Source organism: Candidatus Hydrothermales bacterium (genome assembly GCA_039630235.1).
In the GTDB taxonomy this organism is placed as follows: Bacteria; Hydrothermota; Hydrothermia; order Hydrothermales; family JAJRUZ01; genus JBCNVI01.
Map to the genome: position 1 here is coordinate 57,672 of JBCNVI010000005.1, position 57,671 is coordinate 115,342.

Here is a 57,671-nt window from a genome sequence, read left to right on the forward strand (position 1 = left end):
ATATTCCACCTGAATCCCTTGATTTTTGGTTTCCTTTAAAGAATAGATCTTGGCTAGGTGAGGGTTACAGTTTAGAAACAACTTGGAAATCTCAAGAAGTTTTTGTAGTTTTATTCTCAGGTGAAGGCAGAGAGCCTATTTTGAAAGATGACTCTATCTCAGTTTCAAATAGAAATAAAATTGAAGATCTTGCAGGGAACAGAATAATGCCACAGAAGATAAAAACTGAAGGTTCTTTAGATAAACAAAGACCTAAAATTTATTCTTCAATTTTTTATGACTTTATACCATACTCTACTAATCCAAATTCTAATTTTGACCACACTTTGATTAGGTTTACAGAACCTATTTATCTTTTGGGAGATGTTAACAGCTCCAACATTAATTCAGTTTTCAAATTATCCTTTAATCACTCTTGGTTAAGTGGAAATGGTGAAATCTTAAGAAGTGAACTCTTAAATGACACAATTTTCTTAATCCAATTTTCAACATCTGGAGGAAACCCAACAGTTTCAGAGGGAGATACGATCACACCTGATACACTCTTTTTTGTAGATAGAAATAAAAACAGAATAACAGGAAAATCAATTTTAGAAAGATATCAAAAACTCAATGAATCTCTTAAAGAACCTAATTTTGTTTTCAGTGCGATTGGTAACAACTTGGTCATCATCTCACGCTATGACTTTAAGTTAAAGCTTTATGATTTAGGAGGAAGAAAGGTTTTAGAAAAGAATTATAAAAGCGGACTGAATAAACTAAGTTTTAATTTCACTCCAGGACAATACTTTTTAAGTATAGAAAGGAACAATAAGGAAATTTTAAAGAAAAAGATTTTTTTAATAGAAAAAAATTTGTTAATAGATGAAAGATAAGGTAACAATAAAAATTCCAAGACCCTTATACAACAAACTAAAAAAAATAATTGAAGGAACAGGATTTTCAAGTGTTAACGAATTTATTGTTTATATTTTAAGAGACTTGGCCTCCGCAAAAGAGGAATACCGAGAAGATTTCTCTAAAGATGAAATTAACAAAATAAAGGAAAAACTCAAAAAATTGGGATATTTATAAAAATTTCATATTGACAGTTAGGCTACAATTGGAGTATAATTAGAGTATGAATGTATTAATTTTAATTTTAAGTTCTTTCTTTTTTGAATTTATTGACAGTGCAATAGGTATGGGATACGGGACATCCTTAACGCCTTTTTTAATTTTACTTGGTTTTTCACCTAAGGTTATTGTTCCCTGTATTCTTTTCTCTGAGTTTGTGACAGGAATCTTAGCAGGTTTATTTCATCATATATTTGGTAATGTAAAATTTGATTTTAGGAAAGATGAAGCTGTTTTAAAGAGGCTTTCTGGACTGGGTTATATTCCAAAGTCAGAAGATGCTAAAGTAAGCTATTTTCTTACCATATTTGGTGTTATAGGGGCTATAATTTCTTCTTCAATTTCTATTAATTTACCTAAAGAAATTGTAACTCTTTATATTGCAATAATGGTGACAGCAATAGGAGTATACATTATTATTAACTTAAACAGAAATATAACTTTCAATTGGAAAACCTTCATTTTCATTTCTCTTTTAAGTGGCTTTAATAAAGGGATATCAGCAGGTGGTTATGGTCCTCTTGTTACTGGAGGTCAAATTATTTCTGGCCGAAACGTAAAAAGTTCAATAGGAACCACTTCTTTTGCAGAAGGTTTTATATCCCTTGTATCTTTTTCCATTTATACCATAATGGGCAAAAATATAAATTTTAAACTAATAATTCCTTTACTTATTGGTAGCCTTTTATCTGTTCCCTTCTCAGCTTTATTTGTGAAAAAGGCACCTGAAAAGGAACTAAAACTTGCAACAGGTTTAATTATAGTTATTCTTGGGTTATCAAACATTTTTAAACTCTTTTAAATTTTTTTATAATTTCTTAATGAAGAACAAAATTTCAATACTTGTGATTGCTTTTTTTGCTTCTTTTATGACACCCTTTATGAACTCAAGCATAAATGTCCTTTTACCTGATATGGGTAAAAATTTAAATTTATCGGCAAAAACTTTATCATGGATAGCTACATCTCATCTTCTCTCACTTTCCATATTTCTTTTGCCCTTTGGTAAAATAGGTGATATTTACGGAAAAAGAAGAATCTTTTTATTAGGACTTTTAACTCATTCACTATCTTCTTTTTTAATTTCTATCTCCTCTATACCTTTTTTAATCATATTTTTTAGATTGATTCAAGGAATCGGTTCAGCTATGGTTTTCGGTATGGGTCTTTCAATTTTAACAGAAATATTTCCTCCTTCTGAAAGGGGTAAAGCATTTGGTATAAACTCTGCCTCTATATATACTGGACTTTCTTTAGGTCCTTTACTTGGCGGAATATTAACAAAAGAATTTGGATGGAGAAGTCTCTTTGTTTTTAATTCAATTTTTTCATTAATATCAGTCCTGTTTCTTTTATTCTCTTTAAAGAAAGAATTTGAGACTATTAGAAACGAAAAATTTGATTTTCTTAGTTTTTTAATATACGGCCTTTCACTAGCAACCCTTGTGTATGGATTCACTGTAATCAATCAGAGCCATGGACTCCTATACTTTCTAGCTGGAGTCCTTATTTTAATTTTTTTTATAAATTTTGAAGCAAAAAGAAGTTCACCATTACTTGAAATCAACTTATTTAAAAAAAATCCTACTTTTTTATTTTCAAATCTTGCGACGTTTATAAACTATGCTTCTACATCCGGAGTGAGTTTACTTTTAAGTCTTTATCTCCAATACATAAAAGGTATAAATCCAAGAGAAACAGGAATAATCCTTTTATCTCAACCAATTGTTATGGCACTAATTTCTCCCCTTGCCGGAAGAATATCAGATAAGATTAGTCCTGGTTTTGTTGCTTCTTTCGGCATGTTTATCACTTTTATATCCTTATCACTTTTTACATCACTTGAGAACTCAACAGAAACTGTGTTTATCTTACTTAACCTTATTCTTATGGGTTTAGGTATAGGCACATTTGCTCCCCCAAATATTAAATGTGTGATGAGTTCAGTTGACAAAAGATTTTACGGGGTATCTGCCTCTATGGTCGCAACAATGAGAGTTTTAGGACACCTCTTTAGCGTAGCAATAGTAACTCTTATTCTTAGCTATTTTTTAGAGGGGAAAAATATAAACAACACTAATTTAAACTTACTTTTAAAAGGAACTAAAACATCTCTTTTATTATTTTCGGTTCTTTCTCTTTTAGGTATTTTCGTTTCTTTAAAAAGAAAATAACTTTTAATCCAGTAACCCTTTACTTTTGTACTTTTTCAAATATTTTTTAAAAAGTAGAGTTTGTTTGTTTTCAAGATCAATCTTTTTCCCCTGAATAAAGGCGTAGTGGACATTTGTTCTTATATCAAGGGGATTTCCATCTGTAACAACTAGTGTAGCATCCTTTCCTTTTTCTATTGAACCTACCCTATCGGATATACCGAGAATTTCAGCAGCATAAAGCGTTATAGATTTAATACCTTCCTCAATAGGTAAACCAAAGGCACAGGCAGTAGCTACTTTGTAGAGAAGATTCCTGGCATTTGGAGCCGCATAGGGACTTGATGAGTTAGCTATACAAAACTTAACTCCACTTTTATAGAGCCTATAAGGCAAAAGGTACGGTTCATCGTAACCCTCATCCTCTCTAAACGGATTTATATGGATACCTGTTATTACCACAGGAATATTTCTCCTTTTAAGCTCCTCAGAAAATCTCCAGGCATCATAGCCTCCCACAATTACAACCTTTATTTCCGGGAATTTTGTGAAAAAATCCAAAACATCTCTGATCTGAAAGTATTCATCAGCATAAACAAATAAGGGCACTTCGCCTTTTAAAAGTGGAATCATTGACTCAAATTTCTCATCACTTTCATATAATTTATTCGAATTTTTAAGTTTTAAATACCCATAGGAATCTTCAAGGAATTCTCTTATTTTTTTCAAATTACTTTCATATTCTTTTTCAAGTTCTTCCTCAGATTTAACTCTCAAGTAGAACCTCTGAGTAAACTCTCTCTTTGAGGGCCACTTAAGGTAAATTCCGGAGTTATACTTTAAAACCATATCTTCTACACTCCATCCATCAAGCATAATAACGGAAGAAGTTCCTGTAATAAGGCCTCCCTGTGGGACTACATTAGCAATTAGAATTCCATTTGATCTTGTAACAGGAATAAGTTCACTGTCAGGGTTAATAGCTACTAAGGCCTTTGCGTTTGGGTTAAAATCTCCAACTTCAGCATAGTCAAGAGTTGCCTCAACAGATGAAATTTCTATGAGCCCTAATATTGAGTTGGCATCAATAAAACCAGGATATACATGCTTTCCCTTTAAATCTATAACAGAGACATTCTCAGGAATCTTTATATCTTTACCTACTTCAATTATTTTTCCATCTTTAACCAAAATAGAACCATCAAGTATATCACCATTTTTTATCGTGTGAATTACACCATTAACAAGGGCAAGATACCCCCTTTGCTCCTCAGATGGTATCTGCAAATTTGCATATAAAGTTAAAAAAACTAAAGCACTAATATAAAACTTTTTCATTTGTAATCTCCTTTTGGCTTTGTTTTAAGTTTTTTATTTAAGTATTGATTTACAAGTTCAAGCTTTAAACTATCATCTCTTTCCCTAAGTTTAAGATCTAAATCTCTATCAAAAAATTTTCTTCCCTCAATATAAACTTCAAGAACTTTACTAAGGGGTGAAAGGGGGTCTCCATCCCATATCACAAAGTCTGCTTCTTTATCTTCTTCAAGTGAACCAACGTATTTATCTATACCCAGCTGCTTAGCTGGATTAATTGTTATAAGTTTTATAGCTTCTTCAGGGGAAAGTCCGCCATATTTTATTATTTTTGCTGCCTCAGTATTTAACCTTCTTGCAACTTCTGGAAAATCTGAGTGCAACGAAGTAAGAACACCCACTTTAGTCATCAAATAGGCCCCGTAAGGTATCGCATCGTATACCTCAAACTTATAAGCCCACCAATCAGAAAAGGTTGTAACCTTAAAATCAGCCTCCTTAATCTTTTCTGCTATCTTATAACCCTCAAGGGTGTGCTGAAAACATACATTTTTAATATTAAACTCCTTACAAAGATCTATAAACATTAAAATTTCATCTTGTCTATAAGCATGAACCCAAGCAAATCTCTCATTTTTAATAACTTCAAGTATAGCCTCCTTTTCAAGATCTTTCCTTATAGGTTCTTTAGAGATTTTTAGTTTTTTCTCATAATCAATTGCAGCAAGAAAATTATCTCTTATAATCTCTCTTACACCCATTCTTGTTTTAGGATATCTTCCTTTCTCTCCGAAACCAGGGTGTTTAGGATTTTCACCTAAGGCAAATTTTAAAATTGGTTTTGCTTTTTTATACAAAAGATCGTAAGGGTTTTTAACGCCCCATTTTAATTTAATTACTGCACACTGTCCTCCAATAGGATTTGCAGATCCATGTAAAGTAGCTACTGTTGTGACTCCACCTGATAAGAGCCTATATATGTTAATATCGTATGGATCTAAAACATCACTAACTCTTACCTCAGAACTTATTACGTCTCCTGTTTCATTTACATCTCCAGTAACAGCAATATGAGTGTGGGGATCAATAATTCCTGGTGTTATGTGTTTACCTCTTGCATCTATGATTAAAGCACCAGGCGGTGGCTTTATTTCTTTCGCAATTTTTTTAATTAAACCCCTTTCTATTAAGATATCATGATCATGAAGGATTCCCCTTTCACTTGCAGTCCACAGTACTCCTCCTTTCACTAAGATATAGTTATGCATCTTAGGTAACTCAGGATAACCAAATGCTGAAGGCGGGAAAAAAGGTAAAGGTTCAATTTTAAATCTTTCCACATATTCATCCTTTTTTTCTTCCTTGAAATCTTCTTCTTTTAAACTTAGAGAATAGACAAAACTTTGACCGTTTGGTAAGGTACCATGTCCAGTTATACTGCGATCCTTAACTTCACCAGTTAAATTCAAAAAGCCTTCATAACCCAATTCTTTACCATGAAAGACAAAAGTCACATGGTTTAAATAAAGCTTTATCTTATCAATATTTATTTTTTTATCGTTAATAAGTAATGCGCCTGTGTATCTTTCATCTTTACCCTTTAATTCAAAAATCCCCTTAATCTCTTTACCTTCAACATTCGCTGAAAATTCCCATTTTCCCTCTAAGTCAGGATACTCTCTTTTTAAAACAATCCTTTTACCATCAATAAACACCTCATAAATTTTACCTTTTTTAAAAATATTTCCGTCAGAAACAAAAAGGTGAGCGAGTTTTCCCTTTTCTATTGATCCAACCTTATCAAAGACTCCCATAAGTTTAGCGGGCATTTCTGTAAGTGCCTTTAAAGCATAATTCTCTGGAAAGCCCCGTGCTACTATATATCTTAAATTCTCCATAAACTTGGACGCGCTCTCTAATCCATAAGTAGTAAAGGCAAAATCAATTTTATTTTCATAGAGTAAAAAGGGATTGTAATAACTATACTTATAGTGTAAAAGTTTACTTAGAGGAACATTTATGGCTTCTTCTGGTGTCTCAAATCTTAGGTCTTCTACAAACTTTAAAGGCAATATTATGGGATTTTTAAAAGATTTTAGAAGTTCAATTTGTCTATACTCGTATCCTGAACCTAAAACTGTAAAATCAAGATTAAACTCATCTGCTATACTTTTAGATCTATAGAGAAAAAGATCATCAGTTGTTTCAAATATAACCTTTATTTTTCTATCAAGTAGATCCTCTAAATCTTTGAGATTTTCTACAAATTCAGGCTTTTTGACTCTTTTATTTTTTTGATAATAACTCCAGATCTCTTTATGCCATTTTACATCGTAGAGAACTTGTCTTATCAGAGCAATTACTCCCATTAGAGAGGTAGGATAATCTTCTGAGGAGACTTTATCATCAAAACTTATATGTTCAAAAATATTCTTTTTTAAAAGGGTTAGGCTAGGTTTTTCGTTTAAAAGAGAAAAAAGAGCGCTTTTGCCCTTAAAAATTCCCTTTTCAGGTACAAGGAGAATCAGAGTAAAACCATTTGAAATGTAGCTTTTAATTAATTTCTCATCTGGCGAATAAAAATCTGCCATATCTAAATGGGGATTCACATTTTTATTCCAATAGTAGGTTCCTGCTTCTATTTTCTCATCTTTTGACGATCCAGGATGATAAGAAACAGCTTGTGTACCTTTATCCCTTGTCTCTTTTTTATATACAAAGTAAGGCTCAATAAAACCTGGATAAATCCACTTGCCCTTTAAATCAATTATTTGTGCATCATTGGGAATTTTTATATCTTTTCCAACATCCTCAATAATACCATCTCTTATGACCACCTTACCATTTTCAATAACAAAATCTGAATTAACAAATATTTTTGCGTTAATAAGAGCATAAACTCTTGGAGGATTCTCTCTTAAACCGAAAGTTGGGCCAATTTGAGTTAAAAGCAAAATAAGGACACTTTTTATCATCTTAATTCTCCTTTTATATAGTGTTTTAAATTTTTCTCACGTACTCTTCAATCTCACTTATAAGCTCTTCCTCTGCTCTTTCGATATCCACTATTTTTTTAAAATTACCCTTAACGTAAATTGCTGCCTTTTTTTCACCAATTCCAGGTAGTGAGAGCCCTATATCAGCAAATCTTGATTCTCCAGGCCCATTTACAACACATCCCATAACAGCTACTTTTAAATTTTTAAACCTTTCATCCGTAAGAGACCTTTCCTCTAAATAAGAGGCAATATTTTGAGCAATTTCCCTAAAAAGGTAAGATTTTGTTCTTCCACAACCTGGACAGGAACTTACCTCAGCTTTAAAAACTCTAAGACCTAAAGATTGCAATATTTCTTTTGCTACTTCAACTTCTTTTGTTCTTTTTTCTCCTACAGATGGGGTTAAAGATACTCTTATAGTGTCCCCGATTCCCTGTAAAAGTAGAGCACCGATTCCAATTGAAGATGCCACAATACCTTTTAGGCTGCTGCCAGCTTCGGTTAAACCAAGGTGCAAGGCAAACTTTACTTTTTTTGCAAGTTCTTTATAAACGTAAATAAGTTCATTTACTTCTGATACCTTACAAGATAAAACAATTTTATTTTCTTTAAGTCCGAGTTCCAATGCTTTATTAGCAGAAATAATAGTAGATTCAACGGCTGTATCAAGTAGTACTTTTTTAAAATCGTAGGGGCTCTTTCTTTTTGAGTTAATTTCCATATTTTTTGTCAAAAGGGACCTATCAATTGATCCCCAATTTACACCTATTCTAACAGGTTTATCGTAATCTATTGCTATTTTTATCATTTCCTTAAAGTTTTCCTCCTTCAGTGTTGTGCCCGGATTTATACGGTATTTATCTAGCAATTCAGCAGTTTTTTTATATTTTCTTAAAAGAATATGGCCATTAAAGTGAAAATCACCAATAATAGGATTTTGAAAGCCCTTGTCTCTAAATATTTTTATTATTTCTGGTACTGATGCAGCAGCACTTTCATCATTTACTGTGATCCTGATCATCTCACTTCCACTTTGAGCAAGTTCTATAAGTTGATTCACAGTACTTTCAATGTCAGAAGTCCTTGTATCTGTCATGGATTGAATAACGGGCACTCTCCCCCCGCCTATAAAAACGTTTCCGATTTTAACTTCAATTGATTTACGTTTTCTGTTAAAATTACCTTGCATAACTTATAGCTCTAACTTCTCTTATTACAGTAACTTTAATTTGCCCAGGAAACTTAACCTCTTCTTCAATTCTTTTTGCAACAATTTTTGAAAGCTCATAAGCTTCAGCATCTGAAACTTTATCAGACTGAACAATGATTCTTAATTCTCTCCCAGCCTGCAAGGCATAGGCCTTTTCTACTCCCTCAAAAGCTGAGGCTATTTCTTCAAGTTTCTCAACTCTTTTTATATAGGCCTCTACAGACTCTCTTCTTGCTCCTGGTCTTGAACCAGAAATAGCATCAGCTATTGCAACAATAGGTCCGTAAGGTGAGATTGGTTCAACGTCCTCATGATGGGAAGCAATTGCATTAGCTACTATATCGCTTTCTCCATACCTTTTTGCTATTTGAGCTCCTATCAGCGCATGAGGGCCTTCGTAAGAGGGATCTGCAACCTTTCCTATATCATGTAAAAGGGCAGATCTTTTTGCAATTTCAACTTCTAAGCCGAGTTCACCGGCAATCATACCGGCAAGTTGAGCTACTTCTTTTGAATGGAGCAAAAGGTTCTGTCCGAATGAAGATCTAAATTTTAACTTACCAACGAACCTTAAAAGCTCTGGGTGCATACCCCTTAAGCCAAGCTCAAGAATTGTCTCCTCACCTATAATTCTTATATATTCATGAAATTCCTCCTGTGTTCTTTTAACAACCTCCTCGATCCTGGCAGGATGAATTCTACCATCTGCAATTAGTCTCTCAAGTGAAATCCTTGCAATTTCTCTTCTTTCAGGATCAAAGGAAGATAGAATTACGGCACCTGGTGTATCATCAACAATAACCTCTACGCCTGTAAGGGTTTCAAAGGTTCTTATGTTTCTTCCCTCTCTTCCTATAATTCTTCCCTTCATTTCGTCGGATGAAAGTGGAATTACATATACGGATGATTCAGATGAAACTTGAGAGGCAATTCTTTGCATGGCAGTAATGATGATTTTAGAGGCCTCCTTTTGAGCATTTTGTTTTGCCTCTTCTTTTATTCTATATACAAGTTGAGCACTTTCAAGTCTCGCCTCAGCTTCGATTTTTTTAAGAAGTTCCCTTTTTGCCTCATCACGAGTCATACCTGAAATTTCCTCCAATTTCTTTAATTCTTCAGAGAGAATCTGTTCAACCCTTTCTGTCTTAGCTCTGAGTGTTTTCTCTTTTTCAGAGATCTCCCTTTCCCTTATCTTCAATTCTTCTTCTTTTCTCAAGAGGAGTTCAGCCTTTTTTTCAATTTGGTACTCTTTTTCCTGCAATTCTCTTTTAAACTTTTCAAGTTCTCTTCTTGATTTTGCATACTGAGCGTCTACTTTATCTCTTTCTCTTTTTGCTATATCTTCTGCTTCACTTTTTGCCTTAATCAAGATTTCATCAGCCTCTTTTTTTGCTCTTTCTATTATAGATCTTGCCTCTTCTTTTTTTCTTTTAAGTAACGTTTCTATAACTTTTTTTGATATAAAATAACCGACAAAAAGACCTATCAAAAATGAAGGAAGTATATATATCATACTCTTCATATTCATCCTCCTTTTTTAAATTTGTATCTTTTTTCTCTCAGTTCATCTAATTTTATAAGAAGCTCCTTTTCTTTTCCTACCCCTTTTAAAAAAACGATTGGATAGAAATTTTTCATATATTGTTGAAAGATTGCGTTAGGGTTTTCGTGTGGATAAATATAGCCTTTCCCTCTACCTAATAAATGAGCAGAGGGGTAACTTGCATCCCTTAAAAAGGTGGGAAGTTCAGCAATTTTTTCTTCCTTAACTATCTTTCTTGCGTTTCCCATAGAGATAAGTACACTATTTGATTTTGACGTAAGAGAAAGATATATTGTTCCCATGGTAAGGAAAAACTCTCCTTCAGGCATTCCAACTGTTTCAAAGGCATCTTTAAGAGAGTTAATGAGAATAATCGCCTGTGGATCAGCTAAGCCCACATCTTCGCAGGCAAAGATTAACATTCTACGAAATATGAATCTAGGGTCTTCACCTGCTTCTAGCATTCTGAAAAGATAGTATAGAGCAGCATCAGCATCTTGAGCTCTCATTGATTTTATATAGGCTGAAATATAATCGTAGTGTTCATCATGCTTTCTATCATAGCGAAAATATAATTTAAAATTTTCAAGATCAGAATCAGTTATTTCACCTTTACCATTTTTCGCCTCTACAAGCATCTCTAATAAGTTAATAGATCTTCTTGCATCACCCTCTGAATATTTTGCAATTTTAACTATTAATTTTTCATCAATTTTAATTTCAGGATATTCATTTAAAGCTCTTTTAATTATCTTTACTATGTCCTCTTCCTTTAGGGGTTTAAATTCAAATACGTATGTTCTTGATATGAGTGCTTTATCCAATACAAAAAATGGATTAAGTATAAGAGCACCAATAAAAATTATCTTACCCTCTTCAATATATGATAAAAGTATTTCCTGTTGTAACCTATTAAACCTATGAATTTCGTCTATAAAAAGTAAAGCTCTTTTCCCCTTTAATTTAAAAAGCCTCTCAGCCTCCTCTAAGGCTTTCCTAACATCTTTTACACCTATAGTTGAAGCATTTAAATGGTAAAATGGAGAATCTATATATTTAGCTATAAGTCTTGCAAGACTTGTTTTACCAACTCCAGGTGGCCCATAGAAAATAGAGGAGAATAATTTTCCTTTCTCAATTAATTTCCTTAACGGTGCATTCTCTCCAATAATATGCTCTTGTCCAACAAAATCCTCTAAAGTTTTCGGAGCAATACGCAAAGCTAAAGGTAATAACTCTTCCCCTTTTTTCTCTTGAAAAAGCATACTTTTTCTCCTTCAATTTTATACGTTTTCTATTTTTTTAAAAATACTTGATATTTTCATCTGCGTCATTAAAAGTCTTTTTTCACAAAAAAAAAGCTTTTCAGCAAGAGAAAGAAGAGCCATTATACTTATAGTCTCAAAGTCCTGAGAGGATGTTTCTCTCTCACACTCTAAAATTGTATTATTAACAATTTCAACCACACAATTCAAATCTTCTTCATTTAGATCTGTCTCCACCTCATATCTTTTTCCCCTTATAACAACTTCCCTAATTTTCTCCATACCCTGCTTTTTTCCCTATACCCCAGCATCATTCAATTTTTTAACCAAGTTCTCTATTTTGCTTATAACACCGTTTAGCTTCTCCTTCAATTCTGAGTTTTCTTTTTCTAGAGTATCACATCTTTCCCTATATTCCCTGAGCTTTAGTAGTAATTCTTCAATTTTACTTTCAAGCATAAATAAAGTATCATCCATTTTTTCTCCTCCATAGAAATCCTATAAGGAGGGGAATTGAACCCTTTAAGCTAGCTGGCAAACTCTTCTTTTACCCCCTTAATTTAAAACCTATTTTTTTCTCTACATATTCAACAATTTTTTCCACTTCTTTATCTACTTCCCTCTCTGAAAGAGTCTTATCCATACTTCTAAAGAAAACTCTAAAAGTAAAATTTTTCTCTCCCTCCCTTAAGGGTTTTCCTTTGTACACGTCAAAAAGTATAAATCTTTCAATTAATGTTTCATTTTTTAGTTTTTTAAATAACCTTATGATTTCAGAGGCATTGACATCTTCTGGTCCCACAAAGGAAAGATCCCTTGAAAGAGCTGGATAAGTAGGTAAAGACTTAAAAGTTAAATCTTTTTTAAAAGTTAACTTATTAACGCTAAGTTCAGAGTAAACAGCCTCCAGCTTAAGATCGTAAATATCAAGAATTTCTTCTTTTACTTCGCCGATATACCCTATTTTCTCCTCGTTAATGAAAATAGATGCAGAGTAGTTAAAAAATGGGTAACTTTCCTCTATAAAATAAATCTCATCTTCAAAGTGTTCAAGGAACGATTCCAAAATTCCCTTAAGTTCAAAATAAATCTCCACATTACTTTCTTTTATCCAATTATCTTCTACTAAATTTGTTAAAAGTAACCCTATTTTCTCCTCCTCTTCAAAATCCTTGTAGAAAACTTTTCCAATTTCGAATAGTTTTTTAACTTTTTCTCCTCTTCTAACGTTGTTTCTCAAAGAGTTTAGTAGAGATGGAAGAAGTGAGGGTCTTAAAACTCCAAATCTTTCTGAAAGTGGATTTTTAATTTTTAAGACCTTTTCTGAAAATAGCCTTGCCTCCTTTTCATCAATTAATGAAATGGAGACACACTCGAGGAAACCCTCCCCCCTAAAGTAATCTCTTATCCTATCTTGAAATAAATTTCTTTTCCCAACAAAGGAAGAAATACTTTCTGCCTCCGATTCAAAATTTTCATAGCCATAAACTCTTGCTATCTCCTCTATCAGATCTTCCTCTATTTCTATATCTCTCCTAAAGGTTGGTACCACCACCTCAAGCGTATTTTTCTCTAATTTACAACTCATGTAAAGCCTTTCAAGAATTTTCTGGGAAGTATAAAGATCAAACTCATCACCAAGAATTTTTTTCAGTTTATTTTCCTTAAGATAAACTTTTTTAGGTTTTACCACACTTTTAATAACATCGATTTTTCTATAAGGGGTACCTCCTGAAAGGTCCATTACAAGGTCTCTTAGTCTTAGTGCCGCGTACTCCACCATATTAAAATCAGCGCCTCTTTCAAATCTATAAGAGGATTCTGTTTGAATATTAAACTTTTTACTTGTTTTTCTAATGTTTATTTTATCGAAGAAGGCGCTTTCACAGAGTATTTCTTCGGTTTCCTCTGTAACAGCAGAGTTTTCTCCTCCAATTATACCAGCTAATGCAAGAACTTTCTCACTATCTGATATAACCATAACACTTTCATCAAGTTCTCTTGTTTTACCATCAAGACAAAGCAAAGCCTCCCCTTTTCTTGCGTTTCTCACTATAACTTTTTCTTTTATTTTCTTCAAATCAAAAACATGAGTAGGATGCCCAGTTTCAAGCAAAATGTAATTTGAAATATCAACTACCAAATTTATAGATCTAATTCCGCATAGAAATAGCCTATGTTTTATAAGATCTGGGGTCTTTGCCTTTTTTAAATTTTTTATAATTATTCCAACATATCTATCACAACTCACATTTTCTTCAATTTCAATTATAAAATCTATCTCATCTTCTTTAATTTTTTTTATCTCAGGAATTCTTAACTCAAGGTTTAAATAAGATGAAAGATCTCTTGCAATTCCTATAACAGAAAGTAAGTCGGGTCTGTTTGGATAAATTTCAAGATCATAAACAAAATCGTTTAAACCGATTAAATCTTTTGGATCTTTATCTAAATCTACTTTATCGTCAAGAAAAATTACTGTTTCACTTTTATCAGAAAGACCGAGTTCTTCCTCTGATACGATGGTGCCCTCTGATTTTTCACCGGCAATATGTTTCACATCTACTTTAAAATCCTTAAGTAAGGTTCCCGGCGGAGCGTAAATTACTTTCTTTCTCTTTTCCAAAAAAGGAGCACCTGAAACAACTTGATAAACCCCCTTTTTAGTTCTAAGTTTTAAAACAAAAAGCTTATCTCTTTTTTGGTGTCTCTCTACACTTTCTATCTCTGCTACCATTAAATTCTCTTTACCCTTTGATAAATCAATAACTTCTTTAACAGGCATTCCTAATTTATTAAAAATTTCTATAAGATCTGATGGGGGAACTTCTAAGTCTATATAATCTTTTAGCCAGTTATAGGTGACTCTCATACTAATAGATTGAGAATTGTTTTAAAAATCCTCTTACGTTTTCAAAAAAGAGTCTTATATCGGGTATTTTATATTTGACCATAACTAATCTTTCAACGCCTACTCCGAAGGCATAGCCGTTCCATTCTTCTGGATCTATATTACAGTTTTGCAGTACCTTTGGATGAACCATACCGCAACCTGCTATCTCTAAAAACCTTTTTCCCTCTGGTGTTTCCCACAGAATCGAAACCTCTGCAGAGGGCTCTGTGAACGGAAAGTAAGAAGGTTCAAATTTAATTACAAGATCCTTTTTTTCAAAATATTCCTTAAGAAAAAGTTCTAAAGTTCCCTTTAAATTAGAAAAGCTTACACTTTTATTTATATAGAGGCCTTCAACTTGATGAAAAACAGGTGAATGAGAGGCGTCAAAGTTGTCGCGCCTGTATACCCTCCCTGGAGCTATTATTCTTATAGGTGGTTTTTTCTTTAACATTGTCCTTATTTGAATTGGTGAGGTATGAGTTCTAAGGAGAAGAACTTCTTTTTCAAGAAATAAGGTTGCTTGCATATCTCTTGCTGGGTGCCATTTTGGTATGTTAAGGGCTTCAAAGTTATTAAACTCTGACTCTATTTCAGGACCTGTTTCTACTTCAAAGCCAAGGCCAACAAAAATCTCTTCCATTCTTCTTAACTCTTCTCTAAGAACATGAAGGTAGCCTCTTTGCTTTAAAACCCCGGGGAGTGTAGGGTCTATTTCCTTTTTCTTTTTAACTTCAAATGTTTTTTTTCTTATCTCTATTTCACTCTCAAGAAAATTTTTTAACTCATTAAGTGCCTTCCCAACCTCCTTTCTTCTTTCGGGCTCTAACTCTTTTAATTTGTCAAAGAGTTTTTTTATTAAACCTTTTTTTCCTAAATATTTAATTCTTATGTTTTCTAAATCATGAGCGTTTTTAACGTTTTTCAGTTCTATTTCAATTTCTTCCCTGAGTTTTTCAATTTCCATTAGGAGCCATTACGTTTTTAACTATTTCTTTAAAGCTTTCAGGTTCTTTAACTGCGAGGAATGCAAGGATTTTCCTATTAATTAAGACTCCCTTTTTCCTGAGGGCATTAATAAACTCATTATATTTTACGCCGAGAGATCTACAGAAGGCGTTTATTCTTGTTATCCATAGTTTTCTGAATTCTCTCTTTTTTTCTTTGCGATGTCTATAGGAGTATCTGAGGGATTTTAGGACTGCTTCGTTTGCCTTTTTAAAGGTGCTTGATTTTTGGCCGTAGTATCCCTTTGCCATCTTTCTTATTTTTTTATGTCTTTTTCTCGTTTTTACACCACCTTTTACTCGCATTTTTTTCCTCCTTTAGGCTGAGAGAATAATTATACTTTCAAAATTTTTTTTATTTCAATAAACTTTTCTTCTATGAAAGTGTAAAAATAGAAGAGAAATTTAATAAAATTAAAATAGTTTGAAACATTAATTTAAGAGGTTCTATTCCTTAAAAAAACTTACTATTAATCATGGATTTTGAATTAAAAGAAGAACATAGAATGATAAGGGAGATGGTAAGAGATTTTGTTAAAAAGGAAATAGAGCCTATAGCAAACAAGATCGACGAAGAAGAAATTTTTCCAGAAGAAAATGTGAAAAAAATGGGAGAATTAGGACTTATGGGTATGGAAATTCCTGTAGAGTATGGCGGCTCTGGTATGGACTCTATTTCATATGTTATCGCTGTTGAGGAAATATCGAGGGTTTGTCCTTCACACGGTATCATTCTTTCGGTAAATAACTCTCTTTTTTGCTACGGAGTTTATAAATTTGGATCCGAGGAACAAAAAAGGGAAATTTTACCAATAATTGCAAGTGGTAAAAGAATAGGAGCCTTTTCATTAACAGAACCTCATGCTGGAAGTGATGCGTCAAATTTAAAGACAAGAGCAATTAAGGATGGTTCAAATTATATAATCAATGGAAAAAAGGTGTGGGTCACAAATGGGACACATGCAAAATATGTTCTTTTATTTGCAGTTACCGATCCTGAAAAGAAACATCATGGGATTACATGTTTTATAGTAGATACGGAAAAAGAAGGAGTAATAAAGTCACCACCTGAGAAAAAGTTAGGTATTAGGGCAGCCTATTCCTGTGAACTTACTTTTGAAGATTATAGAGTACCTGAAAGTATGAGGCTTGGAAACGAAGGAGAGGGGTTTAAGATTGCAATGTCTGTTCTTGATGCAGGTAGAATAGGGGTAGCAGCTCAAGCTGTTGGTATTTCCCAGGGTGCCTTTGAGTATGCAGCTAAGTATTCTTTAGAGAGAGAAGCCTTTGGTAAAAAACTCTGTGAACATCAGATTATTCAATTTTATCTTGCGGAGATGAGGACAAAAATTGAGGCAGCAAGGCTTTTAACTTACAAAGCAGCATTTTTAAAGCAAAAAGGAGGAAGGTTTTCAGAGTGGTCCTCAATGGCAAAACTTTTTGCTTCAGAAACAGCAATGTGGGTTTGCGATAAAGCGCTTCAAATTCATGGGTCTCTTGGATACTCAAGGGAACATGACATTCAAAGGTTATTTAGAGCAGCAAAAGTTACAGAAATCTATGAAGGAACAAGTGAGATACAGAAAATTGTAATTTCAAGAAGTATTATAAATGAAATGAAAAAACTTTATGAGGAAGTTTAAAATATAGAATATGATAGATGAAATTTATGAGGTAATACTTGATCATTATAAAAGTCCGAGGAATTATGGGGAGATGGAAAATCCTGATATAGAGTATGAGGGTGGAAATCCTTATTGTGGAGATGAAATTAAGATGCAGTTTAAAATAAGGGATGGAGTTATAGAGGATGTTAGGTTTAGGGGAAGGGGGTGTGCGATTTCTCAGGCTGCTGCATCAATTCTAACTGAGTATATTAAGGGGAAAAAAGTTGAAGATTTGAGAAACTTCACAAAGGAGGAACATCTAGAGAATCTTGGACTTAAGCTTTCTCCTATCAGAATGAAGTGTGCTCTTTTATCTTACGAGGTATTAAAAATTGCATTATTTGGAGAGGAGGAGATAGGAAAATAGCTCTAATTGGACTTTTAGTTCCTTTTTTTAAACTAGAAAATTGAATCTTTTTCTCCCCTTAATTTCAAATCACGTTGATTTTCAAAGTATTTAAGAATTACTAAATCTACCTTAAACTATCTTATCCTGTTTTAGATACCTTTTTCACTTGCTCACTTTCTTTAGTCTTTCAAGTTTTTTAGAATCTAAAACTAAGTTTTTAACAAATCTCTAATCTCTTTTATTTTTGAAAATAACCTTTTTTGTTATAAGCGAATTCTCATCAACTATACAGTACTTATACTTTCCTTTCAAAGAAGGCAGCTCATATATTGCATCAAGTAAGAGATTTTCAATAATAATTTTTAAACCCCTTGCTCCCATACCAAGTTCCTTTGATCTTTTGACTATTTCCTTTTTTAAACCATCTGTAAAAATAAGCTTAATACCCTCAGACTCGAAAATCTTTTCATATTGCTTTAAAATTGCATTCTCCGGTTCATAGAGAATCCTAAAAAGCTCATCCTCAGTAAGCTCATTCAGTTTAACAATTATGGGAAATCTTCCAACAAACTCAGGTATAAACCCATATTCAATTAAATCATCAGGTAAAACTTCAAAATCAACTTCATTTTTTTCTTCATCTTTAACAAATCCAAGTTTATGCCTCTTTCTTCTATTTTCAATTATTTTATCAAGCCCAACAAAAGTCCCCCCGCATATAAAAAGAATCCCTGTTGTATCAACTTGAATAAAAACTTGCTCCGGATGCTTCCTTCCTCCTTGGGGTGGTACGTTAGCAATAGTTCCTTCAAGAATCCTTAAAAGTGCCTGCTGCACCCCCTCTCCACCCACATCTCTTGTTATAGAAGGTGAATCTCCTTTCCTTGCTATCTTATCTATTTCATCAATATAAATTATTCCTCTCTCAGCTTTTTTTATATCAAAATCAGCCATTTGTAAAAGTCTTAAAATGATGTTCTCTACATCCTCACCAACGTATCCTGCTTCTGTCAAGGGGGTAGCATCTACGTGAGTAAAGGGAACGTTTAAAATTTTAGCGAGGGTCTTGGCTAAAAGTGTTTTACCAGTCCCAGTTGGCCCTATTAAAAGTACGTTACTTTTTTCTATACTGTTATCATTTAAAACAATCCTTTTATAATGCTGATAAACAGCCACTGATAAAATCTTTTTGGCTTTTTCATGACCAACAACGAATCTATCAAGCTCTCTTTTAATATCTCGAGGATACGGTATTTGAAAACAAAAGTCATTTTTTAAATATTTTTCTTTCTCTCTATCAAACATCAAATCATAACAGAATTTTACACAGTCATCACATATAAAGGCGTTGGCTCCGGAAAAAAGTTTTTTTATTTCTCCCTCAGCTCTTCCGCAAAAGGAGCACCTTATATCTTTGCTTGTGTTTGCCCTCTTTTCTCTCATAAAGTTTCTCTTCTTGAGGTTATTATTTCATCAATGATACCGTAAGATAAAGCCTCTTGTGGTGACATAAAGTAATTTCTATCTGTGTCCTTTTCTATTTTTTCCTTTGGTTGTCCTGTATGTTTTGAAAGAATTTCGTTTAGAATATCTCTCATCTTCATTATTTCCTCGGCATGAATTTTTATATCAATAGCCTGGCCATGAACACCTCCAAAGGGCTGATGAATCATTATTCTTGAATGAGGTAGAGCGAACCTTTTTCCCTTTTTCCCAGAAGCAAGTAATATAGCTGCCATACTCGCTGCCATCCCAATACATATTGTGTTCACATCGGGTCTTATGTACTGAATAGTATCGTAAATGGCAAGCCCTGCACTTATGTAACCTCCTGGCGAGTTTATATATAGGTATATATCCTTCTTGGGATTTTCCGCCTCTAAATAGAGAAGTTGAGCAATTACTAAATTTGCTACCTGATCATCTATAGGCATACCTAAAAAGACTATCCTATCCTTTAAAAGACGCGAATATATATCATAAGCCCTCTCATACCTACCTGTCTGTTCTATTACAAAAGGGATAGTTTGGTTTTTCATTCTACTATTACCTCCATTTTTACGTTATTTTTTAAAAAATTCATAGCCTTTTTTCTTTTAATCGAACTTTCAACTTCTTCAAAAAATTCTCTTTCCTTTAATCTTTTTTTAAAAAACTCATAATCCATCTTATATAAATCTGAAATTCTCTTAACTTCTTCATCTATCTCTTTCTCATTTATTTCTATCTTTAGTTGTTCGGCTAGTCTATCAAGGAGTAACCTTCTTCTGACTCTTTCTTCTGCTAATTTATAAAATTCATCAAACCTTTCTTTGAGCTCTTCCTCCTTTAACTTATAACGAGAGATAATAAGTCTTAATTCCTCCTCTGTATAGGATCTGGGAACTGGTATAGGATTCAGTGCAGAGAGTTCTTCAAGAATTTTATTTTCTAATTCAATTTCTGCCTCTTTTTTTAGATCCTCCTCTATTTCCTCTGTTATCTTCTTTTTAAACTTTTCAAGGTTTTCCATTTCAAACATCCTTGCGAACTCATCGTTGATCTCTGGTAAAATAACTTCTTTTACAGAAATGATGTTTCCTTCATATATAAGGGTTCCGGACTTTTCGGTTCTGGCAACCTTAAAAGAATCATTCCTTTTTTTACCAATTAACTCATTGTAAAAGTCAGAGGAAACATTCTCCCTGTTAAATTTAAAGGATTCTATCTTACCCTTTAGAATTTCTCTTCCTGTTATGTCCTTTATGTTGTACTTTATAACCACAAAGTCTCCATCTGTAAGTGGTGTCTCTTTATCTTTAAACTCTGCGAGGGACTCCTGATACTTTTTTATTCTTTTTTCTATCTCATCAGGAGAGGGCCTTTTTATCCTCTTTTGCACCTTAATCCTTTCAAAACCCTTTACTTCAAAAAATGGCAAAACTTCAAAATATACTGTAACTTCTAATTCATTTTCGCCTTCCTTTTTATCTTTTATAATTATTGGCGATATAAGTTTTGAATTATCTTTTTTTAACTCTTCTATTACCTTAGATTTCAGAAACTCTTCTAAGCTGTTTTCTTCAATTTCTTTTTTATACTTAATCCAGACAATTTCAAGCGGTGCCTTTCCCTGTCTAAAGCCAGGAATTTTTACTACTCGTTGATATTCTTTCTTAAACTTTTCTATATAGGGGACTATCTCTGATCTTTTGATTTTTAAAGTTAAAACTCTTTCTGTCTCCATTTATAATTATTCAATAAAACTGTTTCTTTTTTCAAACCATTCTTTAAATTTAACTATGCCCTTAGCTATTGCCAAGGATAGTTTTCTTAGATATTTCTCATCCTTTAACTTTCTCTCATCAGAGGGAGTGGTAATAAAGCCCATTTCTATAAGAACTGCAGGAGAATAACAACCGTTTAGTACATAGAATTCTGCCTGTTTTACTCCCCTATCAAAAATATTTAAACTCTTTGTAATTGTCTTTTGTAAAATTTCTGCAAGTTTCTGTGACTCGTAGAGAAACTCAGCTTGAGCCATATCCATCAAGATAAGATCTACTATACTGTTATAAATTCTTTCATCTTCATATTCATATTTCAATGAAGCATTTTCTAAGGCAGCTACTGCTCTTTCCCAATCAGTTTTTGCCTCAGAGAGAAAAAAGACTTCAACACCATTTGAAGTTTCTGTAACCTCTAAAGAAGCATTACAATGAAGTGAAACAAAAATATCCGCTCCAACATTATTTGAAAATTTTGTTCTTTCAGATAGAGACACAAAAGTATCTTTATCTCTTGTCATAAAAACCTCAAACCCCATTTTAACAAGTTCTTCTTTTAAAAACTTTGCAACCTTCAAATTAACATCTTTTTCTTTTGTTCCACCTTTACCTAGTGCTCCAACGTCAATTCCCCCATGGCCAGGATCTATAACAATTCTTTTTATTTCCCTTAACACTTTCTTTTTCTCTTTATTCCTCTTTTTTTTATTACTTTCTAAATAGTTAATTTTCTCAATTTCTTTTTCTTTCGCCTTAGGGGTGCTATCAGGAATTTTCCCGGTCAAAATTACTCTAAAGTAGTCTTTTTTATTTTCTATTCTAAATCGCTCACAAAAGCTCCCAAGTTCAAATAAGATTTTACCTTCTTTATTTTCTTTAGTTACACTTATCCCTTTTAAAATCGGGTGAACTAATTTTGATGAGAATGTAAATACTGAATCTACCTCTTTTAGTGTTATTTCAAGCTTACTTTCCCTTAAAACTCTCTCGTATTTAATAGGTCCCTGTAAGTAAAAAGTAATATACACGGAGTCTTTTTTTTGAATTATTTCAGGTGGTTCCCATAGAGTCTTTAAAAATATGAGTAAGATCATTTTAGCATCTCCCTTCTTAGCTCTCTTTCCATTTCTCTTTTCTTTATAAGTTCTTTCTTTTCGTATTTCTTCTTCTTTTTAGCAAGAGCTAATTCTATTTTTGCCCACGCTCCTTTAAAAAAAACTCTTATTGGAATTAAAACTAACCCCTTTTCCTTCCATTTTCCAATTAGTCTTTTAATCTCTCGCTTTGTTAGTAAAAGCTTCTTTTTCCTCTCGGGATTGGGAAAGAATTTAAAGGCAGGAGGATAGGGTGAGATGTGAAAATTATAGATATAGGGTTCGCCATCTTCAAACTTAACATAGGCATCGTTTATTGAGGCTCTTCCCTCTCTAAGTGATTTGACCTCTGCTCCTTTTAGAACAATACCACAGATAAATGTCTCATAAATCTCATAATCACTTTTTGCCTTTTTATTAACAAGAATATCTTTTTCTCTTTTACTTTTCATATTGCACCCCCAGAATATTAATTATACGCTATAATTTTTTTGAAGTTTTCAAAGAAGCTTTTATAGTCCTTTCCTGGAATCCTTACTTTCAAATTCGTTTTTACTCCAATAACGGGGAAATCCTTTGAGAGATATTTTAAAAATGAATTTTTTGGAGAGTTTACTAAGTATATAACTAGTGATTTCCTTGTGATACTTTCTAAAAACAGATCTTCATTTTCTTTTTCCTCCCTTAAAATTAAGTAATTTTTAAATCCCATCTCATTTAAGATTTTTTCTATTTTCTCGTTACTTTCGTCGTGAATTACTATTAACTTGTCGTATAGCTCTACTTTAAGAGGAAAGGATAGGTAACTTTTTAAAGGCCTAATTTTAAAAATCAGGAAAAAAATTTTTTTAATAATTTTCCTTAAGCTCTCCATCATAGCTCAAGAATAATTCCGAGTTTTAAGTAATTTAAAAAATACTTTCCGTCCCAGAATACCTTAAGACCTATAAAGGGAAATATTTCTCTTGAGGCTGTTATTAAAAAATTAAGGGCGTAATAAGTTCCCTTTTCTTTAAAACTTTCCTTTTGTTTAATTGCATATACTATGCCTGGAAAAAGTGAAAAAACAACTAAATCTCTTATTAAGAATCTATGGAAAATGCCAACCTCAAAATTTTTGACAAAAATACCAGTACCGGAGGAAACCTCAATATCTGAGTAGTCAAAGTATAGGTAAACTTTTTTAATTTTTGAAACAAGAGAAAATTCTTGACCGATACCAGGATATTCATTAAATTTTGTTTGAGGAAATAAAAGGTTAATTGAAAAATAAAGGGAAAAAAGAAAGAAACTCATGGTTTAAATATATTTTTTATGATAAAAAATAGATTAGCAGGGCGCTCCCCAAGTCTTCTCATAAAATAGGCATACCATTCATTTCCAAAAGGAACATAAATCCTTACTCTGTAACCTAACTCAGTAAGTTTTTCCTGAAGATCTCTTCTTATACCATAGAGCATCTGAAACTCAAATTTATCAGATAAAATATTATTTCTTTTTACAAGATCAAGAGTAAAGTTTATGAGCTTTTCATCATGGGTTGCTACACAAGGATAAGTTCCATTAGAGAGAGAACCATCGGAAAATAAAATTAAAAGTGCCCTTTTAAAATTTTCGTCAACTTCTTTTTTTCTTTGATAGGCAATCTCTTTTGGCTCTTTATAAGCTCCTTTACAGATTCTTACCTCTGCGCCCATTGAGGATAACTTCTCTATATCAGAGATCGTTCTTTTCAAATAACTCTGAATAGCAACACCTACATTTCCAAATTCGTTGAAGGCTTTTTCGTATATATCCAGTGTCTTTTGGGTGTATGGGGAATTTTCCATATCTATACAAACTCTATTATTTAAATCCTTTGCACATTCAAGTATTTCACTTAAAGATTTATAGGCAAGATCATCTGAAATCATAAGACCAAGATGGGTAAGCTTTACAGAAATTGTAGAATTTAAATTTTCCTCCTTTATAACTTTTAATATCGTCTTGTAATCTTTTATAACTTCTTTTATTTTTTCTTTATCGGTTATGCTTTCGCCTAATTTATCTAAGGTACAAGTCATATTTAGTTTGTTTATGTTTTTGATTACCTTGACAGCATCTGATAGTGTTTCACCTGCAACAAACCTTTCCACCAACTTCTTTGATGGTGGAAACTTCTCAATATAACCTTTAAGGTTTTGTTTTTGCGATAAATATAGAAAAATTTTACGGAACAATTTTTCCCTCCTTGTTTAGTTAGAATTATTTTATAGAAAATCTTTTCTTAAGTAAAACAAAATTATCACTAACATAAAGGGTATCGGAGAAAATTTCCTTTATAACTTCTCTAAGAGGGTCTTTATGGGAGATAAAATAAAACTCTGCTTCAGGAAAGCTTCTTTCTATAAATTTTAAAAGTAATCTCTTATTACTCTCTTTGTCAATGAAGTTCTTAACTTCCCTTGAGGTATCTAAATTAAAAGAAGGAGAAATCAAACGTATTTTTAACTTTTCCATATTGTAAAAAAAGAAATACGGATCACTATAAAGAAGCACTTCTTTTTCTTGAGGAATAAATTCAGCTGCTTTAAGAGCTATATCCCTTATTTTTTGAGTAATATTTATAATAGTTCGCATGTTAAAAATAAGAATTAAAAACTGAAAAATGATGAATAAGTGATAAATAAAAACAAGAAGTTTAAGTTTTAAAAGTTTAAGACCCCTGTAAAGAAAGAGAATAAGTATAGGGTATAAAAAGGCGATATGTCGAGAAAAGTGTATGCCTGAGAAGATTGAAAAACTACTTATAAACAAAATAAACATAAAAATTGAAAAAAAATAAGAAATACATAGTTTTTTTTCTTTAAGAATATAAATTGCTACAAAAGATAGAAAAAAGGGCGGGTATATAAAAGTTGATAGATAATCACTTACTTTAATATTCAAAAGAGGGAAACCTATTAAAAATCCTATTAGGTGCTTTAAAAAAGTTTTAATACCTCTTAAAACAGCAAGATTTAATTCATAATTAAAAAAAAGAGATTGAGTTCTAAAAGCAAGAGTTACTAAAAAACCGGTTAATATGTAATTTAAAAGAAAAGGTAAAGTTGAAAGCAATAAAACAAATAGTAGAGGTATTATACTTCTTCTAATATTTTTAAGAGTAAAAACTCTAAAAAAATAAGAAATTCCAACAATTATACCCTCAGGCCTTGTAAGAACTAAAAGGGGATAAATTAAAAAAAACTTTTTGTTATTATCTATGAAATAAAGGCAAAGATAAAAAAGAAATGTATATAGCGGAAAATTTAAGGTTAGGTAAAAATTTATAAAAAAGGGAAATGAAAAAATTAAGAAAAAAATTGGGAAATTGCTTTTTTCATTGAAAAACTTCTCATAAAATTTTTTTATTATGAAAATTGCAAAAACCATTATTAGGGTGTTGAATAAATAAGTGAACAAAATAAAAAGATCTTTATTTTTAAAACAAATTAGGTAGATTAATGCATAGATAAAAGGATGTATATAACCTGGTGGAAAGTTTGAAATTTTCTCATCAGCATTCAATTTAAATATAAGACCCTCTGAAATTCTTATAGAATATATTGCCTCAGCATATAGATCTGCACTAAGAAAAATTGGTTTCACTACTTTTTCTTAAGAATTTTATGGTATTCTTTCTTTAAAATTAGAGCATCGTACTCTAGAGTTGGACTTTCGCAGATTAAAAATCCCCTTACATCTTTTTCTACTAAAACTTTAAGCACGTCTTTAAACTTGAACTCTGAATCCTTTAAAACAATATGTCTCTTTTCGCCTTTCTCACCGAACTCCATACCAGAAACATGTATATGCATTCTCTTTAAAGAATCTTTTCCTAAGGCTTTTTCATAACTTTCTAATAGCTTCATAAACTCATCGTAGTTATTTATTTCACCTAAGGATCTTGCATAGATATGGGCAAAGTCAAGACAAGGTTCTACTATGCCCTTAAATTCAAGGGAAAGTTCAAGTAATTCATCTAAATCCGCATATTGGGAAGGTTTTCCCATAGTTTCTGGTCTTAATCTAACTTTAATGTTTTCTTTATCAAGCATCTCAAAAATTTCAAGAAGTGCACCTTTTACCTTATTTCTAACATTTTTCAAACTTTCATCGTGCATATAGGCAGAGTGAAAACATATTTCGTAGGCTCCCATTAAATATCCAATCTTTGCAGAACTATAGATGTAACTTATGCTATTTTTAACTTTTTGTTTTTCCTTAGAATTTAAATTTATAAAGTAGGGAGCATGAACCGATAGGTATACTTTTTTCTCTTTTGCAAGATCCTTTATTTTGATTGCCCTTTCCTCTTTTATCCTTATTCCCTTAACAAATTCAATCTCCATAGAGTCTAATTTAAGTTCACTAATTCTTATAATTCCAGATTCTGTAGAGCTATCCTTTGCTGATTCGGGAACTCCAGCTGTTCCAATATATAAACTTTCATATTGTTTGGGTAAAACGTCCTTCATTGAAATATGATAAATTTTTATCAGAAAATTTTTCAAAAAATGGAAGATAAACTAATAAATTACATAAAAGAAATTTTAGCCTATTTAGGTGAAAATCCGGAAAGGGAGGGGCTTTTAAAGACACCCAGGAGATTTCTTAATATGTTAAAAGAGCTAACGGAGGGATATAAGGTTGATCCTGAGGAAATTGTTAAAGATGCTATATTTTCAGCAACAACCGATCAGATGGTAATAGTAAAAGATATTGATTTTTCGAGTCTATGTGAGCATCACCTATTACCTTTTTTTGGGAAGATAAGTATAGGTTTCATACCTGATAAAAAAATCATTGGACTTTCAAAAATTCCAAGAATAGTAGAAGTCTTTTCCAAGAGATTACAGGTTCAAGAGAGGCTAACAGAGGAAATAGCGAACTTTTTGTATAAAAAGATTGAACCGAAGGGACTTGGAATTACAGTTGAGGCTGTGCACTTATGTACAGTAATAAGAGGGGTGAAAAATAAAAGTGTAAAGCTTTTTACAAGTAAGATGATGGGAAATTTTAAAGATTTAGAAATTAAGAATGAATTTTTAGATGAAACTAAAGGGTAGTTTGCTTTTTCTTTTATTTATATTATTACTTTCAGTTTATAAGGCGGCTCCAATTTCTATATGTCCTGATTTTTATTGGTATTTGATGGATGGAAAGTATTTTATTGAAAATAAAGAGTTACCGCAAAATGTTTATACGTACCTACCCAGTGAGAAGTGGATTGCCCATTCATTAGCCTTTGAGGTTTTGCTCTATGTAATATACAAAAATTTTGGAGATGTTGGCCTATATATTTTTAAAATAGTTTTGCTTACCATTTTATATTCGATTGTTATTTTTATAGTTTATGAAAAAAGTAAGAAAATTCTGAACTTTTTAATTGTTTATTTTTTGGTTTTTTCACTACTTTATTGGGGAACTACAGTTTTAAGACCACATATTTTTACTTATATCTCAACTGCGTTAATCCTTTTAGCTATTGAAAAGAGACGATATGAACTTATTCCAATAGTTTTACTCTTTTTTTCTTTTTTTCACGCGGGAATCGTAGTATCGATAATTATTTCTGTTATTTATTTTTTAGCTTACCTGATTGACGGAAAATTTAGGGAGTCTAAAAAAATAATTTTTCTCACATCTTTAGGAATTTTTTTGATAGTTATCTTCAATCCTTATCATTTAGATTATTTTGATTATATTATAAAGGCGCTTTTTAAAAAATCAAAAATTTGGGAAAACTATGTTTCGGAGTGGGAATCAATATTTATCTCTGCCTTTTGGGAAAAGGATTACTATGTAAGATCTTTACTACTTGCTCCTATTTTCTTAATAGTTATGCTGTTTATCTTATCTCCACGAAAAAAATTAACCATTGATATATTTCTTCTAATAGCTTTTTACTATTCCTCTTTAAAACATGTAAGAAACATACCAATCTTTGGAATTGTCTCAGCTTTTATAATCCCTCCCTATTTGAATGAAATCTTAAAACCTAAACTAACGTTTCAAGAAATCGATAATAAACTGATATTCAAAATATTAATCTTGTTAATTAATTTCTTCATAATAGTTAAGATAATTACGGAGAAAGAGAAAGTGAGAGTAGAGAAAACTTTTTTCCCTATAGAAGCGGTCGAGTTTATAAAAAATTATAAAAAAGAAGGAAATATATTGTGTCCTTCTGATAGGGGGGGATTTATACAATATAAACTTTTTCCAAACTTTAAAATATCTGTTGATGGCAGATTAAGTGTACCTGACACAATCCTTTTAGAACATTTCAAATTTTGGAACTTAGAAATTGATCCTTGGAATTATATAAAAAAGTATAAAACAGAGTTTATATTAACTGAGAATAAATTTATTATAACTAAAGTTTTAAAGAAAAGAAGAGAACTTAAAGCTGTATATAATGATGAGTATTTCACTGTTTTTGAATTGAAAAGAAGGGATAAATAGATTTTATAATAAAAAAACGATAAATAAGTAAATAGGGAGGAGTTAAAATATGATAATCTTATTATTTTTCATAATAAATATGACGCCAATATCTTTTTGGACAGCTGGTAATTCAAGGTACGTTACTAGTAAGGACACACTTTTATATCTTATATCCGGTGGAGCAGTCTTAACTTTCCGATTTGGGGCTGGCATTCCTCAATTTAAAAAAGAAATAATAACAGAAGGTTCATTGTTTGATGTTGATTTTATAGGTGATACTATTTTTTTAGCAGGAGAGCTTGGCCTAAAAATCTTAAATATTCAAAATCTATCAAATCCAATACTTATCGGAAACTATAGCGCCCAAGAGATTGTCTCTTATGAAAATCTATATCCCTACGGCTATGGTGTTTCAAGAGGAAAAATTAAAATTTTTAGACTCGATACTTCGCAATTACCTGAAGATCTATATACTTATTCGTTGCCTGGATTTGTAAACAAAATTAAAATATATTCCAATTTAGGCTTTGCAATCGCAGGAGATACAATATACATTCTAAATCTTCAAAATCCTATAAGTCCTCAAATATATAGCAGAGTAAATACAAGAGCTTACGTCAGAGATATTTATAAAAGAAACGATTCTCTTTTTGTATTAGCTGGAGACTCATTTAAAATTTATAAAATTCAAAATCCTTCTCTTCCACAACGCTTATATAGTTTCAAAATAGTGGGGTTTGGAGAAAGTTTCGAACTTTTCTCAAATATTTCTATTATAGCTCTTGGTTTTTCAGGAGTTGGAATTTATAACATAGAAAATGGAATAGAAATAAACCATAATTATTCTTTCTCAAATTGTTTTTCAGTTAAAAAAATAAGCTCTTATGTATATGCTGCAGACCTTGACCTTGGTCTTATAACTCTTTCATACCCTACTCTCATGGTTCTTGATACCTTTTCAACACCACAGTTAACCTACAGAGCGAAGGTTATACAAGATACGATTCTTGTTTTAGCTTCAGGAACAGGCGGTGTTTTCTTTTTAAACATAAAAGATAGAGCAAAACCTTATTATATAAACTCAATAAATACACCTGGAAGTGCCTTTGATGTGGAGGTGTATAATGATACGATACTTTATGTAGCTGATGGGATTGAGGGACTAAGAATTTATAAGATTAAAAATATCCGTTTGCCAGTACAAACTGGGTACACTACTGTAAACGGCTACGTCAAGGCAATATCGCTAAATTATCCCTTTGTTTATAGTGCAAATGGACCAGGCTATGGTTTTTCAATCCTTCATGTGGGCGATCCAACAAAACCGAGAGAAATAACAAACTTCACAACAACTGGTAATAGTGAAGATGTACTTTTTTATCCACCCTTTTATCTTATATTAGCAGATGGTTTTGCTGGAATTAAAGTTTTTAATGTACAGGATACAAAAAATGTTGTGCTTTTAACTTCTCTTCCAACTTACGGTAGTTCACAATCTTTAAAAGTAAGCGGATATAAGCTTGCTGTTGCCGAGGGTTGGGTAGGAGGTGTCTCATTGTGGGACATATCAAATATTTCAAATCCTCAATTTTACAGTAATTTTTCTACACCAGGATTTGCATATGATGTAGAGTTCATTCATCCTGACACACTAGTTGTGGCAGATGGAACAGGTTATGGACTAAGGAAAATAGATATTTCAAATCCTTATAGTCCAAGTGAGGTTAGTTTTAAAATTATTTTCGGTGACCCAAGAGGCGTCTCTTATTCAAACGGTCTTTTATATACATCCCTTGGTTTACTTGGCGTAAGCATAGTGAATCCTCACATTACATTTATAAAAGAAAAAGTTCTCTCACCTATAGATAGGGAAGAAGAAAAAAAGATAGCACTTTTGTACTTGCCTCCATTCTTAAAAGAAAATTTATTTTTCGATTCCTCTGGTAGAAAACTAAAAATAAAAGCTCGAGGTACTTATATAATAAAAATCAATGGAAATTATTATAAAATTGTAAATGTAAAGTAAGGTTCAAATCCTTAAAAAATTGAAAGACCATGATAAATTTTTTAATAGTGTCGATAATTCTACTAAATGAAGGATTTGAGGGAGGGAGTCTGCCTTACGGATGGAGGGTAGGAAATGGTGGAAGTCCGCTACGCACATGGAGAATAGCTCAATATGGCGAGTATTTTCCAGTAGAACCTCCACAACAAGGTAATTACTATATTTTATGTGACACAAATTCTATACTGTATCAAGATACCCTATTTACTCCTGGAATTGATGTTCCTACCAGTATTGTAAAACTGAAATTATATTACAACATATCTTTTCTTAAGGATACAATTTCTCTTTCAAGAGGTGACATATTAATCAGAACAAAGGCACAGGCAGGTTCATGGACCAGTTGGGTACCAGTTAAAATTTACGGGGGTTCTCCAGTTCCAATATTTGTTAATCAGAGAGACTCAGTTGACTTACAGAGTTTTATAAATGCAGATAGTATAAAAATTGCCTTTGCCTATTATAGACTAGCTCAAGATACAGGCTTTTTTATGCTTGACTACATCGTTCTTTCAGCTAAACTTGGTAATGATGTCGGTGCAACTAAGATTATATCTCCTCGTGAATATTTTGAGGCAAATGTGCCTACACCTATTACAATAGAATTTCAAAATTTCTCAAATAATACTCTAAGTTTTTACGTAAAATGTGAGATAAAAGATAGTTTAACTAGAGTAAGAGTATATAGGGATAGTGGTTATGTTACAGTAGGTCCCCTTAGAAAAGATACAATCCAGTTATCAAACTTCACAGGTCAAGCAGAAAAAACATACTATGTTTTGGGATGGACAAATTATGCTTTAGACCCTGATCCTACAAACGATACAGTAAAGGCATATTCAAAAACGAAGCCCTTCTTCGGTGCAATAATAAAAGAAATACCTCTTCCTGGTACTTCTACGGCTTTTCAGGATATAACTTTTAAAACAGGTGATAATTTGATATTTATTGTTAATCAAGAAAAAGACACAGTTTTTTCTATTGACGATAATGGAAATGTAATTTCAAAGTACAAACTTCAAGATTTTTCTCAGGGAACTACAATTGATGTTCCTTTTGGTATCTTTTACGACAAAGAGAGTGGAACTTTCTATACTTCACAGATTGGTGTACCTCAGGGTGGTGGATCACCAGTTTGGTGTTATTTAGTTCACTATAGTGCAAACTTCAGTTTAATAGATAGCTTCAATACTCAAGGAAAGGGGCTTGGAGTGAACATCTTTGCTTTATGTGATGCTCAGGGAGAAAATTTGGGCTTTATGCATAGAGCTATTTATCCTGCAAGATATAGAATATATAAGCTTAACTTTCTCAATGAGGCTAATCCAAAAGTAGATTCTTTAAATCTTACTCAGCCTCTATACTTTTTAGCCGGAGCTTTAGAAGCATTAAATGATACATTATTCATCTCATCTGGAATGGGTTTAACAGAGATAAAGCTCTTTACAAAATCAGGAGTAGTTTTAAAAAGTAAGACTTTTGATGGTGATGTAAGAGGTATTGCTGTAGAAAGGAGAGTTGTAGGTGAATATATAAATGCCTACGTAAACATAGGCGGAACCAAGCTTTATAAGATTTCAACGGGGTTAAAGTGGTCAAGTAATATTTTTGAAAAAGAGAAAGTTCTAATTAATAATGTAATTCCAACTCTTGTGGTAGGCCAAGAAAATCTTCTCAAATACAAAATAAAGAAAGGTTTGATTGACCTATCAGGAAGGAGAGTAAAAACCTCTGGAGTAAGTAAGATACTGTATATTAAAGATGGAGATAAAAAATTTAAAGTTATTTTACTGAGATAATTTCAAAACGGGAAAGGAAATTATTCTTTTGAAGTAAAATAAAGTTAGGATAATTAATCCATTTAGCTTCGATTCCATGCCTATTTAAAATCTCCTTCTTATAAACTACTTTATCTTTTATTACTTTTAAGAAAAGTAGTTTTGTGGGAACTAATTCTTCTGAAAGCGACAATAGGACAAAAAGTGTATCTTTTAAAATAAAAGATGACGGTTTAATAATTATATGGTAGTCAGAATCAAAGAGAAGGTTTATATTTTCAAGAGAGTCTATAATGTAGACTTTTTCGGGTAAAAGATCTTCATCTTTATCTGTTAATAAAAACATAAATCCTTTTTCTTTATCCATTTCAAGCACAGGTTCTTTATCAAAAAAAAGCTCTTTTTTACCTTCTTTATTAATTTTAAAAAGAGCATTTAACTTACCATCTTTTGTGCCATGAAGGAAAAAGATATTTGAATTAAAAACCAGCGGATAAACTCCTGTTGTAACTTCCTTTTTTTCATTGTTTTTTGTAATGTAGATTTTTCCTCTAAGATCAAGTATAAAATTATTTTCTAATTTGGAATCATAAAAATCAAACTTATAGAAAAAGGTGTTTTTTCCGGTAACTTCAAAAACTTTTCTAATCTTTTTTTCACTATAACAAAAAATTTTTTTTAATTTTTTCGTTTTTTTGTCTCCTAAGTAATCATAAAGTGGAAAAAACAAAATGAAACTGACTCCTTCTCTTTTTAATTTTAACTCTCCAATCCCCTCCTTATAATTAAATAAACTTTGAATTTTACCTTTCTTCTTACGAATGTCAAAATTAAATAACTTTATTTCCTCAGCAAAATTATTATAATCTTTATCTAAACTATAAAAAAGAAGTAGAGAATCGCTTTTAATTAACGGGAGCCAGCTCTTAACATAACCCTTTTCTTCTAAGAGTAGTGAAAATATTAAAAAAAGGGGCATTTTATAAAAATAAAAAGGGGGGGATTTAACCCCCCTTCTCTAATATTTTTTAGTCTATAAAAACTAAATTAAAAACTGTAGGAAGCTGTTAAAACAGGGCTCCATCCGAAACCACCATTTGCAAACTCATGATCTGTCGTAATATTAATAGTAACTCCTCCTGTTTCGCTTGTCCAGATTACAAAACCTGCATTAAAGGCTACGTGTTTATTATCATCTCCATATTCATAGTTCATCATTAATGTATCAAGGATATTGTTAATGTAAACAATGCTCAAAACACCAAGTACATCAGCTCCAGCTAGTGAACCAGAGAAACCAGCATATCCAGCAGCCCCAATGTATCCACCGTAGCTAATAGCATAAGCTAAATTACCAGCTACCCAAAGGTCAATTTTAGGCTTATACATGAATTTTCCTCTTGCCTTACATCTAACGTTAGAGAGATCAACACCTACCAGTTCTTCAATATATCTAATAAGTCTATCACATGGAATAGGGAATTCAAGTCCTCCACCTGAAAGTGCCTTCATTTCATTAATGAATTTTTCATCTTTTGCCATAGTCATAATCGCCTTTTCGAAATCAGCCTTGTTTATAGCATAGCCACCCATCTCCTGAATCTCTTGCACAGTAGCAAACCTTATACCAGGATCACTACTTGAAGTTACATCACGGGTTTCTTTACAACCACTTAGTACTAACCCAAAGATTATTCCCCCTATTAATAACTTTCTCATAAACTTAACTCCTCCTATTTAATTAATAACACGGGACTTGAACCCTTTTTCATTTTTAAATCTCATTTATTTAATTATAATAATCTTAACCCTTTCCTTTTCAACTTTATCAACGGGTAAAATGAAATATACTCCCTTTCCATACTTTTTAAGGGTTTTTAACTCTGAACCTGTAAGTTTTCTACCTGTAACATCATAAATATTTATTAAAGAGTTATCATCATTTAGTAATTCGTAAGACTTTATGTTTCCTATAAATTTGAATTCAGTATCTTTCTTCATACCAAAAGTATTAAATGTAGACTGAACGGGAACAAACTCAATAGATGTGTTACTTCTTGGAAGAACATTTCCGCTTCCATAGGCATAAAGATGCGCTATTGCACCATTTGCATCTTCAATTCCAACTGCTGTAACATACTCGTCAGTTACACTCTGGTAATTAAATCTTATTGTTCCATTACTATAAAGAATAACCTGAAAAGTTTGTTTGTTATTATTAGAATAATTTCTGATTCTATACCATGTAACAGCAAAATAAGAGGGATTTGAAGCGTAAGTTATTTTTGCACCCTGAGTTGTATCAGGTGGATAAAGATCTCTCCAGTAGGGTGCAATTACAGCATTTGGAGCTGTTGAATTTGGCATCTGTTGAGGAGTATAAGTTGTTGAATTAGATGTAAAGGAAAGCCAGCCGTTACTACAAACGTATACTGAATTATAGTTAGAACCAAAGAAAGTAAAATTGAAAGGCAGAGTAAATCTTATCGTTTGATCATCTCCTGTTATTCCTGTAGGTGTAGAAGTTGTTACCCATGAGTAGCTAACCTGTCTCATGTTGTATCTTGCATTAGCCCCACCTATTCCATGCCTTGCAAAAGCTTGTATTATCTTACTTTCGTTTGCACCATTATATAGATCCCTATCTGCTTGGATCATTGCATTTCTTCCAGCTAAGAAATCCTTAGGATAATATGTGTAAGCTCTCCATGTGACTCGATCAGCTGTTGTCTTATCTGTGTAGGTTCTAAAATCCCATAGCGCTCCGGAATATATTCGAGAGTCATCGTGAACTTCACCTACCCAATGATCAGGATACTTGTAATCATTCTGGAGGTTTCTCTGATATTGAGCTGGCATCACCCACTCACCCATAATTGGGTCCCCAAATTGAGTACAGGCCCAGTAATCTGCCCAAGCTTCATTCATAGCACCAGGCTGATCTCTATATGGTAGTCCACCAGCACTTGCATAAATCTTATCAACAACACCATGATTATACTCATGATAAATCACATCAGCTGATCTTGCCATATTCTGTATCTGATAGCTTGGATTACCCCTACCAAAATGCATTGTTCCGTTGTAATAGTAAGCATTAGCACCCTGATAGTTCCTATCTACTGAATGAGAGTAAACAGTTGCCTGAATCTGATAATCCATTCCTGTAAATCCAAAGTTATTCTTGAAAAAGTCATGAATCTTATTTACGTGATAGAAAACCATAACCTCTGTGGTGTGCTTTCCCTCTGTTGTTTCATCAGAAGGATATTTCCATTCCCAGGATACTTCATTTCCGACACTACCCTGCTGAGGAATAAGTCTATAAGCGGCATTGTTGGAAGGTGTAGGAACTGTCACTCCAACTGTTCCGCTTTCGTTTTCAATTCCTCTAGTTGTTGTATAATCGTTAGTTATAGACTTATATCTGAATTCAATTATACCATTAGGATATAAAACCACTTGAAAGCTCTGTCTGTTAGCGTTACCGTAATTTTTTATGTTATCCCATGTAACTACAAACTTATCTGATCCAGAATAATAGGTAATTGAGCCTCCACCAGCAGCGGGATTAAGGTCTCTCCAGAATGGAGCTATAAGAGCATTAGGAGCATTTGAGTTTGGAATTTGAGCAGGAGTATATGCGTTTGAATTGGAAGTAAAACTCATAAATCCATTTGTACATATATATATAGAAGAGTAATTTTTACCATAAAAGGGAAATGAAAAGGGAAGAGAAAACTGTAATGTTTGATCATCACCTGTTAAACCGGTTGCTGTACTTGTGTTATCCCATGCATAAGTTACACTTTGAACAGTGTAAGTAACTCCCTGAGAGGTAAAAACAGCTCTTCCAGGTGGATTGTCATCGATAAGAACTTTTACATAGGGACCCTCAAGATAGGCTGTTATGTTCCCTGATGCTGAACTTGAATAGTATCCACTTGCGTTTGTTGTTGCTGTAGAACTTCCAATATACACATATTGGTTTGCCATAGGATATTTTTGAAGGGCATCTGCTCCAGTACTTGGAAAACACCAACCGTAAACATAACCTGAAACTGTTTTTAGTTCATTTCTTCTTTCAATTATCAAGCCCTTTATTGCATCAATGTAATAAATAAAATCTCCAAGAGGTTCCTCTGAGAAAAACCTTACTTTATAAGTAAGAAGAAGTGAATTCTCATAAGGGTAGTAAACAAGCTCAATTTTTAAATCTTTAGGTTCACCCCTTAAATTCAAATCTCTGTATATAGTACTTAAAGCTTCTCCCTCTTTAATATTTGGTACTGTAAAGAGGGGAGAACCATCATAGGGGAAGTAGTAAGAGGAAAGGTAATATATATTTCCTCTTTTATTTACATGGATACCAACAAAGGAATTTTCTACCCTTATACCGTTTATTACTTCTTCAAAAGTTACATGTGTATAGCCCAGTTCATCCTCTTTAACTTCTAAAAGAGAAAGATTTTTAGGATCTATTCCAAGGAGATAACCTTTTTGACTTAAGAAATTATAGACTTTTTCTAAAGCATTTTTACCTGGAACAGAAATTTCAAAATTAGAGATTAATCTTGGAAAACCAAAGTCTCCATATAAGATATCAGCCTTTATTCCGAAATCATAATAGATATTTTCACTTATAGAAGAGGGAGCATGCTTAGCACAGGGCTTTAGAAGATCTTTGGGAGGTAAATAAATTTTGTTAAAATCCCCGCTGTATATAAAGGTAAATATTAAAATTTTAAACATCGTTTAAAAAGTAAATAAACCAGAGAATTGAACTCCATAGATCTCATTTTATCAAATCTATAAAAATACCAAAGAAGGTGCCAAAGGCGATAGCCAAAGAATAAGGTATATGTAATTTAAAACTTCTTTCTTTATCATAAAAACAACTTCTCTTTGCATAAAGGGAATTAAGAAAACCTATAAATCCTTCTTTTCCCTCCCTAACTACTCCCCTTAAAACCACTAGAGTGTTCCCCTTTAAAAAAGAATAAATTAAAGATATTAAAAGTCCTGCAATTGAAGTTAAAAATATAATTAAAAGGATTGATGGGTAAGCTATCCACGATCCAATCCCTGTAATTAATTTAACATCACCTCCTCCGACACCACCTAATTGAAAAAAAATATAAAAAAAAGCAAAAGCTATGAAGGCACCAATTAAAGAGTTTACAAAACCTTCAAATTTGTTAAAAATTAAGTTATAAATAAGACCTGAAAAGAAAAGAGGAAAAGTTATTTTATTAAAAATTTTTCCAAACCTCAAATCTGTGTAGACAGATATGATGGTTGCTAACCCTACAACTTGAAATTTTATAAATTCCTGTATCATTCAGGACCTGCCTGAACAGTCATTAGTTTATATCTCATCCATACAATTACCTTATGAACTTCTCTACCTAGAACCCTATAAGCTGCAAAGGCAAAAAGGGCTATAAGCCCTATTATCATTGCATACTCTACTGCTGTTGCTCCTTTTTCATTATAAATTAATCTTTTCATACCCTTTTACCCTCCTGCTTTTGTTATTTGAATCCACATATTTTCTATAACTTTGTAAGTAACTCTACTAAGTGCTCTATAAGCTGCGAAAGCATAAAGAGAAATTAAACCTATAAGGATTGCGTACTCAACGGCTGATGCACCTTTCTCATCAAATATTAACCCTTTCATTCTGGACCTGGGGTTGCCTCCTGCATCTTTCTCCACATCAAGGATATTATTCTTTGAACCTGTTTACCTAAGGCTCTATAGGCTGCAAAGGCAAAAAGAGCTATAAGACCTATAATCATCGCATATTCTACTGCAGTAGCTCCCCTTTGATCTGTTAAAATTTTTCTCATATTTTTACTCCTTCTTAAATTAAGGAGGTCCTGGATATATGTAAAAAAACATATTAGTCATTTCATTTATAATCTCTTCAACCTTCTTTGCTAGGTAGGAATAAAAAAGAGAAAGTCCTGTTACCCCCATAATAAACCCGTATTCTACACTTGAACCTCCCCTTTGTTCCCTTAAAAAATCAGAAAATTTCATTTAAAAAAGAGAGCTGAGGGGTTTGAACCCTTTTTTAGATTTAACATGGGTATATCATTAGGCATATTTCCTTTTATTCAGGACCAGCACTTGCCTGTTGCATTTGTCTCCACATTTCACTAATAATCCTTTGAACCTGTTTACCTAGAGCCCTGTAAGCTGCGAAGGCAAAAAGGGCAATAAGCCCAATTATCATTGCATACTCTACTGCTGTTGCTCCTCTTTCACATCTTAAAAGTCTCATTCTTAAACCTCCTTTTTAATTTTAGGGGACTTGGACCCCATAAATTTTAATCAGGTATAACTCTTTGTAAAGTGACAGTTAAATAAATTTTAAACTTATAATTATTTCCATCTCTTCCATAGAAAGTTAAAAAAGCATTAACCGGACCTTCAAAATTACCTTTATCTGGTGCAAAAAGATTCTCAACATCATCTGTAACTAAATCAATCCTTGTAGTTGTCTCTCCATCTGGAGGAATATAAAGGGAGGTTCCAAAAGTATATCCAGGCAATTCTTCAACTATAGAATCTCTAACAGGATCATCTCCAGCATAATGATAATCAACACTCGCAGAATCGATTATTCCATAGGTTCCTCCATATGTCTCTCTAAAAGTAACTTGAAGCTGAGGATATGTTAACTTTATCTGCCCCTGAGTTATCTCATAAACAAGAGTTATTGTTTGAGGATTACATGTTACAACTATTTGAGCTTTTGGATAAAAGGGGTTATTAAATCTGCATCCGATGGTGAAAATAAAGGCGATTAATAATATTCCTCTCATAAAATTATTTTACTTAAAATATGTTGAAATATCAAAAACTGCTTTACGAAGAGGAGGAGTTTTTAAAATTACATGTACAAGTGGCATAGGTGCCGGAAAAGCACAATTTGCTACCACCTTTCTTTCTTTTAAATCTCCTTTAAATCCAGCTGCCCTTAAAATTGGATTAATCAAATCAAGTAATGGGGCACCCACGGGATATTCAACCCTTACATTAACTATCCAAACATCTGAACTTATACTATACTTTGTATATCTATATCTCTCATCCCTATCAAATTCATTTTCAAGTTCCTGCCTTACTAACATTGAGTGGCACCTTGTATCACAATTGTCGCCACCGATCATATCAGTATACATAGCATGAACTGTTGCTCTTCCTCTATATCCTGGATTTTGAACATTTTCTTCTTTAAGTGTAAAAGGTAAAGAAAACCAATTAATACTAATATTTGCCTTATCAGGGTTTAATCCATTTCTTTTTAAAACATCTTTAACTATTTCTCTTACCTTTTGTCCCTTTCCACCTGAAAGAGGAATAAAAACTCCCATTGTAGCCATCTGATTTCCGTAAACAGGATCAGGAGTTACAGCATATTGAGCCCCTGCTCTTGCCGCTATAGTTACAACCTGCTTTTTATGTAATATATAACCTAACATGTATATCCACGCAACAAGAAGTAGCAAAATAGGCAGAATTATAGCAAACTCTACCAAAAATGCTCCCCTTCTCAGCCTCTTTATTTTCTTCATTTTTTCCTCCTTTTTTAATGGTAGGGCCATTGTCCCTCAATTGGATTTTGACCTTCAACCCTTATAGTTGGAATTAACTGTGGAAAACTCCAATAACCATCTTCACTAAGATTTCCCAAAATTGGAATATTAACTGGTAAGCCTATCCTTATATAAAATTCTTTGGGTCCAGCTGCAGCATCTGCCCTAACAGGAAGATATAATCCCTCAATAAATCTAAAAGGTTCCCTAATCGCTCCTATTTTTCCCCAATTTCTCGTAAAAAACATTCTCATAAGGAAGTTGGAAGGTGGAACCCAAACATAAGCTTCACTGTAGGCTCTCCCAAGTTTTTTATTAATCTCAATTTCATCATTTATATTTCTTATCCTTCTATGGGGGTGAGGCCCATTAACTTCCTCACCGTAATCAACCCTTAAACCTTCTGGGGCCCAATCGGGACCTTCTTTGTCAAACCTCAATCTAACAAATCCCCACTCATTAGACTCAAGCTGATTATCCATGTAAAGATTTAAGTAGCCAAGAGCAAAAGATACATACCTCATAATATTACGCGTTCTTGAAAACTCATTCTCAGCCTCTTCCTTTATAAAATCTCTGAAAAATATCTTTGAATCATAAGCAGCAAGCATTCTTGTAACAGCAAAATCTTGAATATGAAACATAAAATGATAAAGTTTAACTAAATTGGAAGCAAAATCATCAGGAAAATCATTTACAAATAGATCCTTTTTATACCAAGAATAAAAAGTTAAATAAGAAAACAGCCATGGCATACTAAGCGGAAAATTCCGATGAGTTGTTGTTACTGCTATTCTTCTAAATAAATCAGCTACCATATAGTGTGTTGTGGCAGTATTCCTTAAATTAGATAAAACAGTTTGAGCACCCATTGCTGAGGCATCTGCAGCATTTTGAGCACGAATCTTGGCTAAAGTTAATCTACTCATCTCATAGAAGTAACCCATAACAGCAAAAATTATAAGCATAAAAAATATTCCAAACACTAAAACTGCACCCTTTCTTTTTTTCATATTAAACCTCCTTTATTGCTTCTCTTCACCATCCCATTCATCCCAAGGACTTTCATACCATAAACAATCCCACTCTGTCCCCCAACCCCTTAAATCATCCTTGAGGGGTAAGGATGCACCGTGATTAGGATGATCAACCAAAAAACCTTCAACAAGGTATATCCATTCAAGTTCATTAAAGGTAGCAACATAAAAGGCAGCATCATATAGTCTTCGTGTTCCCTTCCAATCCCAAGGTTCACGAGTACCTATGTAATTAGCAAACCACCCGCTAAAGAATGTAAATTGAAAATCATCCCCTACACCAGCTCCAGGTATACAACCCCAGGGTGTTTTTATAGGATTCCAACATGCATCAGCATAAGCAGTTCCCCATCCTGAAATATAGTTATCTTCATCCTCATAATACTCACTCCATGGATCAGAAAACCACTGGTTGCCCATTCCTATATAGTAAATACCTGTAACAAGATCAGCACATCCAACTGGAGTCCACCAAAGAGCCTCATACCTCGGCCAAAAACCAAACCAATAAGGTATTGCATACCCCTGCGAATCAAAATATTCCAAAATATCAGCCCTATAGGTATGTGCATCTCCCCCCTTATTTATATTATTTCCATGTCCAAAACCAGTAATAGCTCTTGACCAATATGGTTTATTTTCAGGAATTAAAGTTAAAAATGGAAAGAAAGAATAACCAAAGAGCATCGCCTCTATAAAATAATATTGATCAATGAGTGCCTGCTCTCCGGTTCTATCTTTTTCTGGTCCTCTATTTCTCAAAATTCCATAAGGTGGGTACCAACCTCCAAGATGGAAGGGATCATTTGGTTCATCTTTTCCACCAACCTTAATTTCTGCTTCTCCTCCTCCTCCATATTCACCAAATGGACCCCAACCGGGTCTCCAAGCCTCATACTTATTATTTTCACATCTTATAAAGGCTCTTAAATATCTATCGTAAGTTAAAATACCAGCTTCTCTTTCATCTTCCATATCAGAAGTGTTCCATAGTGCTGGGTAATAACTACTATACCCCCTATACCTATAGGGGAACTCTTTGTTTTGAAAATGACCCTTTGGCAATCTTGAATAGCCTTCCAAGACAAGGGAATCTACTTTAAAAAATCTTATAAGGGGTCGAAAAGTTTTTTTAACTGAAAGAGAATATTCTTCACCTTCATCCTTTAATTTAATTTTGGCATCCTTTATATGACTAGATATTTCATTAAGAGCCTTACGGACTGCAACAGTATCTCCTTTGTTTACTATTGCCACTCTATTTGCCTGAAAGGAGGCGTAAGTAATTTGGATTCTTCTTAAAGCGAACCTTGCTGTTTCAATTGCTCCAAGGGTAAGCATTAAAAAAATTGCCATCCCAATAACTGCCTCCACCATCACTTGACCCTTTTTTCTATTGCTCATACTTTACTCCTTTTTACCATAGAAGATTATATAAAAGCCTCATCACAACAAAACGTAAAGTAAATCCTAGAATTTTCCAAAAAAGGTAGGATGAGAGGGCTATAACTCCAATTATCATTGCGTACTCTACAGCTGCAGCACCTTCCTCGTTTTTTAAAAATTTCATGGTTTTAACCTCCAGAAGACTTTTTGCCACTTATAAATAAAATCAGAACCTAAAATAAAAAGAGCGTAATTCAAAAGAAAAATACCAAGAAAACCAAAAATACCGATCAAGACCGCATACTCAACTGCGGCCTCACCCCCTTCATTTAATAATATTTTCTTTTTCATCCCCTTTTCTCTCCTTTCTGTTAGGGATTCCAATTTATTATAATTCAAAAAACTTTTTCTGTCAAGGGGAATATGGAAAACTTTAAAAGCCATAGAGGCTTAGAAATTTTCTTAACATTTTACTTTCTTGTTCATTGAGAGAATCTTTTAAATTATTTAGAAAGAGGAGAATTTCTTCACTTTCTACTCTGGGGTTTAAAACAGAAAGAGTGATGGTAAATAAAAGAGAGTAGTCCTTTTCCTTAAGGATTCTTTCTTTTTCTAGTTTCCAGAAGTTTACTCTCTGATCTATAGATTTGTAATGGGGAGGAGCTGAAATATATTTAAGTTGGGAAATTTCAAGAAAAATATCAAAGTCTCTTAAATCTCCGTTTAGTAATGATAATTCAGAGAGTTTAAGATAATCATAAAACTCCTTTTTATCTACTTTTGATAAAACATTTATTGCTTTGGAAAATTTCTTCTCATTTTTGAAGATTTCAGAGGAAAATCTAAATAAGTGATTTTTGAAATCTGGAAATGGAATTTTACTGCCTAAGGCAAAAAAGGTCAATCCTAAAATAATTGAGTAAATAAAAAATAAAAAGTTATAAAGGATTGAAAATTTTCTATAAATAAAAAAGCAAAGGCTGAAGACAAAAAAGGCTACAATAGTAGCTGATGATTGGATAGAAATACACAGGAAGGAGAGAATTAAAGGTAAAATGTAAATTTTATTTTTTTCAAAGGAGATATACAGAAAAAAAACAGAAAAGGATTGGAGAATAATATAAAGAATATTGCCGGGTAAAAACAAAAATTTTGGAAAAATTTCACTAATCTTAACTGAAAACAAAATAGTTATAAAAAGGGTAATAAAAGAGTAAAAAAGAGACAAAATGTTAACTCTTTTTGGAAAGTATTCTTTAAAAGCAAAGGGGCCAAGGATAATAATAATAATAATAAAAATCATATTAGGTATAGTTGGTTTAGCGATAAAAATAGGAGTAACAAGAGAATAATAGTAAAGTTCTTCAACAGCAAAAATTGAACTTAAAAGAAGTGGAAGGAAAGGAAAAATAAAAAAATTTAGTATAGATAAAAGTATTCTTTTTGCGCCTTTTAATTTTAAAAATAGGTAAGTTGATAACAAGAGATCTATTATAAGAACCTCTATTTTTACACCTGGAGTTGCACCGAAAGTTTGAGTAAATGGTGAAGTGAAAAGAGAAAAATAAATTGGAAGGATTTGAGAGGTACTGCTCAAATAACTTAAAACAAAACCCTTTCCTCCTGAAATTATGTAATCAACAAAGGGGGGTAATATAATAATAGAAAAACCGTAACATGTAAGCTTGAAAATAAATTCTTTTTCAAAAAAAAGCCTTAAATAAAGATATATGATTATAAATAATACGATAAAAAAAAGATAAAAATGTAAAATAAAATCAAATTTGTTTTCAACAGCATGAGCAGATTCTAATAAAGTTTCAAAAAAAAACCTTAAGGAGATAAAAGATAAAAAACTTAAAAAGGCCTCTTTTTTATCTCTCTTTTTTACGAATCCTTCGAATGAATCAACTAACTTATAAAAATTAAAGTAACGAAAAATTAATATTTTTCTCAGAAAGTTAAAGTAAAAGATTAGTAACAGGTATCACAGGGTACATTACCTGGAATATTTATTCTTCCTGATTTTAAAAGACTTTCAAATCCCTTCATATAACTACTTACAAATGTTTCCATCAACCTTTGTGGGCTCCTTTCTGTTTCAGCTTCACCCCATGGCTTTTGTTCTACAACTTCACTACCCTTTAATTTCACCTGTTCCAATTCAGTTCTTTTATAAATATTTATATAGGAGAACTCAGGAGATGGTTCTTTAGGGGGAACTTTTATAGTTTTTTTAGGCTTAGGTCTTGGGTTATATTTTTCAAGTATATCAAAAACTGTTAGTGGTTTTTCTATAATCGTATCCTCTCCTGGAAGTTTTATTTCTCTTATAGATCTTAACACTAACTTAATATCAGAGATTTTCTCAAGTAAGGAAAGTTCTTTTACAAGCTCCTTTGGAACAGCAAGTGTAACTGAGGTGACTCTTTCTGTTTCTGTAACTTCAGGCATACCCATAAAACCCTTCTTTTCTGTAACAGTGGGAGGGAGTGCAAGCAGAGATCTTCCAACTGCAAGAACTCTCATACCCTTATATGTAATGGTTGCAAAAGTAGCATAGGGACCTCTTACTCTATATAGCTGTGGACTTCTTAAATATCTCTGAAGTTCCTCCTCAGGTACATATCTTCTTAAATCTTCAATTGAGAAAGTTGCCACTACATCTACTTCATCTCCAGGTAAAATTAATCCGCCGACCCCTGAAACTTCATCAACATGGATTGTTAAAGCTCTATACCCTTCGGGTACAAAAGAGGAAAGAACAGTCCAAGTTTGTGTAGGTATAAGCAGGTTTTTTGTTATCTGTTCACCTTTTCTTATGTCTGTTATTGCTACCATACCTATAATCTCTTCTATATTTGAAACAGCAAGTGGTTCTATAAAGGGTTTTGGAATTTCTCTATATTCGACAAGATCCTCAGTTATTATTGTTCTTGCACTTATATCTTTACTAGCTACCAGAATTTTTTCTGGTGCACCCTTCATTAAGGTTTTTCTTTCAATATCTTGGATATAGCTTACAAGTAAAAGGGCAGCTATACCTGCCAAAGAAAAGGCTATTAAAAGTCTTCTAATATTTGGTCTCATCTCTTTACCTCCCTTTATATATTTCTAATCCATAAGTATCTGAAATTAAATAATAACCATCCATTTCATTCACATCTTGAGCATTACCAGGTGTATCTATATGATTCAGATAAATTAAATCTCCATCTTCCTTTAATTTATATTCAATTACACCATAGGCACCACAAATAGCAAAAACTCTTTCTCCTAATATTTTCATCCTAAAAACTGGGAATTTTGGTTTTATGATTTTCTTTAATCTCGGAAAGTGTGGAACAGATAGATCAATTATTCCTATTCCTTCATCACCAAAAGAAGCATAGAGGTAATTTCCTGATGATTCAAGATCTAAAATAGGGAAGTTAAACTCAGAAAATTCTGAAATTTGAGAGAAAACACCACCTCTCATGTCGTAAATTTTAATAACACCCATTCTATCTCCAGAAACTAAAAAGTTATTGTTTATAACTTCAATTGAAAGTACGTCTCCCTTTATTCGGGTAAAAAGTTTGGGCTTTTTAAAGGTGAGAAGTTCAAAAACTTCTATACCACCCTCTAAATTTGCCGTTATCAAAAATCTTTGTGATAAGACAACATCATAAGTTGATCCTGAAAGTGGTGTATGCTGAAAAGTAATTTCAGGTGAATAGATATTTGACACATCAAGTCCTATTAAACCAGACGAACCTGCTGCTATGTAAATAACATTTTCGTTTTTTATGGGTAAAGCTCTATAGAGTTCACCATAGGTTAAAAAGTATGAAATTTCTGTTGGTGTCTCGAATCTATAAAATCTATAAGTTTCAATTAACTTTTCTTCCCCAACAAAAATACCAGATTCAGAAAAATCTAAAGAGTTTATCTTTCTTTTTGTTCTAATGCTATTTGATAATTCTGGTATATCTTTACTTACATTGTAAATAAAAATTCTATCTGACTCTCCAAAAATGAAAAGATAAGGATATTTCATCTTTAGACGATATACAGGCTCTGGCAACTCAAAGTCAAACTTTAAACTTTTTCCAGAAATTGAATAAACTCTAACTCTATTTGTTCCATCAACGATATAAATTTCATTTCTACCAACAGCTAAATCAGTAATAGGAGGTTTTACAGAAAATAAAAATGTAAGTTTTTGAAGCGTCTCCTCAAATTTATAAATTCTTCCCTTTAAATCATAGAGAAAAACTTCTTTTGCCCTCAGTGCGTATAGGTAAGGTACAACATCCATCTTATGCTCAACAATTTTTCCATCATAATCATAGACAAAAACACCATTTTCCATTAAGGCAACAAATTTTTTCTCAAGTTGAATTAATCCGAAAACATTTACATCTGTTTTTATTTCAAAAACTTTCTCTAATTTATTTTTTATGTATTCAAAACCAATTATCCCTTTATTAGTGGCTACAAAAATTCTGTTATCAATAGATACAAGGTCATTTATCAAACCATCAACAGGTAAAAATCCCTTTATTTCCCTTATCTTCTCAGCACTTAAAATCCAAATACTTCCTTCTCTTATACCTGCAATTACCAAATCCTTAAATTTAAAAATCTTAACAAAAGTTCCAAAGAGCTCTGCTTCATCTTCTTTCTGTGGATCTTGAGGTGAAAAGAAGGAAATAAACCTTATGCCTAAAAGTGGATCAAGGATATATAGTATTTCTTTAGTAAGTATATTCGCAGAAATTAATGAGCCAAAACCACCTAATGTTTTAATTTCCTCTAATTCTGGTAGTTTTAAAACAGAAATCCCTGCTCTCCCAACCAGAGCTATTAAGATATTTCCAAGAGCAACAAAATCATTTATCTGACCCACAAGTTGAGCTGACGCCAAAGTTGAAAGTTCGGGGAAACTTAATAAATAGAGTCTTCCATCTTCGGTGCCAACAAAAACCTGTGAACCAAAAATTTGTAAACCGGTTATAACGAAATTAGGGATAACTTCACTTATAGTCTCAATAAAGGGTTTTGAAAATTTCCCTAGGAAAAAGCCACCTTCCTTTTTGCCGAATAAAACAAAAGTATCAACAATTAAAAAACTATTAATCTTTGAAGGAAAAATAAACTCATCTCCTACAGTAATGCTTCCACCTTTTAAAAACTTTATTTGAACCAAAATAGAATCATATAAAAGTGCAGTTAACCCTTGAGGTGCAATTTTTATTGTACTTAAAGGTCCCTTTAGTTTTATTTTACCTTTACTTTTTAAATCATATCTATCTATTTCATAAACTTCAACAAACCCATCGTTTGTTCCAATGTAAATATAAGGAGGAATCGATATAAGTGAAGTGGCATTTTGTACCCTAATTACGTTTTTTTTCTCTCTCTCTTTAATTGAATAAATAATTACTCCTTCTTGAGAATCAAGTATATAGAGGTTATTACCTGATACGGCAAGGTCTAGCGAAATACCTTTCGTTGGTATATCAAACTCGGTATAAGGATCGGATGGATCTGAGACATTTATAACTGCTATTCCCCTTTGCGAAACAGCATAAATATACTCCCCTGAATGAAAAGACTTTATATAATCTCCCCCTACAAGTGTTGAAAGTGTCTGTGATAATATAAAAATCAAAAGCATTATTCCTCCTCCTTTATCTTATTCAAAAATAAAACTAAAATACCTTCCTTAATTTTACTATCACTATAAAGAAATCTCAAATTTTCAATCATTAATTTTATATCATCTTCATTTTTTACCTCATTCATCTTAGACATTAACTCATTATACTTTTGCCATCTATAAAAATTTCCAGTTATTAAAACAAAAAGATCTTGAAAATCTGTTTCAAAATATTTAACTTCAGATTTTTTATTTGAGAAGTCGTAAAACTTTGCTGGTTCAAAAACAGGCAGAAGCTGGTTATTTCTTTTTACAAATAGTATGTGATCACCAAAGGAGGCGCCACTTATCTTTTTCTTTCTCTCATCGAAAAATAAAAGAGAACCTTCCACAATTCCATCGTTTAACATTATTTTAGAAAATTCATCGTGTAATCCCTTAATTATTACAAAGGGATCTTCCTCAGTAAAAAGAAACTTGTCAAGATAGGAATTTATAAAGGGAAAAAGTAAAGACCAAGTATAACCACCACTTATTACTTGAAAACTTAAAATTCCCCACCTTTCGGGAGATACCCTGAAAACTCTATAAAAAATATTAGGAATTTCGCCTTTTTCAAAAAAGGAATATAAGAGCCAATTTTCTGGTCTATATCCTCCGGACTCTGGAATATTTGAAGAAAGAAAGTCTTTATAATTTGGCTCAAAAATTAACTTTTTTCTCTGTTCTGGTGTTGATAAAAATAAAAAAACGGCAGAGAAAAATAAAAATAAAGCAGAGAGAGCTACAACAAAAAGAAACAAAATCCTTCTTAAAGAATCTCTGCCCTCCTTTAAAGAACGAGGACTTAAAGTAACATAAATGTAGCCTAACGTATCACCCAATGTGCTAAAACTTGGTTTAAAAATAAAAACTTTATCGTTTTTAATCGTAAGTCCTAAACTCCTTAAGTTGAAGGGAGCCTCTTCTGGCAACACAAATTTATTTAAGATATTTTCTGGGTTAGTATGAGCAATTATGGTAAAATCCCTATCAATTATTGATATCTCGTTTATTTCCCTATTTTCTTTTTTAATACTATAAATAATAGAATTTAAACTGATATCATCTCCAGTTTCCCATGGAATCTTTATACTTTCAGTTAAGCTAGTGAAAATAGCATTTGAAAAATTTTCAGCATCTGCTATAAGCCACCTGTTTGTTTCAGAAAGTATCCACCTTACAAAAAAATAAAGCAAAGTAGCAAGTAAAAAAATAGAAATTAAAAGGCCAGTAATAATATAACTTCTTCTTTCCATCATCTCCTCCCTCTCAATCTTTCCTCTATAACTGCAAGATTCCTTCTCACTTTTGTATTTTGAGGATCAATTCTAAGGATTTCTCTAAATACATCTCTTGCTGCTTCTAATTTACCTTCACTGTACAGAGTGACACCTCTTTTATATAGATCCTGAACTTTAGCTTGTATATCAACGGTCTCTTCTACCTTTGAAGGCTTCTCAACTTCTACCTCCTTTTCAACTACACGTCTTACAATTTCTCTTTTTTCAGTCACAGGTCTTTTTTCCTCAACCTTGGGTATCTTAGCAAAGTAGTTATTAATCTTTTCATCAATTCCAGGGTAAAAGGGGTAGACATTTTTCATTTCAATAGAAATTCTGTGAGCCTTTAAATAATCCTTTGTTTTATCAGCCTCAAGAAGTTGAGAGTGAAGTCTTCTTAAAGTATCTACTGTCCATACGCATTGTTGATAGAAGTTCGATATTTTTGGATGAAAATAATACTCCTTAAAAAGCTCTTTTGATATTATTAAAGCTGAATCAAGTTCTCCTGTTACGTACTTTTGTAAGGCCTTTTCAAAATTTTGATATTCAATTTTGATTGATCTTATGTCAACATACTTACTAGCACTTAGCATCAATTTTTCTATAATTTTTTTATCATCAGGTTTTTTATGTAAAAGATCAGAGTATTCTATAACAGCATTCTTATAATCTGCAAGTTTTACATAAATATCAGCCCTTTCCTCAGGACTCTGAGATAGGGTTATTAAAAAAATAAAAGTTCTCATCTTACATACCTCCGTATAAATAATATAAAATAAAGGGACCAAAAATAATTATAAATATTGTTGGTAAAATTAATAAAATAGTTGGAATAACTATGTAAACAGGAGTCTTAGCAGCCCTTTCCTCAGCCTGATCCCATCTTTTTCTTCTTACTTCCTCAGCTAAGGATGCTAAAGTTTGCGTTATAGGTGCCCCAAGTTCTTCTCCATGTGCAATTGTTATTGCTACAAGGGTTAAATCAGGATGCTGAGTCCTTTCAGCAAGGGCTCTTAAAGCTTCAGTTCTTTTTTTACCTAATCTTAATTCTGATAACATCAAAGCAAACTCTTCTTTAAGGGGACAAGGATGCATTGCTTCTGTAACGTATTGAAAAGCAGCATTAAAACCAAGGCCAGCTTGAACTGCTGTATTTAGCTGGTCTAAAGCATCTCCTAAATCTTTTTGTATAAGGTAATGTCTTTTTTTTATCTCTTGATTTAAACTAAAATCCTTAAAGAAAAATCCAACAAAGAAGATTACAATAGATAAAACAAAAGTAAAAGAAAAGGGAGGATTAAAAATTATGCTCAACAGTATAATAGATAGAAAGAAAAAAACAAATCCACTTATAAGTTTCTCCATAAGAACAGCTTCAACAGGTTTACCCCTTTCGCCCGCCATCTCCATTTTCATCTCAAGAGCCTTTATATAATCTTCAGGTAAGTATTTTTTTAAAATTTTGACAATCGCTTCTGCAATAGGAGCAAAAAAGGCAATAATTTTAGATGCAAATTCTATCCTAACTCTTCTTCTTCTTAATCTCTCTAACCTTGATGATAAAGCTAACTCCTCAGGAGATGGTATAAAAGAGAGAACAAGAAAATAAACTGCAATAAAACTAATTATAAATATTAGAAGAATCATATCTCTATAGTTACTATCTTTCTAATCCAAAGAGCTGCTATTATGTCAAGTAAAGCAGCAATAAATAGCATAAAAATACCGAGAGGCTCTTCTAGCATGGGAGCAAATAACTCTGGTTGTGTTATTCTAAGAAGTATCAAAAGAAAAAGTGGCAATAAGGTTAACACAGTAGCAGAGAGTCTTCCTTCGGCTGTGAGAGTATCAATTCTTCTTTTTAATCTCCTTCTTGCCTTTATTGTCTCAGCTATACCTGATAAGACATCGACAAGGGACCCTCCAGTTCTTCGCTGCAAAATTACTGCGCTTGTAAATATTTTAAGTTCTCTTGAAGGAATCCTATCTTCAAGATGACGAAGTGCTTCCTCTAAAGTAAGACCTAAAGATATTTCATCTAGTACTCTTTTAAATTCTGTTTGCATAGGTGGTGGCATCTGCTGAACAACTATTCTAAAGCAGTGGTTAAAACCAAGTCCAGCCTTTAAACCACTCACAATTAATCTCATACCCTCTTCAAGTTGGTCGTTAAACTTTTCTATCCACCTATTTCTTATAGTATAAGCATATTGAGGGAAGAAAATTATAACTAAAATAGTAAATAGAAAAATAACAAAAAGTTTTGTTGCAAGGGTTTTCCCAAGAAAAAGATAGGTTACAATCGAAAAGGCAAATATAAGTCTTAGCTCAAGTAAAATAAAGTTTTTAACAGGAAAATCTGCTGGATCAAGTTTTTTCTGTATACTCTTCAAATACAAAATAAAAAATTCTTCTAAGAATATTACAAAAATGTAAACAGCTCCAACAACTAGAAGAATAATTAAAATTAAATTCACCATTCTGTCTCTTCTCTACCTATATAATATATATTTTTATCAATCTTTACACCCTTAATTTCAAATTCTTCATGAACTTTTGGTCTTATACCTGTTCCCATAAAAGTTCCTATTATTTCACCTTTTTCATTTACACCCTTTTGTTTAAAAATGAAGATATCCTGCATTGTAATAACATCCCCTTCTAAACCTGTAATTTCAGAGATCTTTGTAACCCTCCTTTTTCCATCTCTCATTCTTTCAACGAAAACAATAAAATCTATAGCTGAGGCAATATAGCTCCTTATAGCAGAAACTGGAAGTTCAGTACCAGCCATTAAAACCATCGTTTCAAGTCTATAAAGAGTATCTCGTGGAGAATTTGCGTGAACTGTTGTTAAAGAACCCTCGTGTCCTGTATTCATAGCCTGTAACATATCAAGAGCCTCACCTCCTCTACACTCTCCTACTATTATCCTATCAGGTCTCATTCTGAGGGCATTTCTCACAAGATCCCTTATTGTGATTTCACCTTTACCTTCTATATTGGGTGGTCTTGCTTCAAGACGCACCACATGAGGCTGCTGTAATCTCAGTTCTGCAGTATCTTCAATTGTCACTATTCTTTCATCATCAGGAATAAAAGAAGAAAGTACATTTAAAAGGGTTGTCTTACCTGACCCAGTTCCACCAGCTACTACTATGTTCTTTTTAACAAAAACACAAGCTTTCAAAAATTCTATCATAAATTCTGTTATAGATCCAAAATTAATTAGATCCTTGTATGTAAAAGGTTCCTTTCTAAACTTCCTTATTGTTATTGTTGGACTATCGATAGAAACAGGAGGAAGAGTAATATTTACTCTTGAACCATCAGGAAGTCTTGCATCACAAAGTGGTGATGCCTCATCAACTCTTCTTCCTATAGGAGTTACAATTCTTTCTATTACAATCCTAAGCTGTGTTTCATTTAAAAAACTCCTATCTGTTTTATAAATCTTTCCACCCTTTTCAATATATATATTATCATATGAATTAACCATTATTTCGGTTATATTTGGATCAGCTAAAAGATCCTCAAGAGGACCAAGGCCAAGAATCTCCTTTATCATATCCTCAACAAACTTTCTTCTAACTTCTTGTGAAGGTAATGGAACGTTAAGTTCATCGAGCTTTTCTATAATTAATTTTTCAACTTTCTTCCTTATTTCCTGTTTAGAGTAAGAGCTTTCATATGTTGCAGTTAGTTCACCTGAGAGGGTCATCTCTCTAATAATATGTGCATGTATTAACTTCTTAATCTCTAATGGAACTTCCCCCAAAATTAATGCTTCTGGAGCTTCGTAATGCACTTCCTCTTTCTTTTTTTCCTCAACAATTTCTCTTTTCTCCTCCTTTTCTTCCTTTTTCTTCCTTCTAAAGATTCCACTTAGAAAGTCTCTTTTAGTCTCCTTTCTTTTCTCAAGAAAATCCTCTCTTTTTATTTCTCCTAAGATATAGTTAGAAACTTCCCTTAATTTATCTTTAAAAGCCTGATTAATTTTTTCCTTTCCTGTATCAAATCCTAACTCACCAAGCGAAACAATTGACTCATCTTCAGGTAAAACAAAAAGAACTTCTCTTTCCATTATTTTCTCTATCTCTTCAAGAGAAATTCCGCTCTCATTGAAAAAGTTTATTAAATATTCAATCTTTTGAGGAGGATAATACCTTAGTCTGAAAATTTCTCTTAAATTTTTTGACTGAGCAATTGATAAAAAGTCATTTTTCATTATTACAAAAATAAGATCAGCAATATCAAGTATATTTAGGGTCTTTTCATCCAAACTATGTCCACAATCAAAGAAAACAAAATCATAGTCAGTTTCAATTTTTTTTAAAAATGGACTAATCAATTCATACTCTCTATCCCATAACTCACCAGTTTTTGAAAAAAACATATGGAACTTTGTTGGGTAAGAAGAGTAACTATAAATAAACTCTCCCTTAAACTTTTTCTCTTTTTTAAAGAAATCGAGAGCCTCTTTAAAAGTTTTTCTTGTCTCAAAACCAAAGATGTAAGGTAAATCACCGTGATTTTCAGCCTCAATAAGTAAAACACTTTTCTTTTTTTGAGAAATCTCATAGGAAATAAGAGATGAAATTGTTGTAGTTCCAACTCCACCTTTAGTGCCAATGAAAGCAAATTTCTTCATATTTATATATATTTTACTGTGTCTCTTTTAAAGTCTCAAGAACATAGAAATCGCTTGTATAAGGATCCCAAAAACCACTAAGACCTATTATTTCAAAGAATGAAAAGGGAACATAAAGAATACCATCCTGGACTTTTATTTCTGGTTTAATAGGGAAAGCTACACCATCTATTTCAAGAGTTGATTTTTCTACTGACAAGAAAGACTTTTTCTTTCCAAATCTTATTTCAGCTAATTTCTCTTTCTCTACCCAGGTATAACTTATAGAAAGCTCCCTCTCAAAAATTTCGGATAACTCAAAATAGGTAGTTCCGTTAAAAACTTTTGTGGGAATATAAAACTCTAGAGTCTTCAATCCCTTATAGATATTAATTCGAGCTGCTCCTCTCTCATAAGGCAAAACTTCAGGTGTTACAATAAAGATAACGTCTTTTATTAAATTCTCATTTTTAATTCTTGTAAATAAAAGTTTTCCCAATATAGGAATTTTGCCAAGTAAAGGTATAGAGGATCTAAATTCTTGCATAGTCTTTTTTCTCAAACCACCTAAAAGTAGACTTTCTCCAGGTAAAAGTTTAACTTCAACTTTTACGTTACTTTTTCTTATTGCAGGAACAACAAAATCTTGAAGGACAACTGCATGGGCATAGTCAAGATCTGAAATTTCTGGCTCAAGATTTAAAATTATATAACCAAAATCATCAAGTTTTGCTGTTATCTTTAATTTAACTCCGTATTCTTTCCATTCAACAGTTGCTGCTCCTAAGGCTTGGGGTATTATTACAGGTATTTCTCCTCCACTTAAAAACTCTGAAGTCTTATCTTCTAAAACCACTAAAGTTGGATGTGATAAGATTTTTAAAGCCCCCTTTTCTTCAAGAAAATTTAGAGTACTTGTCAAATTAGTTACTCTTTTTATGGGACCTACATCAAGAGGGAAAGTTTCGGGTATTTTACCCTCTTCAAAACCAAGTTGTTTTAACCACTCAAATCCATAATCTGATTTTTTACTTCTTTCTAACTCAAGAACCCAAACATCAATACGTATTACCTTTGGTTTATGAAATTGTAGGGCTGTTCTTTTTTTAATTACACACTCAATCTCTTGTGTTCCTTTATCAGTGAATATGATTAAGTTTGTTACTCCCTCTTTGAGAGCATTAAGTAAAACTTCTCTATCAGAAATTAGTCTCATACCTAGAATTTCAGGATTTCCCACAGCAACGCTTTTCACAGGGCGAACAAATTTGAAAAGTTTTGAGTAGCCCTCATATAAGACAAGATAAGATAAAAGAAAAAACTTTAAAATCATTCCTTCACCTCTTCTTTTTCAAGATAAAAATTAAAAGAACTATTCTGAAAAACAGCTATCTCTTTAATTAAATCCTTATAATTCTTTGCGGAAAACTTGAATCTATATCTTCCTGCCGGAATAATTATTTGATTTTTACCCTCCTTTAATGTATATGGGGGAAGGGGTGTACCTAATATAAAAAGTTTAACATCAGGTATAGTTTGCATTGTAGCTTGATCAAAGACTTCAATAGTTATTTCAACTCTTTGAACAGATGGTTCTGAAAAACCTTCCACATAAGGTATTTCTAGCCTGTAGGGGTCAGCCTCTGGGGAATAATAAAAACAGTTCCCCACTATTCCTATAAGAAAATATAATTTAAACCACTTCATAGCATTTACACCCTCTTTGAAATATTTTTTTATTATCACAAAAAATGAAAAAAAAATCAAACAGTTAGATGAGGTACTTTTGAGGAGCTTGTGTTTAGTTTCTATTTGTTACAACTTATCACCTTGTTCTCAACTTTTTATTAAGGTATAAAGTATACCTGTGTTTCTATTATTTTTCCGCTTATGCTTGCACTTATTCCCCATGCAAAAAACCATGTTATATTTAAAATTCCCGAAACAAAAGCTCTATCATTCTCATTAACAACCTCAAGTGAAAAATTCGTCACAAGCGGTAAATTATAAGTTACACTTAAAATAAATAAAAAGGGAACCGAAAGCATTTGAAAAATTATAACAGTTTTTATTTTTCCAAAAATCCTTGCAAAAAATGGAGCACTCAATGTTCCAACTATGGTCATAATTTGAGAGATCGAAAAAAGAAACCCTATCTGCGAGGAATTAAGTAAAAATCTATCTCTAAAATAAAGGTTTAAAAAAGAACAGTGAGTCCTGCCCCAAGACCAACAAGAGTTTGAGGTATAGAAAGCTTTAACATAAGAGTCTTTGAAGTCCTTAAATCAAAGATTTTTAAGTCCCTTTCATTAACGATTTTTCTTTCTTTTATTTAAAATAAAGGGAACTATAGAAAAAGAGAAATTAAGACATGTAGTATTAAGGTGATCCTAAATCCAGAGATTATAGAAATACCTCTTTTTAAAAAAATAGGGGTAAATTTCCAGCTAAGATATTACCCAAAATTCCCGAGGCAAGTGAAATAGTAAAACCTGTACTAAAAAGATGCATCCTTATAGGTTCTGTACTCATCTGCATCATAAGCGGTCCACTTAATACAGGAAGAAACGAGGAAAAAATCCCAGTCATTACTACACCCAAAATGATATGAAAATAAATATTAGTAACTGCCGAAATTAGATAGCCAAAACAGGAAAAAATAACACTTACAATAATTATCGGTTTAACATTAATTTTTCTAACGATAAAAGCTGCAGGAAACATCATAATAACCGCTACATAACTCATAAGCGCCAAAATAAAACCGATTTTACTCTCTGAAAACCCGACTTCTTTTAGATACAGATTGAACAAAAGTCCAAATCCAGAAAATCCAAGTCCTAAAAGAAAACTACCACTTAAAAATAAAACTGCATCCCCTTTGAAATTAAACATCTTAAAGTTTAAACATCAATTGTTGTGTAATCAAAAAAACGAGGTTAAAAAAAACTTACTCAATTTGAAATTTGGAAAAAATGTTATTTATAATTTGAGGTACTTGAATTCCAAAAAATAAAAACTTATAATTTATCTTCAGAATGAAAACAAAAAGAAAAGAACGAATTGGTATTGTCGTCTCAGATAAAATGGATAAAACCGTCGTGGTACTAATTGAAAGGCGTGTTAGACACCCCCTATACAAAAAGGAAATTAAAAAGAGGAAGAAGTTCTACGCTCATGACGAAAAAAACGAATGCAGAGTGGGTGATAAAGTAAAAATAGTGGAAACAAGACCCCTTTCTAAACTTAAAAGATGGAGAGTTGTGGAAATAATAGAAAGATCACCTGAATTTAGAGAAAAAGAGGAAAAATGATACAACAACAGTCAAGACTCAAAATAACCGATAATACCGGAGTCCTTGAAGTCATGGTTATAAGAGTTTTAGGTGGAAGCGCAAGAAAGTATGGAACTGTTGGTGATGTATGTAAGGCTACAGTCAAAAAAGTAGGAACAGGTTCTCAGATAAAGGAAGGTGAAAAAGTCTTTGTAGTGATAGTAAGAACAAAGAAAGAAGTAAACAGAAAAGACGGATCTACGATAAGATTCGACGATAACGCAGGTGTGATAATTGACCCAAACGGTGAGCCAAAGGGAACAAGAGTTTTCGGTCCTGTAGCAAGGGAGCTCAGAGAAAAGAGATTTATGAAGATTGTCTCTCTTGCTCCAGAAGTTTGGTAAATGGCAAGAAAAATTAAAAAAGGCGACCAGGTGATTGTTATTGCAGGAGACGATAAAGGAAAAATTGGAAAAGTTATAAAAGTTATACCCGAAAAAGAAAGGGCTATAGTTGAAGGAGTAAACATAGTTAAAAGACACAGAAGATTTGTAAGTGCAGACAGACCTCATGG

General features: G+C 32.4%; 60 protein-coding genes (2 of these 60 cut by a window edge). 13 read left to right on the plus strand and 47 right to left on the minus strand.

Annotated elements, in window-relative coordinates; translation table 11 throughout:
• The 4 genes in view from ABDH49_05955 to ABDH49_05970 are tightly spaced (at most 46 nt apart) and all read left to right on the plus strand, a layout consistent with a single transcriptional unit that may run on beyond the window.
• Nucleotides 1-875, plus strand: the 3' portion of a protein-coding gene (locus ABDH49_05955; protein MEN3046504.1) for a hypothetical protein. 1,861 nt of this gene lie to the left of the window's left edge; the window shows 875 of its 2,736 coding nt (coding positions 1,862-2,736); its start codon lies off the left edge, out of view; the stop codon is at nt 873-875.
• Nucleotides 865-1,074, plus strand: coding sequence for a CopG family transcriptional regulator (locus ABDH49_05960; GenBank protein ID MEN3046505.1), 210 nt, complete (start codon nt 865-867; stop codon nt 1,072-1,074). The genes ABDH49_05955 and ABDH49_05960 overlap by 11 nt, the downstream gene beginning before the upstream one ends.
• Before the next feature lie 46 nt (nt 1,075-1,120).
• Nucleotides 1,121-1,918: a sulfite exporter TauE/SafE family protein gene (locus ABDH49_05965; protein MEN3046506.1), complete on the plus strand. Its 798-nt coding sequence runs from the start codon at nt 1,121-1,123 to the stop codon at nt 1,916-1,918.
• Between the two features lie 19 nt (nt 1,919-1,937).
• Nucleotides 1,938-3,290, plus strand: coding sequence for an MFS transporter (locus tag ABDH49_05970; GenBank protein MEN3046507.1), 1,353 nt, complete (start codon nt 1,938-1,940; stop codon nt 3,288-3,290).
• A gap of 3 nt (nt 3,291-3,293) precedes the next feature.
• On the opposite strand, the gene ABDH49_05975 is transcribed toward ABDH49_05970, so the two are convergent.
• From ABDH49_05975 to rplT, 10 genes are all read right to left on the minus strand, one after another.
• A complete protein-coding gene (locus ABDH49_05975) occupies nt 3,294-4,607 on the minus strand; it encodes an amidohydrolase family protein (GenBank protein MEN3046508.1) in 1,314 nt (437 codons plus the stop codon).
• Nucleotides 4,604-7,561 carry an amidohydrolase family protein gene (locus ABDH49_05980; protein ID MEN3046509.1) on the minus strand — a complete coding sequence of 986 codons (2,958 nt, stop codon included), beginning with the start codon at nt 7,559-7,561 and terminating at the stop codon, nt 4,604-4,606. Before ABDH49_05980 ends, ABDH49_05975 begins: the two co-directional genes overlap by 4 nt.
• A gap of 25 nt (nt 7,562-7,586) precedes the next feature.
• Entirely contained in the window at nt 7,587-8,774 is a 1,188-nt protein-coding gene (ispG, locus tag ABDH49_05985) for a flavodoxin-dependent (E)-4-hydroxy-3-methylbut-2-enyl-diphosphate synthase (GenBank protein MEN3046510.1), read from the minus strand.
• On the minus strand, nt 8,764-10,308 hold the full coding sequence (rny, locus tag ABDH49_05990; GenBank protein ID MEN3046511.1) for a ribonuclease Y: 1,545 nt from the start codon (nt 10,306-10,308) through the stop codon (nt 8,764-8,766). The genes ispG and rny overlap by 11 nt, the downstream gene beginning before the upstream one ends.
• Before the next feature lie 11 nt (nt 10,309-10,319).
• Nucleotides 10,320-11,603, minus strand: a complete 1,284-nt coding sequence (locus ABDH49_05995; protein ID MEN3046512.1) for a replication-associated recombination protein A — start codon at nt 11,601-11,603, stop codon at nt 10,320-10,322.
• A gap of 18 nt (nt 11,604-11,621) precedes the next feature.
• Nucleotides 11,622-11,885: a cell division protein ZapA gene (locus ABDH49_06000; protein ID MEN3046513.1), complete on the minus strand. Its 264-nt coding sequence runs from the start codon at nt 11,883-11,885 to the stop codon at nt 11,622-11,624.
• Nucleotides 11,886-11,900: 15 nt separating this feature from the next.
• Nucleotides 11,901-12,080, minus strand: a complete 180-nt coding sequence (locus ABDH49_06005) for a hypothetical protein (GenBank protein MEN3046514.1) — start codon at nt 12,078-12,080, stop codon at nt 11,901-11,903.
• Between the two features lie 70 nt (nt 12,081-12,150).
• The gene (pheT, locus tag ABDH49_06010) at nt 12,151-14,475 is read right to left on the minus strand and encodes a phenylalanine--tRNA ligase subunit beta (protein MEN3046515.1); all 2,325 of its coding nucleotides are present in this window, start codon (nt 14,473-14,475) and stop codon (nt 12,151-12,153) included.
• A 1-nt stretch (nt 14,476) separates the two neighbouring features.
• Nucleotides 14,477-15,463: a phenylalanine--tRNA ligase subunit alpha gene (gene pheS, locus ABDH49_06015; GenBank protein MEN3046516.1), complete on the minus strand. Its 987-nt coding sequence runs from the start codon at nt 15,461-15,463 to the stop codon at nt 14,477-14,479.
• Complete coding sequence (rplT, locus tag ABDH49_06020; protein MEN3046517.1) at nt 15,453-15,809, minus strand: 50S ribosomal protein L20; 357 nt, start codon at nt 15,807-15,809, stop codon at nt 15,453-15,455. Before rplT ends, pheS begins: the two co-directional genes overlap by 11 nt.
• Nucleotides 15,810-15,979: 170 nt before the next feature.
• Here rplT and ABDH49_06025 point away from each other — a divergent pair, with 170 nt between their 5' ends.
• Both ABDH49_06025 and sufU read left to right on the plus strand, forming a co-directional pair.
• Entirely contained in the window at nt 15,980-17,146 is a 1,167-nt protein-coding gene (locus ABDH49_06025; GenBank protein MEN3046518.1) for an acyl-CoA dehydrogenase, read from the plus strand.
• Between the two features lie 10 nt (nt 17,147-17,156).
• Nucleotides 17,157-17,537, plus strand: a complete 381-nt coding sequence (sufU, locus tag ABDH49_06030; protein ID MEN3046519.1) for a Fe-S cluster assembly sulfur transfer protein SufU — start codon at nt 17,157-17,159, stop codon at nt 17,535-17,537.
• 210 nt (nt 17,538-17,747) lie between these two features.
• On the opposite strand, the gene clpX is transcribed toward sufU, so the two are convergent.
• From clpX to ABDH49_06080, 10 genes are all read right to left on the minus strand, one after another.
• Nucleotides 17,748-18,962 (minus strand): ATP-dependent Clp protease ATP-binding subunit ClpX, encoded by a 1,215-nt coding sequence (clpX, locus tag ABDH49_06035; GenBank protein MEN3046520.1) that lies wholly within the window; start codon nt 18,960-18,962, stop codon nt 17,748-17,750.
• Entirely contained in the window at nt 18,959-19,558 is a 600-nt protein-coding gene (gene clpP / locus ABDH49_06040) for an ATP-dependent Clp endopeptidase proteolytic subunit ClpP (protein MEN3046521.1), read from the minus strand. Before clpP ends, clpX begins: the two co-directional genes overlap by 4 nt.
• Complete coding sequence (gene tig, locus ABDH49_06045; protein ID MEN3046522.1) at nt 19,555-20,745, minus strand: trigger factor; 1,191 nt, start codon at nt 20,743-20,745, stop codon at nt 19,555-19,557. The genes clpP and tig overlap by 4 nt, the downstream gene beginning before the upstream one ends.
• Nucleotides 20,746-20,751: 6 nt before the next feature.
• Nucleotides 20,752-21,879: an N-acetylmuramoyl-L-alanine amidase gene (locus ABDH49_06050; GenBank protein ID MEN3046523.1), complete on the minus strand. Its 1,128-nt coding sequence runs from the start codon at nt 21,877-21,879 to the stop codon at nt 20,752-20,754.
• Nucleotides 21,876-22,331, minus strand: a complete 456-nt coding sequence (gene smpB / locus ABDH49_06055) for an SsrA-binding protein SmpB (GenBank protein ID MEN3046524.1) — start codon at nt 22,329-22,331, stop codon at nt 21,876-21,878. Before smpB ends, ABDH49_06050 begins: the two co-directional genes overlap by 4 nt.
• A gap of 17 nt (nt 22,332-22,348) precedes the next feature.
• Nucleotides 22,349-22,756 carry a hypothetical protein gene (locus tag ABDH49_06060; GenBank protein ID MEN3046525.1) on the minus strand — a complete coding sequence of 136 codons (408 nt, stop codon included), beginning with the start codon at nt 22,754-22,756 and terminating at the stop codon, nt 22,349-22,351.
• Nucleotides 22,753-23,175 (minus strand): hypothetical protein, encoded by a 423-nt coding sequence (locus ABDH49_06065; GenBank protein MEN3046526.1) that lies wholly within the window; start codon nt 23,173-23,175, stop codon nt 22,753-22,755. The genes ABDH49_06060 and ABDH49_06065 overlap by 4 nt, the downstream gene beginning before the upstream one ends.
• A complete protein-coding gene (locus ABDH49_06070; protein MEN3046527.1) occupies nt 23,172-24,014 on the minus strand; it encodes a proline dehydrogenase family protein in 843 nt (280 codons plus the stop codon). The genes ABDH49_06065 and ABDH49_06070 overlap by 4 nt, the downstream gene beginning before the upstream one ends.
• Before the next feature lie 109 nt (nt 24,015-24,123).
• Complete coding sequence (locus ABDH49_06075) at nt 24,124-25,509, minus strand: hypothetical protein (protein MEN3046528.1); 1,386 nt, start codon at nt 25,507-25,509, stop codon at nt 24,124-24,126.
• Nucleotides 25,509-26,378 (minus strand): TIM barrel protein, encoded by an 870-nt coding sequence (locus ABDH49_06080; protein ID MEN3046529.1) that lies wholly within the window; start codon nt 26,376-26,378, stop codon nt 25,509-25,511. The genes ABDH49_06075 and ABDH49_06080 overlap by 1 nt, the downstream gene beginning before the upstream one ends.
• Before the next feature lie 39 nt (nt 26,379-26,417).
• Between ABDH49_06080 and folE the strand changes: the two genes are divergently transcribed.
• Genes folE through ABDH49_06100 form a run of 4 tightly spaced genes read left to right on the plus strand, consistent with a single transcriptional unit; the run spans nt 26,418 to nt 32,214 of the window.
• Nucleotides 26,418-26,969: a GTP cyclohydrolase I FolE gene (gene folE / locus ABDH49_06085; GenBank protein MEN3046530.1), complete on the plus strand. Its 552-nt coding sequence runs from the start codon at nt 26,418-26,420 to the stop codon at nt 26,967-26,969.
• Entirely contained in the window at nt 26,953-28,368 is a 1,416-nt protein-coding gene (locus ABDH49_06090; protein MEN3046531.1) for a hypothetical protein, read from the plus strand. The genes folE and ABDH49_06090 overlap by 17 nt, the downstream gene beginning before the upstream one ends.
• Nucleotides 28,369-28,417: 49 nt before the next feature.
• Entirely contained in the window at nt 28,418-30,376 is a 1,959-nt protein-coding gene (locus tag ABDH49_06095) for a hypothetical protein (protein ID MEN3046532.1), read from the plus strand.
• Between the two features lie 29 nt (nt 30,377-30,405).
• Nucleotides 30,406-32,214 (plus strand): hypothetical protein, encoded by a 1,809-nt coding sequence (locus tag ABDH49_06100; GenBank protein ID MEN3046533.1) that lies wholly within the window; start codon nt 30,406-30,408, stop codon nt 32,212-32,214.
• Here ABDH49_06100 and ABDH49_06105 read toward each other — a convergent pair.
• The 27 genes from ABDH49_06105 to ABDH49_06235 form a co-directional block, all read right to left on the minus strand.
• Nucleotides 32,198-33,172 carry a hypothetical protein gene (locus ABDH49_06105; GenBank protein MEN3046534.1) on the minus strand — a complete coding sequence of 325 codons (975 nt, stop codon included), beginning with the start codon at nt 33,170-33,172 and terminating at the stop codon, nt 32,198-32,200. The genes ABDH49_06100 and ABDH49_06105 overlap by 17 nt on opposite strands.
• A gap of 68 nt (nt 33,173-33,240) precedes the next feature.
• Nucleotides 33,241-33,804, minus strand: coding sequence for a hypothetical protein (locus ABDH49_06110; protein ID MEN3046535.1), 564 nt, complete (start codon nt 33,802-33,804; stop codon nt 33,241-33,243).
• A 174-nt stretch (nt 33,805-33,978) separates the two neighbouring features.
• Nucleotides 33,979-36,945: a M4 family metallopeptidase gene (locus ABDH49_06115; GenBank protein MEN3046536.1), complete on the minus strand. Its 2,967-nt coding sequence runs from the start codon at nt 36,943-36,945 to the stop codon at nt 33,979-33,981.
• Nucleotides 36,946-36,988: 43 nt separating this feature from the next.
• Complete coding sequence (locus tag ABDH49_06120) at nt 36,989-37,534, minus strand: A24 family peptidase (GenBank protein MEN3046537.1); 546 nt, start codon at nt 37,532-37,534, stop codon at nt 36,989-36,991.
• The gene (locus ABDH49_06125; protein ID MEN3046538.1) at nt 37,531-37,704 is read right to left on the minus strand and encodes a Flp family type IVb pilin; all 174 of its coding nucleotides are present in this window, start codon (nt 37,702-37,704) and stop codon (nt 37,531-37,533) included. The genes ABDH49_06120 and ABDH49_06125 overlap by 4 nt, the downstream gene beginning before the upstream one ends.
• Before the next feature lie 6 nt (nt 37,705-37,710).
• Complete coding sequence (locus ABDH49_06130) at nt 37,711-37,875, minus strand: hypothetical protein (protein ID MEN3046539.1); 165 nt, start codon at nt 37,873-37,875, stop codon at nt 37,711-37,713.
• The gene (locus tag ABDH49_06135; GenBank protein ID MEN3046540.1) at nt 37,872-38,045 is read right to left on the minus strand and encodes a Flp family type IVb pilin; all 174 of its coding nucleotides are present in this window, start codon (nt 38,043-38,045) and stop codon (nt 37,872-37,874) included. The genes ABDH49_06130 and ABDH49_06135 overlap by 4 nt, the downstream gene beginning before the upstream one ends.
• 19 nt (nt 38,046-38,064) lie before the next feature.
• Nucleotides 38,065-38,238, minus strand: a complete 174-nt coding sequence (locus ABDH49_06140) for a hypothetical protein (protein MEN3046541.1) — start codon at nt 38,236-38,238, stop codon at nt 38,065-38,067.
• Between the two features lie 73 nt (nt 38,239-38,311).
• On the minus strand, nt 38,312-38,482 hold the full coding sequence (locus ABDH49_06145; GenBank protein MEN3046542.1) for a Flp family type IVb pilin: 171 nt from the start codon (nt 38,480-38,482) through the stop codon (nt 38,312-38,314).
• Nucleotides 38,483-38,528: 46 nt separating this feature from the next.
• The gene (locus tag ABDH49_06150) at nt 38,529-39,026 is read right to left on the minus strand and encodes a hypothetical protein (GenBank protein MEN3046543.1); all 498 of its coding nucleotides are present in this window, start codon (nt 39,024-39,026) and stop codon (nt 38,529-38,531) included.
• Nucleotides 39,027-39,035: 9 nt separating this feature from the next.
• Nucleotides 39,036-39,779 (minus strand): TadE/TadG family type IV pilus assembly protein, encoded by a 744-nt coding sequence (locus tag ABDH49_06155; protein MEN3046544.1) that lies wholly within the window; start codon nt 39,777-39,779, stop codon nt 39,036-39,038.
• Between the two features lie 14 nt (nt 39,780-39,793).
• Complete coding sequence (locus ABDH49_06160) at nt 39,794-40,813, minus strand: Tad domain-containing protein (protein MEN3046545.1); 1,020 nt, start codon at nt 40,811-40,813, stop codon at nt 39,794-39,796.
• Between the two features lie 12 nt (nt 40,814-40,825).
• The gene (locus tag ABDH49_06165) at nt 40,826-42,241 is read right to left on the minus strand and encodes a TadE family protein (GenBank protein MEN3046546.1); all 1,416 of its coding nucleotides are present in this window, start codon (nt 42,239-42,241) and stop codon (nt 40,826-40,828) included.
• A gap of 13 nt (nt 42,242-42,254) precedes the next feature.
• The gene (locus ABDH49_06170; protein MEN3046547.1) at nt 42,255-42,407 is read right to left on the minus strand and encodes a Flp family type IVb pilin; all 153 of its coding nucleotides are present in this window, start codon (nt 42,405-42,407) and stop codon (nt 42,255-42,257) included.
• Nucleotides 42,404-42,574: a hypothetical protein gene (locus ABDH49_06175; GenBank protein ID MEN3046548.1), complete on the minus strand. Its 171-nt coding sequence runs from the start codon at nt 42,572-42,574 to the stop codon at nt 42,404-42,406. Before ABDH49_06175 ends, ABDH49_06170 begins: the two co-directional genes overlap by 4 nt.
• 82 nt (nt 42,575-42,656) lie before the next feature.
• Nucleotides 42,657-43,820: a hypothetical protein gene (locus ABDH49_06180; protein MEN3046549.1), complete on the minus strand. Its 1,164-nt coding sequence runs from the start codon at nt 43,818-43,820 to the stop codon at nt 42,657-42,659.
• Between the two features lie 377 nt (nt 43,821-44,197).
• Nucleotides 44,198-45,313 carry a Flp pilus assembly protein CpaB gene (gene cpaB / locus ABDH49_06185; GenBank protein ID MEN3046550.1) on the minus strand — a complete coding sequence of 372 codons (1,116 nt, stop codon included), beginning with the start codon at nt 45,311-45,313 and terminating at the stop codon, nt 44,198-44,200.
• A 4-nt stretch (nt 45,314-45,317) separates the two neighbouring features.
• On the minus strand, nt 45,318-47,885 hold the full coding sequence (locus ABDH49_06190) for a hypothetical protein (protein ID MEN3046551.1): 2,568 nt from the start codon (nt 47,883-47,885) through the stop codon (nt 45,318-45,320).
• Nucleotides 47,885-49,168, minus strand: a complete 1,284-nt coding sequence (locus ABDH49_06195; GenBank protein ID MEN3046552.1) for a hypothetical protein — start codon at nt 49,166-49,168, stop codon at nt 47,885-47,887. Before ABDH49_06195 ends, ABDH49_06190 begins: the two co-directional genes overlap by 1 nt.
• Entirely contained in the window at nt 49,165-49,938 is a 774-nt protein-coding gene (locus ABDH49_06200; GenBank protein ID MEN3046553.1) for a tetratricopeptide repeat protein, read from the minus strand. The genes ABDH49_06195 and ABDH49_06200 overlap by 4 nt, the downstream gene beginning before the upstream one ends.
• Before the next feature lies 1 nt (nt 49,939).
• Entirely contained in the window at nt 49,940-50,839 is a 900-nt protein-coding gene (locus tag ABDH49_06205; GenBank protein ID MEN3046554.1) for a type II secretion system F family protein, read from the minus strand.
• Nucleotides 50,836-51,672 (minus strand): type II secretion system F family protein, encoded by an 837-nt coding sequence (locus ABDH49_06210; protein ID MEN3046555.1) that lies wholly within the window; start codon nt 51,670-51,672, stop codon nt 50,836-50,838. The genes ABDH49_06205 and ABDH49_06210 overlap by 4 nt, the downstream gene beginning before the upstream one ends.
• Nucleotides 51,666-53,843 (minus strand): ATPase, T2SS/T4P/T4SS family, encoded by a 2,178-nt coding sequence (locus ABDH49_06215; GenBank protein MEN3046556.1) that lies wholly within the window; start codon nt 53,841-53,843, stop codon nt 51,666-51,668. Before ABDH49_06215 ends, ABDH49_06210 begins: the two co-directional genes overlap by 7 nt.
• 13 nt (nt 53,844-53,856) lie before the next feature.
• Nucleotides 53,857-55,155 carry a pilus assembly protein N-terminal domain-containing protein gene (locus ABDH49_06220; protein ID MEN3046557.1) on the minus strand — a complete coding sequence of 433 codons (1,299 nt, stop codon included), beginning with the start codon at nt 55,153-55,155 and terminating at the stop codon, nt 53,857-53,859.
• On the minus strand, nt 55,152-55,529 hold the full coding sequence (locus tag ABDH49_06225; GenBank protein ID MEN3046558.1) for a hypothetical protein: 378 nt from the start codon (nt 55,527-55,529) through the stop codon (nt 55,152-55,154). The genes ABDH49_06220 and ABDH49_06225 overlap by 4 nt, the downstream gene beginning before the upstream one ends.
• Before the next feature lie 140 nt (nt 55,530-55,669).
• Nucleotides 55,670-55,948, minus strand: a complete 279-nt coding sequence (locus ABDH49_06230; GenBank protein ID MEN3046559.1) for a hypothetical protein — start codon at nt 55,946-55,948, stop codon at nt 55,670-55,672.
• A gap of 295 nt (nt 55,949-56,243) precedes the next feature.
• Nucleotides 56,244-56,717, minus strand: a complete 474-nt coding sequence (locus ABDH49_06235; protein ID MEN3046560.1) for an MFS transporter — start codon at nt 56,715-56,717, stop codon at nt 56,244-56,246.
• A gap of 143 nt (nt 56,718-56,860) precedes the next feature.
• On the opposite strand from ABDH49_06235, the gene rpsQ reads away from it, so the two are divergent.
• The 3 genes in view from rpsQ to rplX are tightly spaced (each overlapping or abutting the next) and all read left to right on the plus strand, a layout consistent with a single transcriptional unit that may run on beyond the window.
• Nucleotides 56,861-57,136 carry a 30S ribosomal protein S17 gene (gene rpsQ, locus ABDH49_06240; protein ID MEN3046561.1) on the plus strand — a complete coding sequence of 92 codons (276 nt, stop codon included), beginning with the start codon at nt 56,861-56,863 and terminating at the stop codon, nt 57,134-57,136.
• On the plus strand, nt 57,133-57,501 hold the full coding sequence (gene rplN / locus ABDH49_06245) for a 50S ribosomal protein L14 (GenBank protein ID MEN3046562.1): 369 nt from the start codon (nt 57,133-57,135) through the stop codon (nt 57,499-57,501). Before rpsQ ends, rplN begins: the two co-directional genes overlap by 4 nt.
• Nucleotides 57,502-57,671, plus strand: the 5' portion of a protein-coding gene (gene rplX / locus ABDH49_06250; GenBank protein ID MEN3046563.1) for a 50S ribosomal protein L24. It continues 151 nt past the right edge of the window; the window shows 170 of its 321 coding nt (coding positions 1-170); its start codon is at nt 57,502-57,504; its stop codon lies beyond the right edge, outside the window.

Excerpts from the sequence above, each read along its gene's own strand:
- ABDH49_05960 (MEN3046505.1), top strand. The coding sequence starts at position 865 with ATGAAAGATAAGGTAACAATAAAAATTCCAAGACCCTTATACAACAAA.
- ABDH49_05965 (MEN3046506.1), top strand. The coding sequence starts at position 1,121 with ATGAATGTATTAATTTTAATTTTAAGTTCTTTCTTTTTTGAATTTATT.
- ABDH49_05970 (MEN3046507.1), top strand. The coding sequence starts at position 1,938 with ATGAAGAACAAAATTTCAATACTTGTGATTGCTTTTTTTGCTTCTTTT.
- ABDH49_05975 (MEN3046508.1), bottom strand. The coding sequence starts at position 4,607 with ATGAAAAAGTTTTATATTAGTGCTTTAGTTTTTTTAACTTTATATGCA.
- ABDH49_05980 (MEN3046509.1), bottom strand. The coding sequence starts at position 7,561 with ATGATAAAAAGTGTCCTTATTTTGCTTTTAACTCAAATTGGCCCAACT.
- ispG (MEN3046510.1), bottom strand. The coding sequence starts at position 8,774 with ATGCAAGGTAATTTTAACAGAAAACGTAAATCAATTGAAGTTAAAATC.
- rny (MEN3046511.1), bottom strand. The coding sequence starts at position 10,308 with ATGATATATATACTTCCTTCATTTTTGATAGGTCTTTTTGTCGGTTAT.
- ABDH49_05995 (MEN3046512.1), bottom strand. The coding sequence starts at position 11,603 with ATGCTTTTTCAAGAGAAAAAAGGGGAAGAGTTATTACCTTTAGCTTTG.
- ABDH49_06000 (MEN3046513.1), bottom strand. The coding sequence starts at position 11,885 with ATGGAGAAAATTAGGGAAGTTGTTATAAGGGGAAAAAGATATGAGGTG.
- ABDH49_06005 (MEN3046514.1), bottom strand. The coding sequence starts at position 12,080 with ATGGATGATACTTTATTTATGCTTGAAAGTAAAATTGAAGAATTACTA.
- pheT (MEN3046515.1), bottom strand. The coding sequence starts at position 14,475 with ATGAGAGTCACCTATAACTGGCTAAAAGATTATATAGACTTAGAAGTT.
- pheS (MEN3046516.1), bottom strand. The coding sequence starts at position 15,463 with ATGGAAATTGAAAAACTCAGGGAAGAAATTGAAATAGAACTGAAAAAC.
- rplT (MEN3046517.1), bottom strand. The coding sequence starts at position 15,809 with ATGCGAGTAAAAGGTGGTGTAAAAACGAGAAAAAGACATAAAAAAATA.
- ABDH49_06025 (MEN3046518.1), top strand. The coding sequence starts at position 15,980 with ATGGATTTTGAATTAAAAGAAGAACATAGAATGATAAGGGAGATGGTA.
- sufU (MEN3046519.1), top strand. The coding sequence starts at position 17,157 with ATGATAGATGAAATTTATGAGGTAATACTTGATCATTATAAAAGTCCG.
- clpX (MEN3046520.1), bottom strand. The coding sequence starts at position 18,962 with ATGAGAGAAAAGAGGGCAAACACAAGCAAAGATATAAGGTGCTCCTTT.
- clpP (MEN3046521.1), bottom strand. The coding sequence starts at position 19,558 with ATGAAAAACCAAACTATCCCTTTTGTAATAGAACAGACAGGTAGGTAT.
- tig (MEN3046522.1), bottom strand. The coding sequence starts at position 20,745 with ATGGAGACAGAAAGAGTTTTAACTTTAAAAATCAAAAGATCAGAGATA.
- ABDH49_06050 (MEN3046523.1), bottom strand. The coding sequence starts at position 21,879 with ATGATCTTACTCATATTTTTAAAGACTCTATGGGAACCACCTGAAATA.
- smpB (MEN3046524.1), bottom strand. The coding sequence starts at position 22,331 with ATGAAAAGTAAAAGAGAAAAAGATATTCTTGTTAATAAAAAGGCAAAA.
- ABDH49_06060 (MEN3046525.1), bottom strand. The coding sequence starts at position 22,756 with ATGATGGAGAGCTTAAGGAAAATTATTAAAAAAATTTTTTTCCTGATT.
- ABDH49_06065 (MEN3046526.1), bottom strand. The coding sequence starts at position 23,175 with ATGAGTTTCTTTCTTTTTTCCCTTTATTTTTCAATTAACCTTTTATTT.
- ABDH49_06080 (MEN3046529.1), bottom strand. The coding sequence starts at position 26,378 with ATGAAGGACGTTTTACCCAAACAATATGAAAGTTTATATATTGGAACA.
- folE (MEN3046530.1), top strand. The coding sequence starts at position 26,418 with ATGGAAGATAAACTAATAAATTACATAAAAGAAATTTTAGCCTATTTA.
- ABDH49_06090 (MEN3046531.1), top strand. The coding sequence starts at position 26,953 with ATGAAACTAAAGGGTAGTTTGCTTTTTCTTTTATTTATATTATTACTT.
- ABDH49_06095 (MEN3046532.1), top strand. The coding sequence starts at position 28,418 with ATGATAATCTTATTATTTTTCATAATAAATATGACGCCAATATCTTTT.
- ABDH49_06100 (MEN3046533.1), top strand. The coding sequence starts at position 30,406 with ATGATAAATTTTTTAATAGTGTCGATAATTCTACTAAATGAAGGATTT.
- ABDH49_06105 (MEN3046534.1), bottom strand. The coding sequence starts at position 33,172 with ATGCCCCTTTTTTTAATATTTTCACTACTCTTAGAAGAAAAGGGTTAT.
- ABDH49_06115 (MEN3046536.1), bottom strand. The coding sequence starts at position 36,945 with ATGTTTAAAATTTTAATATTTACCTTTATATACAGCGGGGATTTTAAC.
- ABDH49_06120 (MEN3046537.1), bottom strand. The coding sequence starts at position 37,534 with ATGATACAGGAATTTATAAAATTTCAAGTTGTAGGGTTAGCAACCATC.
- ABDH49_06125 (MEN3046538.1), bottom strand. The coding sequence starts at position 37,704 with ATGAAAAGATTAATTTATAATGAAAAAGGAGCAACAGCAGTAGAGTAT.
- ABDH49_06130 (MEN3046539.1), bottom strand. The coding sequence starts at position 37,875 with ATGAAAGGGTTAATATTTGATGAGAAAGGTGCATCAGCCGTTGAGTAC.
- ABDH49_06135 (MEN3046540.1), bottom strand. The coding sequence starts at position 38,045 with ATGAGAAAAATTTTAACAGATCAAAGGGGAGCTACTGCAGTAGAATAT.
- ABDH49_06140 (MEN3046541.1), bottom strand. The coding sequence starts at position 38,238 with ATGAAATTTTCTGATTTTTTAAGGGAACAAAGGGGAGGTTCAAGTGTA.
- ABDH49_06145 (MEN3046542.1), bottom strand. The coding sequence starts at position 38,482 with ATGAGACTTTTAAGATGTGAAAGAGGAGCAACAGCAGTAGAGTATGCA.
- ABDH49_06150 (MEN3046543.1), bottom strand. The coding sequence starts at position 39,026 with ATGAGAGGAATATTATTAATCGCCTTTATTTTCACCATCGGATGCAGA.
- ABDH49_06155 (MEN3046544.1), bottom strand. The coding sequence starts at position 39,779 with ATGAAGAAAATAAAGAGGCTGAGAAGGGGAGCATTTTTGGTAGAGTTT.
- ABDH49_06160 (MEN3046545.1), bottom strand. The coding sequence starts at position 40,813 with ATGAAAAAAAGAAAGGGTGCAGTTTTAGTGTTTGGAATATTTTTTATG.
- ABDH49_06165 (MEN3046546.1), bottom strand. The coding sequence starts at position 42,241 with ATGAGCAATAGAAAAAAGGGTCAAGTGATGGTGGAGGCAGTTATTGGG.
- ABDH49_06170 (MEN3046547.1), bottom strand. The coding sequence starts at position 42,407 with ATGAAATTTTTAAAAAACGAGGAAGGTGCTGCAGCTGTAGAGTACGCA.
- ABDH49_06175 (MEN3046548.1), bottom strand. The coding sequence starts at position 42,574 with ATGAAAAAGAAAATATTATTAAATGAAGGGGGTGAGGCCGCAGTTGAG.
- cpaB (MEN3046550.1), bottom strand. The coding sequence starts at position 45,313 with ATGAGACCAAATATTAGAAGACTTTTAATAGCCTTTTCTTTGGCAGGT.
- ABDH49_06190 (MEN3046551.1), bottom strand. The coding sequence starts at position 47,885 with ATGCTTTTGATTTTTATATTATCACAGACACTTTCAACACTTGTAGGG.
- ABDH49_06195 (MEN3046552.1), bottom strand. The coding sequence starts at position 49,168 with ATGATGGAAAGAAGAAGTTATATTATTACTGGCCTTTTAATTTCTATT.
- ABDH49_06200 (MEN3046553.1), bottom strand. The coding sequence starts at position 49,938 with ATGAGAACTTTTATTTTTTTAATAACCCTATCTCAGAGTCCTGAGGAA.
- ABDH49_06205 (MEN3046554.1), bottom strand. The coding sequence starts at position 50,839 with ATGATTCTTCTAATATTTATAATTAGTTTTATTGCAGTTTATTTTCTT.
- ABDH49_06210 (MEN3046555.1), bottom strand. The coding sequence starts at position 51,672 with ATGGTGAATTTAATTTTAATTATTCTTCTAGTTGTTGGAGCTGTTTAC.
- ABDH49_06215 (MEN3046556.1), bottom strand. The coding sequence starts at position 53,843 with ATGAAGAAATTTGCTTTCATTGGCACTAAAGGTGGAGTTGGAACTACA.
- ABDH49_06220 (MEN3046557.1), bottom strand. The coding sequence starts at position 55,155 with ATGATTTTAAAGTTTTTTCTTTTATCTTATCTTGTCTTATATGAGGGC.
- ABDH49_06225 (MEN3046558.1), bottom strand. The coding sequence starts at position 55,529 with ATGAAGTGGTTTAAATTATATTTTCTTATAGGAATAGTGGGGAACTGT.
- ABDH49_06230 (MEN3046559.1), bottom strand. The coding sequence starts at position 55,948 with ATGACCATAGTTGGAACATTGAGTGCTCCATTTTTTGCAAGGATTTTT.
- ABDH49_06235 (MEN3046560.1), bottom strand. The coding sequence starts at position 56,717 with ATGTTTAATTTCAAAGGGGATGCAGTTTTATTTTTAAGTGGTAGTTTT.
- rpsQ (MEN3046561.1), top strand. The coding sequence starts at position 56,861 with ATGAAAACAAAAAGAAAAGAACGAATTGGTATTGTCGTCTCAGATAAA.
- rplN (MEN3046562.1), top strand. The coding sequence starts at position 57,133 with ATGATACAACAACAGTCAAGACTCAAAATAACCGATAATACCGGAGTC.